This window comes from Emergencia sp. 1XD21-10 (genome assembly GCF_009936045.1).
Classification (GTDB): Bacteria; Bacillota; Clostridia; order Peptostreptococcales; family Anaerovoracaceae; genus Senimuribacter; species Senimuribacter intestinalis.
The window spans coordinates 57,672-115,342 of the sequence record NZ_QWEQ01000002.1 but is presented as its reverse complement, the minus strand read 5'-3'; the positions used below and the strand labels follow the sequence as shown (position 1 = coordinate 115,342).

Genomic DNA, 57,671 nt, shown 5'->3' with positions numbered 1-57,671 from the left:
GTTCATGGCGAAATCTCAGGAACGTACTACTTACAGAACCAGAGGCAGAGATATCTTTAATGCGGCGACAATCAACGGCGCAAAAGCGCTGGGAAGATCGGATTTAGGCAGACTTTGTGAGGGTGCTATGGCAGATTTTTCTATTGTAGATCTGAGTACAATCGAGATGACGCCGTCCAGAGATATTATTAAGAGTATTGTCTACAGCGGTACCAGACATTCCATATCCCGTGTTTATGTTGAGGGAAAGTGTGTGGTTCAGGATGGTATGGCCTGTGGAATTAATGAGAAAAGCCTCTGTGAGGAACTGCAGGCTTTGGGCGAGGAAGCGTGGAAAAAATTAAAGACGCATGACGGTAAATTGATGGACGAGTTTTATCCAATGAGTTTTGAGAAACTGTAATAAGAAAGGTGAAAAAATGAGTGAAATTAAATACTATAAAGCCAAGTATATTATCGTTTGGGATAAGGGATGTCATAAAACATTGGAAAACGGATATCTGGGTGTAGACGGTGATACCGTTGAGGGATTCTATACACAGATTCCTCAGGGAGCACCGTATGAAGATTTGGGAAATGCAGCAATTACACCGGGGTTTGTAAACCTCCATACGCACCCCTGCGAGGTATACAGCTTAAAGAGTTACAGAGAAGATGTAGGTAATCCGTATTTCTATGAAGGTACGCTCTATGACTATGCACTGGTTATGTCGCTGGGAGAAAGAGGAGCGTTTTTACAGGCGAAACTCAATTTGGCTGAGATTTTGAAAAGCGGCTGTACGACTTCGCTGATCTATGGAGGAGGATATTCCAGAACGGAGGCAGAACTGGCGGGAGAAATGGGTATGCGCGCATATGTTGGCGCACCGGTAAGGGCAGGAGACCGATATGAAGAAAGGAGCATATGGTATTCGCCTGACGGCCATTCTGCAGTTTGCGATTTTGATGAAAAAGAGGGATTTGACCGTATTGAAGAAGCAGAACAGCTGATCCGCGATATCGATGGAACTTATGACGGCAGAATACACGGAATTTGGGCACCGACGCAGACTATGTACTGTACGCCTGATATGCTGAAAGAAGTCAGGAAGAGAGCGGACAAAATGGATAAACGGATTACCATCCATGGAGCGGAAAGCCCGCTTGAATTTGAAACCAGTATCCGCATGTACGGCAAGACTCCTGTTAAGCTGATGGCTGATACCGGCATGCTGGGTGAAGATGTGATTGTGCCGCATTGTTTGTATATTACGGGACACAGTTCGATTAATATGGCAGGCGACAGTGATTTGAAGCTTCTTGGTGACAGTAAAACTACAGTAGCCCATTGTCCAATCGCTATTTCAAGAAGCGGAAATACGCTGCAGTCTTTTGCTAAGTATCAGAAATACGGTGTCAATATGACAATTGGTACAGATACGTTCCCGTCAGATTTTATTCAGGAAATGCGCATGGCAGCCGTGATGGGAAAAATTGTTGACAGAACAACTTTTGCGGTTAGTGCCGGGGATATTTTTAATGCAGCGACAGTCAACGGCGCCAAAGCACTGGGACGCAGTGATTTGGGCAGGCTGGAAAAAGGAACGAAGGCGGATTTTGTTGTATTCAAGTTGGATAACATTGAAATGAGCCCGGTTCGTGACGTTGTAAAAAATATTGTTTACAGTGCTACAAGACATTCTGTTAACAGGGTTTATGTAGGCGGAAAATGTGTTGTAAACGACGGCAGAATCGATGGTGTGGATGAAAGAGAACTTGCCCTGGAACTGCAGGAGGTATCAGAAGGCTCGTGGAGCAGAACTGCGCAGCACGACCGTTTTAAACGCAGCGTAGATGAGTTGTCTCCGCTGGTATCTCCAAAATATGAGGACTAGCTGATTTGTTGAAAAGGTGGTGTAATTCACTCACTTTTCAAAATATAACGAAATGAGGAAAGAAAGATGTTAAAGCAGAAATGGAAAAGAATTAGTGCAACTTTACTGATCTTTGTCATGGTATTTGCCCTGGCTTCATGCGGCGGCGATGACGGCGGCAGCTCAGAATCTGAAGAACTGGTTGTCGGTACTTACTCTGAGGGAAGCAACTGCATAATGGATCCGCAGATGACCTCTTCTTACGGGGACTGGCAGTATGTAAACCAGATGTATGATACGATAGTGACTACTGATTTTGACGGTGAGACAATTAAGGATGCACTGGCAGAAAGCTGGGAGGTTTCCGATGATGGTATGACTTATACTTTCCATCTGAAAGACGGAATCAAATTCCACAGCGGTAAAGCACTGACTTCAGAAGATGTAAGGTGGACCTGGGAGCGCTGGCGGACAGAGTCCGGTACGTGCTATTCTTATTATCTGGACTTCGTTGACACGATTGAAACACCGGATGAAAAGACTGTTGTAGTAAATATGAGCAAGCCGGATAATAATTTCCTGGTAAACATGACTGTTCCTGTTGCTTCTATTATGAATAAGGATGCGATAGAGCAGGCTGAGGCTGACAACAAGGTTTACGGCGTAGAAGTTGTTGACGGTACCGGTCCGTTTAAACTGGAGGAATATGTAGCAAGTGATTACCTGAAGATGACAAGAAATGACGATTATACCTGGGGCTCTTCTATTTTTGAAAACCAGGGTCCTGCACATATTTCCGGCATAAAAGTAAGATTCGTTCCGGAACCGGGAACCAGACAGATGGAATTTGAAGCCGGCAATATAGATGTACTGGGCAACGGCTGCGTATTTGCCAATGAACTTGATGGACTGCTTGAAAAAGGCGATTACACTTTAGAAGAATATAATCCTCCTTATCCAGTATTCCTCATGTTCCAGACGGAGAGAGTGCCTGACAAGGCAGTAAGACAGGCATGCAACATGGCTATTGATAGAGACGAAATCATCAATACAGTTATGGGTGGACATTGTGAGGCAATGTATACAGGCCTTCCTGAGGGATACAAATGGAATTGGAAAGAAGGAAAAGACTATTACAAGTATGATTTAGAGGCAGCAGGAAAGCTTCTTGAGGACAACGGTTATAAGCTGGAAAGCGATGGATATCGGTATAAGGATGGCGAAAAGCTTTCCATGGAGATTTCCTATTGCGATTCTGATGAAGATGCAAAAACAGCGGAACTGTTCCAGGCACAGATGAAAAAAATCGGCATTGACGTTATCGTAAATACTTCTACTGCTGATTTCTGGGATAGAATCGGAGGCGATGGAGACAATGATTTTGATGTGCTGATTATGGGTGCCTATATCAATTCCGCAGAGGATATGCTGCAGGAATACATGTACAGTAAAAATATGCCGGCACCGAATCGTTCCAAGTGGAGTGATCCTGAAGTTGACAAGCTTTTAGCTGAGGCAAGAAGCACAACGGACGAAACGAGAAGAATGGAATGCTATGAAGAAATACAGAAAGTTGCTGCAGAAGAAGCAATCTGGGTACCGCTTTACAGCAAAAACGGCTGGTCTGTTCTGAATAATCGTGTGAAAGGCTATAAAGCGCATCCGACCATTATGGAAGGCGAACCGAAGTTCTTAGACGTTTCAAAATAATGATAATGCCTGTGATACAGGCTGCGGATAAGAGGACACCATGAAAAGAGTAGATATGATTGTAAAAGCGCCGCACTTTTACACAATGAAAGGCGGCGGCGTCGGATATCAGGCTGAAAAAGCAATGATTGTAGATGGAGGAAAGATTATTGATTTCGTGGATTTGAACAACTGCGAAGAAATATATCAGGCAGAGGAAGTGCTGCATCTGCCCCATCATGTCATTTTACCGGGTTTTATTGACGGGCACATGCATACAGCCTGCAATGTGATGCGCGGCCTTGCACAGGATACCAATAATTGGATGATGTATGGCTTACAGCCATTTGACAATGCGGTAACCAATACAGAGCGAGATGCCGGAAGTGAAGTGGCAATCATAGAGGCAATTAAGGCTGGTACAACTACACTGGGCGATTATGATGCGGAAATGAATAATGTATGTCGTTTCATTGAAAAGATAGGTGCAAGAGGTAATATTGCGCAGACTATTCGTGCAGCGAAAAGGAGAGTATATCAGCCGGGAGAACTGTATGAAATGGATGATGCCCAGGGAGAAGCAGAACTCAAACGGAATCTGGAGCTGTTTGACAGATGGCATCGTAAAGGCGACGGCAGAATCAGGATTTTATTCGGCCCTCAGGGCGTCGATTTTGTCAGTCCGGAGCTTCTGATGAAAATACAAAAGATTGCAAAAGAACGCGGCACGAAAATACATATGCACGTACAGCAGGGCGACAGGGAAACCTATCAGATTGAAAAGCGTTATGGAAAAAGAACGACGGAGTTTTTACAGGATATGGAATATCTGGACAGTTCTTTAATTGCCGTACACCTGACTGAGTGTAATGATGAGGAAACTCGTATTATAGCACGAAGCGGCGCTTCTATGGTAGTTAATCCTGCTTCTATCGGCATTATAGACGGTTTGGTATGCCCAAGCACAGTCTTTCAGGAAGCCGGCGGCAATGTTGCATTAGGATCAGACCAGGCACCCGGAAATAATTGTCATAATATTATTCATGAAATGAAAAATATATGCATGTTCAATAAGCTGAAATACCATGATCCGGAAAAAATGCCGGCATGGAAAGCTCTGCGCATGGCTACAATTGAAGGAGCTAAAGCTATTGGTGTAGACGATATTGTTGGATCTTTAGAAACAGGAAAACGAGCAGATTTTATTGCGATTGATCTTAGCTTTCCGTCTATGCTTCCGGTGTACACGTATCCTATGCGCAATATTGTACCGAATCTTGTGTATAGTGCAAGAGGTCAGGAGGTGGCATTATCTGTGGTCGATGGAAAAATCATTATGAGAGATCAAAGGATTTTAACCATAGATGAAGAAGCCTCTTTGGAGAAAATACAACAGTGTCCAAAAGAAATAGGAATTAGGGCATCGGAAGAATTTTTTAAGATTCACGGAACCAATGCACAGTTTATGGAAACAGACAAGTTGTAATAGATAATACCTCAATGCGGAAATGTCTCCCTGTATAAATGGGGGACATTTCCATATTCCGGACAAGATACGATTAATGTGATTTACAGAAAACAGATAGTATAGATGAGGAGGGTATCCAAAATGACAAAAATTGCAATTAATGGATTTGGCAGAATCGGCAGATTGGCATTCAGGCAGATTCTTGAGGATGAAACGATGGAAGTTGCAGCAATTAACGATTTGACAGAGCCGGCAATGCTTGCGCATCTGCTGAAATATGACAGTGTACAGGGCGGATGCTGTGGACATATGATAACCAGCGATGAGAGGTCTATTACGGTAGACGGAAAACGTATCGTAATTCTTTCAGAGAAGAACCCGGAGAATCTGCCCTGGAAGGATATGCGTATCGATATTGTTTTGGAATGCACAGGTTTTTTTTGTTCCAAAGCTAAATCAGAAGCGCATTTGCGGGCAGGAGCAAAGAAGGTTCTTATTTCTGCACCTGCAGGAAATGATTTGAAAACTATTGTATACGGCATTAATCATCAGACTCTGACTGCCGGGGATGATATCATTTCTGCTGCCTCTTGTACGACTAACTGTCTTGCACCTATGGCAAAGGTGCTCAATGACTATCGTGAAATCCGAACCGGATTTATGACTACGATTCACGCTTATACAGGAGATCAGATGCTTCTGGACGGACCTCACAGAAAAGGAGATTTCCGCCGTGCAAGAGCAGGCGCAATTAATATCGTGCCAAACAGTACCGGCGCAGCAAAGGCTATTGGTTTGGTTATTCCTGAACTGGACGGAAAACTGATTGGTTCTGCGCAGCGCGTTCCGGTACCTTCAGGTTCCCTCACAATTCTGGATGCCACTTTGAAGGATGATACGGAAACTGTTTCTGCAGAAGGCATCAATGCGGCGATGAAAGCGGCAGCAAACGATTTTTTCGGCTATACTGAGGAAGAACTGGTATCCAGCGATATTATCGGTATGAAATACGGATCTCTCTTTGATGCAACGCAGACATTGGCTCGAAGATGCGGCACTAAGATTTATGAAGTTCGTATAGCTGCATGGTATGATAATGAATCCAGCTATGTATCCCAAATGGTGAGAACATTAAAGCACTTGAGAAGCTTCCTTTGATTGTAAGCTGATTGACTTAGGAGTGAATTTTCTATATAATGAAGAAAAGATAAAAGCTGCGCCCCGGAAAATCCGAAAGGAACTTCCAAAAGCGCAGTTTTTTATGCATTATTTTAAGGTGTTTTTATACCCAGTTTGCCATAACGCCTGCGAAGACAACGGAAACGATGGATACGGATACCATACCTGCGATGATCATCTTTGGCAGGATATTCTGTAAGATCACTTCTTTCTCTTCATCGTTATCAGCTACTGCTTTTGCGACTTCAGTCGGAACAATCAGGGTTCCCGGGAAGCCGAAGAGGGCAGTTACACCCAGGGCGCAGGACATGTACCAACTCTGATGGAAAATTTTTCCGATGAGGATGGAAACAACTGCGCAGCACGCAAGACCGACCACAACAACTACAGCCAGCGGTTTAATCATGGACAGAACCAGTGCCGGAGTAGTGTTGGCAAGGCTTGCAAATACGTTGACGAGAACTGCACCGATAACGAAAGTAAAGCCGTTGGCTTTTGTCAGAGAAGCCTCATCCAGGAAGCCGATTTCTTTAAAGATAACACCCAAAACCAGGCAGATAACCAGCATGTTGACTTTACCGCCTGTTAAGCCGGACAGCCACTGTGCCAGGCATGCAACGATGGCAAGCTTTGCAATCAGATAATTCGGTCCGTTGTAATCGTCCGGAGTTTTCGGGAAAATGCGGAAAGCAGGCTTTGCGGCGCCGTCTTCCAGCGGTTTGTTGAGCATCAGCTCGCCGGATGCAATCTGACCTTTCAGACGCAGCGCTTCTTTTTTGCAGAAGAAAGATGCAAGAGGGAAGCCTACAACACCCTGGACAACCAGAACGAGGGAACCGAAGACGATAACGTTTTCGCCTGCGTTTTTCAGTGCTTCACTCATGACAACAAAGGCTACAACGCCTCCGCCCAGAATCGGAGCGCCAATTAGAGCCATGGCTTTATCGATGATGATACCGCCGATCAAGTAAACGCCAAGGCAGATTGCGATAGTGGAGCAGAGTACGATAATTACGGTTTTCCACTCCTTGATCAAATCTTTCAGCTTGATGGTAGTACCCATATGTACAAGCAGCAGACCCACGGTCACGCTTGCAAAACCCTGTAGGGCGGAGTCTGCGAAAATCGTTGCGGGAAGGCCGTTCCAAAATCCGATGGCAAAGACCACGGAAGCGACGAACAGCATGGAGATAATTGCTTTTGTTTTGGTGGCGATCATATCGCCGAGAGCGTAGACAATCATGACAATTGTCAGTGCGTATAATCCGTTCATGATAATTCCTTTCTTAAGTTCAATGATACAAATTTTACTTGTGATTTGCAAGCCATTTCATGGCGCAGATGACGTGGACTGCTGCGCCGTATGGCAGCGCGTCTTCGTCCAGTGTGGCTTTTGGATTGTGCATGGAGTAGGCGTACCCGTCTTCCGGACTTCCTCCGCACACATTGGCAAAGAAGGTCGGTACGTGACTGCAGAGATTTGCAAAGTCTTCCGAGCCTTTAACCGGCGGGATGACTTCCACTTTATCCATGACCTGGGCTGCATAGCCAGCCATTTCTTCTGCCATTTCCGGGTCATTGATGTTTGGCGCTACACCTGCGATGTATTCTGTCACTGCTTCGGCGCGCCAGGCTTTTGCAATGCCGCCTGCGATTTCAGAAACCCGGGTTTTCAGCAAATCCCGGTACTGGGGATTGTAGGCTCTGAAATTTCCCATAATCACAGCTTCATCAGGGATTACATTAGATGCGTTTCCGCTATGCAGACTGCCGATGGAAAGAATGGCCTGTTCGTCTGATGGAAGCTCCAGTGCAAGGAGCTGCTGCAGAGCCGTCATGATTGCGGATGCGGCGCTGACTGCGGAAATGCCCTGAAAAGCGCTGCTGCCGTGAGCAGAGCGGCCTTTGACTGTAATTCTGAATTCGTCAGCTGACGGCATCATCTGATGGGCGCTGTAAGCAAGCGTGCCCGGGTGAAGGTCATAGTTTCCACAGGGACCGAAGTTCATGTGCAGTCCCATAGCCGCGTCAACCTTTGGATTTTCCAAAATCCCTGCGTCAATCATTTTCTGAGAACCCAGCAGGGTTTCTTCTCCTGCCTGAAACATCAGTTTGACCGTGCCAGCAAGCTGGCTTTCATGAGCTTTTAAAATCTTCGCGGCAGTCAGCAGCATAGCAGTATGGGCGTCATGACCGCAGGAATGGCAGGCCCCGTTTTGACTGGCAAAGGGAAGGTTTGTATCTTCCGTCTGCGGCAGGGCATCCATGTCTGCCCGCAGGAGTATGACCGGCGCGCCGCTTCCAATGGTGCAGGTGATTCCTTCGCCCAAAGGTTTTGGCGTGCAGCCTATGGCAGAAAGGGTATCTGTTACCAGTTTGCGCGTTTTCGGCAGGTCGAAGCCCAGTTCGGCGTTTTCGTGAATCTGCCTTCTGACTGCAATGGTTTCCTCCTTCATAGACATTGCTTCTTCTAAGATTGGATGCATGTTGTTTACCTCTTTTCCTTGAAAAAATTTTCTGAAATTATTTTACTGTGGCTATTGCAAAAAGGGAAATAATTAGATACAATACGGTTATAAGATACAGTTATAACCGTGCGGCAAAAGTCGAAAAGAGGAAAAGGTTATGGAGATAAGGCAGATTTATTATGTGCTGGAAGTGGCAAAGCAGCGCAGCTTTTCAAAGGCGGCGGAGGCGCTGTTTGTCAGCCAGCCGGCCATCAGTCAGCAGATTCATGCGCTGGAGGAAGAACTCTCGGTAAAGCTTTTTAAAAGAGATACACACAGCGTAGTGCTCAGTGCGGAAGGGGAGAAATTTTGCGCCTATGCAAAGGAGGTAATCGGCTCTGTAAATAAGCTTCTGGCAGCTTTCGGGCAGAGTACCGCGGATAATAAAACCACCATTCGCATCGGTGTATTTCCGTTTTATAAAGCGGCTGGACTGGTTCCGATTATCAATGACTTTTTTATTGAGAGACAAAATGTCATCGGCAGTATCAAGGTGGTGGAAAACTATGAGGCGTACGAAATGCTGGAAGCAGGGCGGCTGGATTTTGTGATTATCAAAGCCCGCATTGAAAACGCAAATCGCCCGGGCATTCGCTATGAGGTTCTACGTACTGAAAGGCTCAATGTTTTAATCAGCAGAGCAAATCCTCTGGCCAGGGAGGAGAATATGCAAGTTGAAAATCTTTCCAGGGTGCCGCTTTTGACAGGAGAAAGTGATTCTCATTTTTTCAATGAGATGAAGGAGATGTACCGGCGATATGGGGTTGACTTTAATGTTGCCTTTATGAATACAGCAGAAACGGACATCATGCTGGATATGGTGCAGGCGGGAACCGGTATTTTGCTTATCACCGATACGGTTGCAAAGAGCTACGAAAATGAGATGCTTGCAGCACTTCCTATCGAACCGCCCCAGGAGATACTGACCTTTCTGGCATGGAAAAAAAGCTGGAGACCTTCCGGGGCATACACAGCCTTTAAGAATTATGTCATAGAGCGGTTTAATAAGGAAAAGGCAGGCAGCATGTAGGCTGCGGAGCACAGCACCAGCGCGCCAACATTCCGCTGCTGACCTGGTGCTGGTGTTCCAACGCGCCAACATCACCGATTTTTTTCCAAATTTCTGCGTTCGCCCCTTAAAAAACGCCAAACTCAAGGTGTTTTTTAAAGATTCTTGCGCTGCGAAAGGCTTTAAAGCCGTTTCTGACCATCAGGCAGCGCTGTTTCACGCTGCTTTCAGCTTTAAAACAGGATCAAGTTGGCGTCATGCGCCGTTTTGACGAATTTTACTTCTCGAGTTGGCGAATTTAAGAAGTGGAACGCAAGAATACTAAAATAAAATTTTCAAGTTGGCGTTTTTGACATAAAGAACGCAAGAATACCGAAAGATTCTTTTCAAGTTGGCGTATTGACGATAACTTGAAATTTCAGTACAATTAAAATAGAAGAGTGAACAAAAATACAGGAGGGAGAAAATAGTGAATCAGATTATTGAAGCGATGAAAACGAGAAGAAGCATCCGTAAATTTAAGCCGGACATGGTGCCAAAGGAAATCATTGAGCAGATTATTGAAGCCGGTACTTTTGCGGCAACAGGAATGAACTATCAGGATCCGATTATTATTGCAGTAACCAACAAGGAAGTTCGTGACAGACTGTCTAAACTCAACGCTGAGATTATGGGATCAGACAGCGACCCGTTTTACGGTGCGCCAGTGGTACTGATTGTCTTAGCGGACAAGAAGATTCCGACTCACGTATATAACGGCAGTCTGGTCATGGGAAATCTGATGCTGGCTGCTCATTCCCTTGGAATCGGAAGTTGCTGGATTCACAGAGCAAAGGAAGAATTTGAACGTACGGAGGGACAGGAAATTCTTGAATCTCTGGGCATTGAAGGTGACTATGAGGGAATCGGCCACTGCGTGCTGGGTTATGTCGATGGAGAATATCCGAAGGCTTCAGAAAGAAAAGAGAACTGGGCGTATTATATCGACTAAATGACACTGACTGAACGAGATTGACTGAATGATATCGATTCAATTATACTGGCTAAATATGGATTAAAATGGAAAATCGGAGTCCCTGTGCTCCGGTCTTCCTCTTTTTTGGATATTATTTGAGGTTTAATGCAGTCTATTGAATTTTTTAACATGGAAAATTCTGGTGGTTTTCAGAAATACTCTGTTTGGTTTTCAAAACTATCAAAAAGGGTTTCTTTTTGCGGACGAAATCCTGATTTTGAAAACCCTAATGAATAAAACTGAAAACTGGTAAAGTTATCCTGGAATTACAAGGAAATTATTGGAATAACAACGATAAAAAAGTAACAGCCCGATTTGGACTGTTACTTTAAAGTCAAGCCGCGCAGGGATGTGTGATTTCATACAGCCCTGCTGGAAGAAAGGCTTATTATTTGTAAGCTTCCATCATCTTAGCGAATGCAGGTAAGCTTCTTCTGATCATTTCGTTGGATACACAGTAGGATAATCTCATGTATCCCGGGCAGTCAAAGCCTTCGCCAGGAACTACCAGCAGATTGTGGTCTTCTTTTGCTTTCTGGCAGTATTTCATTCCGTCTCCATCTGGAACTTCTACGAACAGGTAGAAAGCGCCGTCAGGTTTTGCGCATTTGTAGCCCATCTTAGTCAGTTCATCGTACAGCAAGGTACGGTTTTCGTCGTAGGCTTTCAGGTCAGGCATTTCGTCTACACAGCGAGCGATTACCATCTGCGGCAGGGTAGGTGCACAAACGTGACCGTTTGCACGAGCAGCGCCAGCAACAGCGTTGAATACTTCGGAAGCGTTATCGCACTGATCAGGAACGCATACGTAACCGATACGTTCGCCTGGCAGAGACAGACTCTTGGACCAGGAGTAGCACACGATAGTGTTTTTGTAAACTGTCGGGATGAAAGTAACCTTTGCATCTCCGTAGGTCAGTTCTCTGTAAGGTTCATCAGCGATGATGTAGATTGGATGTCCGTATTCTTCGCTCTTCTTAGTCAGAATAGCAGCCAGTGCTTCCAGAGTTTCCTTCGTGTAAACAACACCGGATGGGTTGTTAGGGGAGTTGATAATGATTGCCTGTGTATGTACGGAAATCAGTTCTTCCACCTTAGTCATGTCAATCTGGAAGTGTTCTCTGTCAGCAGGTACAACTACCAGGTGTGCACCGTTCTTTTCAACAAACGGACGGTATTCAGGGAAGAATGGTGCAACTGCCATAATTTCGGAATCTGCGTCAGTAGCCAGTGCCTTAATTACAGAAATCAGTGCAGGGGCAGCACCGCAGGTTACGAACAGGTTGGAAGCTTTGATGTCAGTACCGAAACGCTTGTTCAGGTTTGCAGCGATTGCTTCTCTGGTTTCATCAAAACCGCCAGCCATGGAATAGCCGTGAATTTTGATGGAATCGGTATCATCAAGGATGTCTTTAATTGCTTGCTGTACTTTTGCAGGAGCTGGAATGCTTGGGTTACCGAGAGTATAGTCAAATACGTTTTCTGGTCCAACAATCTTTGCCTGTTCAAGTCCGTAAGCGAAAAGTTCACGAATCAGAGATGGCTGGCTTCCCAGCTCGTACATGGTGTTATTGTACATAATGAAATCCTCCTAATAAATCTTTTCAAATTAAACGAATATTTATATCTATATTTTACCGCATTCTATTGACTTATGGAATTCTCTTTATTATTATATATATATAACGATTTTTAATAGAACAGGACGGATATTATGGATATTAATAAGGTCAAGGTGCTGATTTATGCGGTGGATAACGGCAGTCTGCTGACAGCGGCTACTAAGCTGGGATATACCCAGGCCGGGCTTACCCATATGATGAACTCTTTAGAAAGTGAACTGGGCGTGGTGCTGCTGCACCGCGGTAAGTTTGGTGTGCGGCTTACAGAAGAAGGCGAGCGCCTTATGCCACTTTTCAAAGAACTGGTCAAGGCCAGCGGAAAGATTGAGACGGAGGTAGACCTGATTCTAAAACAGAAAGCCTCTATGATTCGTATTGCGGCGGTTGCCAGCGTAATCAGAACTTGGCTTCCGGACGTGATGCGCGCTTTTCAGAAGGAGAATCCGGAAATTTCTTTTGAGATTAAAGAGGGAGACGATAGGCTGTATCAGTGGTTTGATGAAGGAAGGGTCGACATGTGCATCACTACCAACCTGGTGAAAAGAGAGGACTTTGAACCCCTTGCCAGAGATGATTTTTTTGCAGTGCTTCCACCGGAATATCCATGGAAGGAGGGGGAACTCTTTCCGCTGCATAGAATTGAAACAGAACATTTCCTGTTCCCTTACTGTGCCAGTGACCTGGATGTTGAGCAGCAGCTGGCAGGATATCATATCAAGCCCAACAGACAGACCACCTATGTTGACGATAACAGTGCGATATCCATGGTTGCAAAGGGATTTGGCATTAGCCTTATGCCGGATTTGGTATTGCAGACATGCCGCGATCAGATTAAAATTGCACCGCTGGATTTACCGTGTTACCGTAATATTGGAGTTATTTACAAAAATGGAAAGAATGCTTCGGCAGCGGTAAAGAAATTTGCGTCTTTCCTGAAAAAGTGGAATTTTTAAAGACAAAGAACATAGATTACTCTGACACAACAAGGGAGGTAGAAGAATGAAAGTTTTACTGTTAAATGGAAGCCCTAACGAGGCAGGCTGTACCTTTACAGCCTTAAAAGAGATTGCACAGACGCTGGCAGAATTTCATATCGACAGTGAAATCCTGCAGCTGGGGAAACAGCCGATTAGAGACTGTATCGGCTGCGGTGCATGTGGCAGCCGAAACGGTGTTTGCGTTTTTGAGGATGATCCAGTTAATGAATTGATAGGAAAAGCAGCGGAAGCAGATGGATTTGTGTTTGGATCACCGGTATACTACGCGCATGCTAACGGCAGAGTTCTTTCTGTGCTTGACAGAGCTTTTTATGCTGGAGGCAGTGCATTTACACACAAACCGGGAGCAGCAGTAGTATCTGCAAGAAGAGCGGGCACTACAGCAGCGCTGGATGATTTGAACAAATATTTTATGATTAATCAGATGCCGGTGGTATCTTCTACTTACTGGAATATGGTGCACGGCAACACGCCGGAGGAAGTCGCACAGGATTTAGAGGGACTGCAGACTATGCGAAATATCGCTTCTAACATGGCTTGGCTTTTAAAATGTATTGAAGCAGGAAAAGAAAACGGGATTGAAGCACCGGTTAATTCGAAGGTTGCGACTAATTTTATCAGATAGAGGACATAAGGCGCAGTCTGCTTTATAGCGGTATCAGAGCTATTGCAGGTTTGATGTCAATGCGCCGAAAATTTGAAAAAACTAATATTTGACATAGCCGTAGATTTGTGCTAGTATATATATGTACGAAATTTATTGAGGAAAGCGAGAAGAGTGGGCAAAACCCACTCTTTCAGTTTTGTTTAGGGCAAAGTGCTGTAAAAGAGCGGCTTTGCAAGAGGACGAAAGGCAGTAAATGGCAAAGAAAAAGATAAAAGAAATTATTGAGGAAATTGCAGCAGGATTCATGGAAGAATCTGAGCTGGAACTTTATAACGTTGAGTTTGCTAAGGAAGGCAGAGACTGGTTTCTGCGGGTTTATATCGATAAAATCTCCGCAGAGGAGGAAGAATACGTGAGTACCGACGACTGCGAAAAGGTCAGCAGATTTTTAAGCGACGAGCTGGACAGACTGGATCCTATTGAGCAGAATTATTATTTGGAAGTTTCTTCGCCGGGCATGGACCGGGAACTGATTACCGAAAGGCATTACGAGAAGTATACCGGCAGACTGGTAGAAGTAAAATTGTATAAGGGCATTGACGGAAAAAAAGTTTTTGAAGGCATTTTGGAAGGCTTAGAAGACGGCAATGTTGTAATAAAAGATGAAAATGATAAAAAATGGATGTTCCCGCTGGATCAGGTGGCAAAAACCAACCTGGCAGTGGTTTTCTAAGGAGGGTAAAGACAAATGAACAGAGAATTTATCGAAGCGATAAATGAACTTGAAAAGGAGAAACACATTTCCAAGGACATTTTGATTGAAGCAATTGAGTCCGCACTGGTTTCTGCTTACAAGAAGAACTATGGCACATCGCAGAATGTGAGAGTGGATATCGACAGGGAAGACGGCGATATTGCAGTACTCATGAGAAAAGATATTGTAGAAGAAGTTTATGATGATATGATTGAGATGTCTTTAGAGGAGGCACAGGAAATCGATCCAAGATACGAAATCGGTGACGCGATTGAGTTTTCTGTAACGCCAAGAGACTTCGGAAGAATTGCTGCACAGACTGCAAAGCAGGTTGTAGTACAGAGAATCAGAGAAGCCGAAAGAGGTATGATTTTCGATGACTTCATCACCAAGCAGGGTGAAATCGTAACCGGTGTTGTGCAGAGAAAGAGCGGCGAAACGCTGTTTGTCAACATGGGAAAGGCGGAGGGCATCCTTTCTGCTGGCGAACAGGTACCGGGTGAACGCTTTGAGGTCAACGAAAGGTTGAAAGTCTACATTATGGACGTGAAGAAGACCACGAAGGGACCACAGGTGTTTTTATCCAGATCTCATCCGGGTCTTGTAAAGCGTCTCTTCGAGATGGAAGTTCCTGAAATTCAGGACGGCTTTGTTGAAATCAAGGGGATTGCAAGAGAAGCCGGCTCCAGAACCAAGCTGGCAGTTTACAGCGAAGACGCGAATGTTGATCCGGTTGGTGCATGTGTTGGCACCAGAGGTATTCGTGTGCAGGCAGTAGTTGACGAGCTGGGCGGCGAGAAAATCGACATCATTCCTTGGAGTGAAGATCCGAAAGTACTGATCAGCAACGTGCTCTCACCTGCAAAAGTGGAATCTGTGCTGGCAGATGAGGCTGAAAAGACTGCAACAGTTGTAGTGCCGGACTATCAGCTTTCTCTGGCAATTGGTAAAGAAGGACAGAACGTAAGGCTGGCTGCAAAAGTCAGCGGCTGGAAAATCGACATTAAGAGCCACACGCAGTACTATAATGAAGAGGCGGCAGATGACATTGTGGAAATCGATGAGGAGCCGGCAGAAGCATTAGAAGGAGAAGAGGTTTTCGAGATTGAAGAGTAACAAGATTCCTATGAGAAAGTGTATCGGCTGCATGGAATCAAAACCCAAGCAGGAACTGCTCCGCGTAGCCTTTTACGAAGGTATTTTGTCGCTAGATACGACAGGAAGAGCTAAAGGGCGCGGCGTATATCTCTGCCGCAACAATGTGTGTATTGAAAAGGCGCAGAAGCGTAAGGCGTTTTCGAGAAGCTTTTCTGCCAATATTGCCCAGAGCGAAATTGACAGGGTTTGTGAGGAATTAAAAGAAGTAAACGGGCAGGCTAATGAATAGAGGAAAAGTTTTCAGCTATTTAGGATTTGCCGCCAAGTCCAGAAATCTTGTGACTGGGTATAACACCTGTATCATGATGATTGAGAAGCGAAGAGTGCAGCTTTTGATTTTAACTGAAGATTTAGCCGATAACACAGTGAAAAAAATGCAGGGAAAATGCGAAAAAAATAATGTTAACTATAGAATTTTCGGAGGAAGCGATGAGCTTTCTCAGGTGACAGGAAAGACCGGAAAGGGGATTTTCGGTATTACAGACCGTCATTTTGCGGAAATTATTTGTAAGGAGATTGACCTTATTCAATCAGAAAGGGAGGAGTGAATATGACGAAAAAAGTACATGAACTGGCAAAAGAATTAAACATTTCAAGTAAAGAACTCCAAGAGAAGGCAGCGCAGCTCGGTATCAGTGTAACAAGCCATATGAGCGTGTTATCTGATGCGGATGTTGACAAGATAAAGGGAACAAAGAAAGAGACTAAGATTGTAAAGGCAGAGCCTAAGAAAAAGGGAACTACAGTCCAGGAAGAACCGAGAGTCACTGTCAAAGCGGCAGTAAGACCAGGCTTTTCCAATCGTCCGAAACCGCCTGTTGGAAAACCGGTAGTAGATACGGAGTATTTGGCAAATAAGAATAAACCGCCTGTTGGAAAGCCGGTAGTAAATAAAGCAGAATTGGAAAATAGAAGCAGACAGAAACCGCCTGTAGGCACTCCGCTGCCGAGAGAAGCAAAACCAGTTGAAAAACCGGCAAAAACTGCGGCGCCTGTAAAAGCACCGGAAGCTGCGCCGGTAAAACCAGCGGAGCCTGCAGTAGCTGAGAAGCCGGCAGTAAAGCCAGTTGAAAAAACGCCGGCAGTAAAGCCAGAGAAGAAACCTGCTGATAGAAATGCAGAAAGAAAAGACCGCGGCGGCAAGAAACCGGAACGCAAAGATGGTGCGAGAGTTGACAGAAACGATCGCGGCGGCAACGGAAATCGTAACGGCAGAAATGACAGAAATGATCGCAATGACCGCAAGGATAATCCTCGTGGAAATAACGGCAGAAATGACAGAAATGACCGCGGTGGAAACAATAATAGAAACGATCGCAGTGGAAACGGCGGGGCAAGAAAGGATCGTCCACAGCTTGATAAAATTGAAACCAAGCCGGGAAGAAGAGACGATTCCAAGAAGAAGCAGGATAAAGAAAAGAATAAGTTTGATAAACTGGAAAGAAAATCGTTGGAAAAACAGACAAGAAAGAAACACAATAAACCAAAACCACAAGTTGTGGAAGCTGAAATTGAAGAAGAAGTACTGCCAGAAGGCACCGTTGTGATCAATGTGCCGATTACTGTTGCAGGCTTCTGTGAACAGGCAGAAGTATCCACTTCAAAAGTCATCATGACTTTGATGAAGCTGGGTATCATGGCAAATATCAACCAGAATATTGATGAAGATACTGTAATGGTGCTGGCAGAGGATCTGGGGCTGAGTGTAGCTATCGGCAAGGTAGAGGAAGAAGCTGTTGAAGAGGGACTGGAACTCTTTGAAGACAGTGAAGAAGATTTGAAGGACAGACCGCCGATTATCACTGTTATGGGTCACGTTGACCACGGTAAGACATCGCTTCTTGACGCAATCAGAAAGACCAATGTAACTGCTTCCGAGTCCGGCGGCATTACCCAGCATATCGGTGCTTCTGAAGTAAAAATTAACGGACAGAAGATCGTATTTTTAGATACACCGGGTCACGAAGCATTTACTGCAATGAGAGCAAGAGGCGCGCACGTTACCGATATCGCAGTACTGGTTGTTGCAGCAGACGACAGTGTAAAACCGCAGACTGTTGAATCCATCAGCCATGCAAAGGCTGCAGGCGTTCCGATTATCGTTGCTATCAACAAGATGGATAAACCAGGTGCAAACCCTGATAGAGTAAAGCAGGATTTGACCGAGCACGGTATTTTGGTAGAAGACTGGGGCGGCGACGTCATCAGCGTGCCAGTGTCTGCAAAGAGCGGCGAAGGTATCGTAAACCTTCTGGAAATGATTCTGCTTCAGGCAGAGATGATGGAACTTCGTGCAAATCCGAACAGACTTGCCATGGGTTCAGTTATTGAAGCAAGACTGGACAAATCCAAAGGTCCGGTTGCTACACTTCTAGTCACTAACGGAACATTGCAGAGCGGACAGAGCGTCGTTGCAGGAACTTGCTCCGGCAGAATCCGTCTTATGACCGACCACAAAGGTAAGACCATCAAGAAAGCAGGTCCTGCTACAGCAGTAGAAATCCTGGGTCTGACCGATGTACCGCAGGCAGGTGATGAATTTAACGCAGTAAAAGACGATAAGATAGCAAGAGAAATTGCTGAAAACAGAAAAGAAAAGCTGAGAGAAGAAGTTCTTGCAAGAAACGCAAGCACCACCTTAGAAAAGCTGTTCAGCCAGATCCAGGAAGGGGAAGTTAAAGAACTGAACCTGATCATCAAGGGCGACGTACAGGGCTCTGTCGGCGCACTGATTGCTTCCCTTGAAAAACTCAATAACGAAAATGTAAAAGTAAACATTATTCATACAGGTGTAGGTACTGTAACAGAATCCGATGTTATGCTGGCAGGTACAGCCGGCGCTATCATCATCGGCTTCAATGTAAGACCGAGCACAGCAGTACAGACCATGGCAGATAGAGAAAACATTCAGATCAGAACCTACAGAGTCATTTACGATGTGATCGATGATGTAGAAAATGCCATGAAGGGTATGCTGGATCCTGAATTTAAAGAAGAAATTCTGGGTAAAGTAGAAATTAGAACTACGTTCAAAGTACCAGGTGTAGGTATCATCGGCGGTGCATACGTACTGGAAGGAAAAGCTGTGAGAAACGCAGAAGTTCGACTGGTGCGTGATGGTATCGTAATTCACGAAGGTAAGATTTCATCTCTGAAGAGATTCAAAGATGATGCTAAGGAAGTTGCTTCCGGCTATGAATGCGGTATCGGCATTGAAGCATACAATGACATCAAAGAAGGTGACATTATCGAGTGCTTCCACATGGTTGAAATTGAACGTAAATAACCATTACGAAAGGAAAACCTATGGGAAAAGGATACAGACAGGGTCGTCTAGGAGAAGAAATTCGCAAAATTGTCAGCGAAATGCTGCTCAGAGACATTAAAGACCCTAGATTACAGTCAGCGATGGTAAGCCTGTCGGGAGTGGAAATGACTTCTGACGGCAGCTATGCCACCTGCTATGTGACTGTGCTTTCTGTCGGAAGTAAAGATGAGGAGGCAAAGCAGCAGGAGGCGGAAGCTGTACTAGAGGGGCTTCGCAGCGCCAAAGGCCTTATAAAAAAAGAAATCGGCAGACAGATTAAGCTGCGCCACATTCCGGAGCTGATTTTTAAACTGGACACCTCCATGGAGTATGGCAGACATATTTCAGAGGTAATTGGAAAACTGGGAATCGAACATGAAGAATAATACTTTTCAAGAATTGGCAGAAGTCCTTTCTTCTGCAAGACAAATTTTAATTTATCCTCATGTCAATATGGACGGAGACGCTCTGGGCTCAGCGGCAGCGCTGTGCAAGGGGCTGCGCAGTATGGGAAAGGAATGTCATGTTCTCATTGAAGATGACATTCCCGCCAATTTAGCGTTTTTAGACCAAGGGTACTGCACCTTTGATCAGAACGTTATCACAGCGCCCGACCTTTCTGTCTGTGTGGACTGCGGCGATCCGTCCCGCTTTGAAAGAAGGCAGGCGGCTTTTGAAAAGAGCAGTAAGTCCATGTGCATTGACCATCACGAAACGACGACATTTTATTGCAATTACAACTACGTAGACAAAGACGCTGCAGCGACTGGTGAACTGATTTATAGACTTTTGCAGACTCTGGGCATTGCCCTCGACAAAGAAATGGGCGAAGCCATTTTTGCGGCAATTACCACGGACACGGGAAACTTTCAGTACAGCAATACCAGCAAGGAGAGCCATCTCATCGCAGCAGAGCTTTACGACATTGGTATTGATGCGAATAAAGTCAGCGTAGAGATTTACGAGAACATGCGCATAGAAAAACTTCTCATCGAGAATATGGCGCTTGCCACCATGTCTACCGTAGCAGGCGGACGCGGTGTCATCGCATATGTGACGCAGGATATGCTTTCAGAAAGCGGTGCGCTTATGGAAGAGACCGAAGGCGTAGTACAGCGGCTGCGCAGCATTTCCGGTGTGGAAGTGGCGGCATTCCTGAAGGAGACAAAGGACGGCAGAATTAAGCTCAGTCTGCGCTCTAAATCCTGTGTAGATGTGGCACGCATTGCTTCTGAACTTGGCGGCGGCGGTCATATCCGTGCAGCGGGCGCAACGCTTACCTTAGGACTTTCCGAAGCCTTCGACCTTTTGAAGGAAAAGATTATAAAGAGTATAGGATAGAGCATGATTACAGAAGGAATACTGAATATCAACAAACCGCAGAATATGACGTCTCACGATATCGTAGGCGTTGCCAGAAGAACTTTGGGTATTAAGAAAATCGGACATACCGGCACGCTGGATCCGATGGCAACCGGAGTTCTTCCTGTTTGCATTGGAAAGAGCACCAGAATCATGGAGTATCTGGATATGGATTTGAAAACTTATCGGTGTACCATGGAGCTGGGACTACTGACCGATACCCAGGATATCTGGGGGGAGGTACTTGAGCGAAGATCGGTTACCTGCACGGAAGCGCAGGTTAGAGCTGTATTTGCGGATTTTTGCGGTGTTATCGACCAGAAACCGCCTATGTATTCAGCGCTGAAGGTTGATGGAAAAAGACTTTACGAGTATGCAAGAGAAGGGAAAACCGTCGATGTAAAGACACGGAAAATCTATATTCATAATCTGGAACTTGAGAAGATTTTTCCCGATGGTGAAAAAACCATAACCTTCACGGTGCAGTGCTCCAAGGGTACATACATCAGAACCATCTGTCAGGACGCAGGGGAAAAACTGGGGTGCTGCGGCACATTGACATCCCTTGAACGAATTTCCAGCGGTATCTTTCATGTTGAAGAAGCGCTGGATTTGGAAGTATTTCGAGAGATGGACCCTTTGGAGATTGAAAAAAGACTCTATGCTTCGTGGCAGCCTCTTGTTCACTTTGGCAAGGTAGTGACCGATGAGATTTCCGGCGTGCGCTTTGCAGCCGGCTGGCACCTTCCTTTGCAGGCATGTCAGATTGTAAAAGCGCCGACCTTTGCAGAGCAGGATTTTTATCTGCCTATCCGCGCGGAGTTTCGCAAAGCATATAATGTCTTTGCGGAGATTGCCGGAAAAGAGGTTTTTATAGGTGTGGCATTTTATAACGAGACCTATAAGAAACTGGTAGCGGACAAGATTTTTTATACGAGGTGATGAAAATGGAGATATTTGAAACCTTAGAAGAAATACAGAATATTGAACCGGCGGCAGTAGCGCTGGGGAATTTTGACGGTGTTCATCTGGGGCATCAGGAACTGATTAAAAAGGCGGTGGAAAAAGCAGGTGAGTCGGATTTAAAGTCGGCGGTGTTTACTTTTTCTAATCACCCGAAGGATTTGTTGCCCAAAGAAAAAAAGGTAAAAAACATTTTAGCTAAGCGGGAAAAGGAGCAGATTATTCAAGACTTAGGCGTGGACTATCTGTTCAATGTGCCTTTTACTCGCAGCATTATGACCATGAGCCCTGCAGATTTTGTGGAGAAGCTCCTTCTTGAGAAGTTTCAGATGAAAGCTGCTTTCTGTGGCTTTAATTATCATTTTGGCTACAAAGCGCAGGGAAATCCGGAGGTTTTGCGACAGATGGGCGCGCAGCACGGATACGAGGTGACGGAAATCCCACCGTATAAAATTAAAGGTGAAATCGTCAGCTCTTCGCTGATTCGTACCTTGATTGCTTCTGGCCAAGTGGAGCAGTGCAAAACTTATATGGGCAGGCACTATTCTATCGGCGGTGAAGTGGTGGTAGGAAACAGACTAGGAAAGCAGCTGGGCTTTCCCACTTCCAATCTGGTTATCGACCCGTCCATGGTAACGCCGCCTAACGGTGTTTATGTAACCTACTGCACTTACAATGGCGTTCGCTATCCGAGTGTAACTAATGTAGGTCATAAGCCGACCATTGGACACTATAACAAAAATGTAGAGACGCATATTTTTGATTTTGATAAAGAACTTTATGGAAAACAGATTACGGTAGAGTTTTTACAGAAGACCAGAGACGAGGTCAAATTTGACAGTGTAAAGGAACTGTCTGCGCAAATTGTCAGAGATTGCAGGCAGGCGAGCCAGTTTCATCAGAAGCATGACAAGGAATAAAAGGCGTGTCCTAGCGAGGGCGGCGCGACGGGGTAAAATGCATATATTAGAAAAAATTTGACAAAATATGCACAAGCACGTGCATAGAATTGAAGAAATTGTTCAAAATATGTAGATTTAAGTGGGTTTTACCTTGAAGTGTAGTCATTTAAGTTCAAGAATATGCATATACTCGTTGATTTTACAAAAAATATGCACAGATCAGGAGAAGGATGTGCATATTTTGAATAGAAATGATGATTTTATGCACATTTCATAATCTGACATGGTTCATGGACCGGATTGGAATCGAGACAAAAAGGACATGAAAATTAAACACTTGCAATTAGAATGTAGGTATGATATACTAATCTAGTTGAAAATTACTTTCACTTGGTTTTACGGAATCTCCGACGATAACTCGGTGAAAGCGTATTAAGAAAAGGAGAATTTTAAAATGATTACAAAAGAACAGAAAACGGCAATTATCAAAGAATATGCAACCAAAGAAGGAGACACTGGTTCTCCGGAAGTACAGGTAGCAATTCTGACTGCAAGAATCAATGATCTTAACGAGCATCTGAAGGTTCACAAGAAGGACCATCATTCCAGAAGAGGTCTGCTGAAGATGGTAGGTCAGAGAAGAAATCTGCTGAAGTATCTGAAGAATGTTGACGTAGAAAGATACAGAAGCCTGATTGCTCGTTTAGGATTAAGAAAGTAGTCCATAGTGGAAATTTTGACGGGGCGAAGGTCCCGTCATTTTTTTAAATAAGATGTTACCTTCGATTGATAAGGGTGCGTGGATTGAAATACTGCATGCGGCAGAACATCTTTATCAATCGAAGGTAAGCCAAGCGTAAGAAAAAATAAACAGGAAGGAGTTGTTTATTAAAATGGCAAGATTTACAGATTACAGAACATTTAAAACAGCAGTAGGAGGGAGACTTCTGCAGTTAGAGATTGGCAAGGTTTGCGAACAGGCAAACGGACAGGTTATGGTAAGATACGGTGAATCCGTAGTCAATGTAACCGCCTGCGCTTCCAAAGAGCCAAGACCTGACATCGATTTTTTCCCACTGAGCTGCGACTATGAAGAAAGAATGTATGCTGCTGGCAAGATTCCAGGCGGCTTTATCAAGAGAGAGGGAAGACCGAGCGAGAAGGCGACACTGTGTTCCAGACTGATGGACCGTCCGCTTCGTCCGTTGTTCCCGAAGGGATATTATAACGATGTAGTTGTTGTTGCAACTGTTATGTCTGTGGATCCCGACTGTGAAACAGATATTATGGCAATGATTGGTGCTTCTGTTGCGCTGTCCACTTCTGATATTCCGTGGGAAGGACCGATTGGTGCTGTAAGGGTAGGAATGATTGACGGACAGTTCATCATCAATCCGTCTTTGGAACAGAGAGCAGTTTCCGAAATGAATCTGACTGTTGCTGGTACTAAAGAAGCGATTATGATGGTAGAAGCAGGTGCTAATGAAGTACCGGAAAACGTAATGCTGGACGCAATCCTCTACGGACACGAAGAAATTAAGAAGATTGTAGACTTTATCGATGAGATTGTTGCTGAGGTCGGCAAAGATAAGCAGGACGTAAACCTTTATCAGGTTCCTGAGGATATCGATGCTGCAGTTAGAGCTTATGCTGTAGACAAGATGAAGACTGCGATTAAGACTGTAGACAAGCTGGAAAGACTTGATAACATGGATGCAGTAGAAGTAGAAACGAAAGAGCACTTTGCAGAAATTTATCCTGAAAATGAAAAGGATATTGCCAATGTTCTTTACAATATCACCAAGGAATGTGTTCGCGCTATGATTCTGGACGAAGGTATCAGACCGGACAACAGAAAGCTGGACGAAATCAGACCGATTTGGTGCGAAACCCAGATGCTTCCAAGAGTACACGGCAGCGGACTCTTTAAGAGAGGTCAGACTCAGGTGCTTTCAGCATGCACGTTGGCACCGGCAAGCGAATCTCAGACTATTGACGGTATCACTGAACAGACTGAAAAGAGATATATGCATCACTATAACTTCCCAGGCTATTCCGTAGGTGAAGCAAGACCTATGAGAAGCCCGGGCAGAAGAGAAATCGGACATGGTGCACTGGCAGAAAGAGCGCTGATTCCGGTGCTTCCTTCTGTAGAGGAATTTCCTTATGCAATCCGTGTGGTATCTGAAGTACTTTCTTCCAACGGTTCCACTTCCATGGGCTCCACTTGCGGCTCTTGCCTGGCGCTGATGGACGCAGGTGTTCCAATCAAGAGACCAGTTGCAGGTATCGCTATGGGTCTGATTGAAAGAGTAGAGGAAGACGGTTCCAGCAAGATGGCTATCCTGTCCGATATTCAGGGCATGGAAGACTTTCTGGGCGACATGGACTTTAAAGTAACCGGTACAGAAGTCGGCGTTACTGCAATTCAGATGGATATTAAGGTGCACGGCCTGTCCAGAGAAATTCTGGAAAAGGCGTTGCAGCAGGCAAAGGAAGGCAGAATGTACATCATGGAACAGATGTTAGAAGAAATTCCTGCACCTAGAGAAGAAATGTCCAAGTACGCACCGAGAAGCATTACGATGCGTATTGATCCTGATAAGATTAGAATTGTCATCGGACCTGGTGGAAAGACCATCAATAAGATTGTAGATGAAACTGGTGTTAAGATCGATATTTCCGAGGATGATCCGGGACTTGTCAGCATTTACAGTGCCGATATGGAAGGCGCCAACGAAGCACGTCATCGTATCGAGCTTCTGACTAAGGAAGTAGAAGTCGGCGAAATTTATGAGGGCACAGTTACCAGAATCATGAACTTCGGCGCATTCCTTGAAATCCTGCCTGGCAAGGAAGGGCTGCTGCACATTTCTAAGATGGCAAAAGAAAGAGTTGAAAAGGTTGAAGATGTTGTAAACATCGGTGATGTGGTAAAAGTAAAGGTTACCGAAATTGACAGTCAGAACAGAATTAACCTTTCCAGAAAAGAATTACTGTAATAAAAATCACAAGCCACCCTGTAATGGGTGGCTTGTTTGCGGATCTGACAGGATTGCGCATAGGCAGTGCATAAATATCAAAAAAGCTTTCGATATATGTACACGAACGTACGTAAAAGTTAAAATAACGCTTAAAATATGCACATTTAGGAGGAGTTTCGGTGAAGAAATGGACTGATAGGCGATTGCGCGTGCATATTTAAAGGAAAAAAGTGGATTATACGTACAAGCCATTGGGGGAATCTGCGCAGACACTGAAAACACCATGAAAAGAAAGGACCGACAACACTGCCGGTCCTTTTGGGTTGAGCATATTTTTATTAGGTTTATTTCTTAATACCCATGATGGTTTCGATTGCGGAAGCTACTTCGATATAGTCTTCAATCAATTCAGCCAGACGCTGTTCACCGGATGGCTCCAGGTGATAATAAACACGGGTCATTCTCTTGCCAACGGTTTTCTTATAATCTGTAATGTATTTGTTGTCAATCAGCTTGTACAAGGTAGGGTACATAGAACCTTCTGGGATTACTAAAACGCCACCTGATCTCTGGTTAATTAATTGGGAAAGCTGATAACCGTAACAATCTCCCTCTTCCTTCAGAAGATGAAGGAGAAGCATTTCTACTGAACCTTTTTTAAAATTACTCTTGTTTTTGTTTCTCTGTGTCATACTGCACCTATCCTTTCTTACTAATAAGAATAAAACAATTAGTTAAATAAGTCAACGAATATTTGCAATTTTTAATGAAGAATATGTGAATTTTTTTAAAAGAACGTAAAAAACGCAAAAAAACTTGAATGAATACTGAAATTTTGATTGTTTTTTCGATTACTTTCTGCTGGTTGCTAAATGTCCCATGATATCGCCTACTTCTGCAAGAAAGAGTTTTTTTCTGGCTAAATCAGAAAGAGTGAGTACACCGGTGAGTTTTCCGCTTTCGAGGACAGGAAGCCTGCGGACTTTTTTCTCTGAAAACATGCAAGCGGCATCGTGGACGTTCATATCGGCGTTCACGGCGATAATATTGCTGGACATGACTTCAGATATGGGAAGGCTTTGAAAGTCGCTTATTTTTGCGAATTTGCTGCGTAAAACTATATCTCTGTCTGTGACAACGCCTAAAAGACAACCTTTGTTGTCGCAGATTGGTACAAAACCGATATCATATTGTTTCATCAGGGCAGCAACATCGGCAATTGTAGCATCAATTTTTGCAAAGTAAATATTGGTAGACATTAATTCTTTTACAATCATGTTTTGAATCCTCCTGTTACATAGGATTTGCAAAAAGACAGGATTTATGAGATAGAAAGAAAAAGAGCGGCGTAAAACCACTCTTTTTGTTTTCTTGCTTACGATCTTGCTCTGTCCGAATTCCAGAAAGAACGAGAGAAGAGAATGATGATTGCGTAAAGCTCCAGTCTGCCTGCCAGCATGAGAGCGGCGGCATACATTTTTCCAAAACCGGAAAAGATGCTGAAATTTCCTCCTGAAATAGCGCCGAAAGCAGTGCCGTTGTTGGTGATACAAGCAAGAACTGTGGAAAAGGTTGTTTCCATATCTTGATTTTCCAGCGCCAGTACTAGAGATGAGAATATAAATACAGCGAAGTACATCAGAACAAATACTGTCACAGAAGCAGCAGTTGCTGCGCTGACGGGTTTTCCCTGAATCATGATAGGTTTTACTGCCCGCGGGTGAATTCGCTTGTAAACGCCTCTCAGAATGATTTTAAAGTATATGATAAAGCGCATAACTTTGATGGAACCGCTGGTAGAATTTCCGCAGCCGCCGATAAGGACGAGGATTAAAAGCACCATTTTGCAGGTAGTAGGCCACAGGTTGATGTTATCGATTTCATACCCGGAGGTTGCACCAAAGGCAGTTGCCTGTGCGAATGCGTCTCCAAAGGCTCCAAGGAAAGATTCGTACTGCCCATTTACGTAAAGAACGACGGAAATGACAAGTGCGCCTCCGGCAAGGAGTGCCAGATAAGTTTTTATTTCGAGCATATTGAATGCCATTTTCCACTTTTTGCAATACAACAGAAAATACATCATGAAGTTTACTGAGCCTGCAAGAGAAAAAAAGGTGAAGATGACTTTCACATAAGTCTCGTTGGTCAGATTTAAAGCACTGTCTGCGCTCAAAAGACCTGCAGTGCTGATAGTAGACATGGTATTGACAAGGGCATGAAAAGGATCAAGTCCGCTTGGCAGCAACAGGAGAAATTCGATGAGCGTCAGCACGAAATAAATTCGATAGGTTAGCTTTGCGGTGTCGCTGATTCTAGCTGACATTTTCTCAAAGTCAGGACCCGGAACTTCTGCAGCGGCCATTTTTTGTCCCTGTACACCAAGAACCGGGAACAAGGAGACGGTTAGGAGCAGGAGTCCCATGCCGCCAAGCCAGTTGGAAATCCCTTTCCAAAGAAGCAAACTGCGGGGCATGGTAGTAGCATCAATGACCCAGGCGCCGGTGGTAGTCCAGCCGGATATGGACTCAAAGAGACTGTCAATCAGACTGTATCCGCAGTTAGCGGTGAAATAGGGGACTGTGCCGACAATGCTGACCAGAATCCAGCATAAGAAAGCAACAAAAAAGCTTTCTCTGGATTTAATCTGCAGGGTGTAGTATTTTAAATGACGATACACAAAAAGTCCGGCGAAGATACAGCAAATGGCAGGGAAAAACAGAGCCGAAGCAGCATTGTACTCGGCAAGATAGATGCCATATGCCATAGGAGGCAGCATTGCTACTCCTTCAAAGAGAAGAACTACCGCAAGGGTTTTTAAAATTACTCGAACATTGTATGTCATAATGAAATCCTTTATAATATGTTAATATCTATCGCTTTTATACTCTTCTTTATGCCTTGTTTGAATTCCAGTAATGTGGTGACAGCAGCATAAAGAAAGTGAATAACTCCAGCCTTCCGGCAATCATGAGAAGGGATAGAATCATCTTGGAAAAATCGTTGAACATGGAGAAGTTCATGGAAGGTCCGATGAGATTAAATCCCGGTCCAACATTGCCAACACAGGTCAGCACAGAGGATATGGTAGTCATCAAATCAAATCCGTTGAGAGAGATAAGCAGGGAACCTGTAAATACAACAAAGATGTAGAAGAATACAAAATTTGCAATACCGGTTGCCATATCTGTTGGAATTTCCCGCTTATTCAGTGTCACCGTGATGACTCTGGATGGATGTAGCTTCAATGATACACCGCGGCGAATCAGTTTCAGTGAAACGAGAATACGAATGATTTTAACGCCGCCGCCTGTGGATGATGAGCAGGCGCCTGTCAGCATGAGCAGGAAAATCAGCATTCTGCTGAAAGTTGGCCAAATATCGTAATCTGCAGTGGCGTATCCTGTGGTCGTAATAATTGATGTTACCTGAAATGCAGAGTCTCTAATGCAGTCTCCTACATTTTGGTATGTGCCGGATGTCAGCAGGTTTATCACGATGAATGCAGTAACTACACCGATTAGCAGCAGATATATACGAAGTTCTGAATCCCGAAAAACTCTCTTGATACCGTGCTTCATCATGATAAAGTATAGATTAAAGTTGATTCCGCAAAGTACCATGAAAATGATGATGACCCATTGCACGTAAGGACTTGTGAACTGAGCAACACTGCTGTTATAGGAGGAAAAGCCGCCGGTTCCTACGGTGCCGAAAGTGTGTACCAACGCATCAAAAAAGCTTAGCCCTCCAAAGAGAAGAAGCAGCGTTTCAACAGCAGTAAACAGCAAATAAATCAGATATAGATTTTTTGCAGTGTCAGAAAATCTTGGTGCGATTTTGTCCAAAGAAGGACCTGGCGTTTCTGCGCTTGCAATGAGCTGACCGCCTACGCCGATAGAAGGAAGCAGCGCCATAGCAAAGACGATAATCCCCATGCCGCCCAGCCAATGGGTAAAGGAACGCCAAAAAAGGATGGACTTCGGCAGAGATTCAATGTCGGTCAAAATAGAAGAGCCTGTAGTAGAAAATCCGGAACAGATTTCAAAGAATGCGTCGATATAGTCTGAAACGGAGCCGGAGATCCAAAGGGGTACTGCACCGATGAGAGAAGCGGTCAGCCAGCACAGTGATACAATAAGAAACCCATCTCTGGCCTTAGGCCGGATTAGAGAAGGGCGGAATGTTTTTATTAAAATGAATCCCAGAAGAAAGCAGGGAAGCATCGTTGTCAGAAAGCTCTTTGCTGCAGTACCTTCGTGGTAAATCAGCGCCACGACAAAGGCAGGCAGGAAGGCTACGCCAAGGACAAGCAGCAGCATTCCCATCATTCTAATCACACTGTTAAAATTTACAGTCATGAGAATCTCCTAATTCTTATTTTTTAGTAATTTTTCCAGATCACCGATTTCGGAAAGCAGGCTTAAAATGATAACTCTGTCATTCCATTTAATTACAGTGTTGCCGTCAGGAATGATGACTTTCTGTCCTCTGTGAATGGCGGCAATGAGTACACCATCAGGAAGATCCAGCTTGTGAAGGGGCACGTCAATCATGTTCATATGAGAGTGCGCGACGATTTCCATGATTTCAGCCTGTCCTTGAATCAGCAGAGAAGAAATGATTTTCTTGGAGCCCTGAATAAAGCGTAAAATATTGCTGGCGGTGATATCAAGCGGATTCAGTACCATGTCGACACCCATACGCTCAATTAAATCCTTGTAGCTTTCGTGGCTGACTTTGGAAATAACGTCTTCAATACCGTGCTGCTTAGCGGTTAGAGCCAGCAGCAGATTTTCTTCGTCGTAGCCTGTGGCAGTAACAAAGGCATCCATTTCGTTCATATTTTCTTCTTCCAGCAGAGGAATGTCTGTACCGTCGCTGTGAAGCACCATCACATTGTTCAAATGGGTGGAAAGGTAACGGCACCGTTCCATGCTTTTTTCGACCAGTTTTACAGCAACCCCAAATTCTGAAAGCTTTTCTGCCAGATAAAAACCGGTCTTTCCACCGCCGATAATCATAACTTTCTGCAGGTTGGTGTACTTGCCTTTTTCGTGAACCCGTTTATTCAACTCGATAATTTGATCTTTTTCGCCGATGACGTAGAGATAGTCTCTTTCTCTGATATCATCATCCCCGTGCGGAATGATGACTTTACCGTTTCTGGAAATTGCGGCGATGAGCATATTTGGCATGACCTCGCGCACCTGTGGAATGGAAAGCCCTACAAGCTTATTGAATTTTCTTGCTGGGAATTCAATAAGGGCGATTTTGCCGCTGGTAAAAATACCGTTGCTCAAGGTATACTTTTCGGCAAGATATTTGTAGATTTCCAGCGTAATGGAAAGGTCAGGGTTGACGATGGAATCGATACCCATGGTTTCCTTGATGAATCCAAACTGGTTCATATGCTCCGGGTCTCTGACCCTTGCAATAACACGCCTGCAGCCCAGTTTTTTTGCAAAGGAAGCGATGACCATATTGGTTTCATCGTTATCTGTAGCAGCCAGAAGATACTGGAAATCCTTGATATCAAGATTCTTCAGTACGCTAATATCTCTGGCATCTGCATTGATTGTCATGACGTCAAGCTGCTGAGAAAGTTTCTGCAATACGTCGTTGTTCTTATCTATAATTGTAATGGCATAATCTCCGCCCAGCAGGGCTTCCGCAACGCGAAAACTCAGTTTGCCGGCGCCGACAATAGCTACATTCATCATAACTTATTTCCTCTTCATTTCCATCAAAATATTGGCATTTGCCTATATACATAACCCCTATTGTAATTCAAATGTTTCTAATTTGCAAGTAGGTGATGCAAATATATTTTACGGCTACATGAAAACCTTTTACAACTTCCGATATTGACAAATCTTGCTCATCTGTGTATTTTTGTCAATGAATGATGGTCATCTTGGGGTGAAACGGTCGATTATTTATATTAACATTGACAAGATTGACCGAAATTCGGAAATCTGTCAATTTTGTCAATGTTTTGGGGCTGAAATGTTGACTAAATTGACAAAAAAACGGAAAGTTGTCAATTCTGCCAAAGTAGTGCCCTGAAATGACAAGAAAATCCCTTGTTTTCTCAGCACTTATTGACAAAAACATAAAAAACCAAGAATTTGGCAATGTTTCTCTATGTCTCTTGTTTGTTAGAATTTTCATGCATCTGCTGTGAGTAAGGCGCGTGCAAAACTTGCCAACAAAAGGCGACCTGTGATACAATGAATTTCAAGGAGTGAGGATATGAAAATAAAATGTTTTGTAAGCGGAGCCCTTTTGAGCAACGGATATGTGATTTACCAAAGGGAGGGCGGCTACTGCTATATCATAGATCCGGGCTACAGCCCGAAGAAATTTATTGGATTTATCCGTGAAAAGGATTTGAAACCTGCCGGCGTTTTGCTGACTCATCTGCATCACGACCACACCGGCGCTGCAGAAACAGTAGCAGAGGCGATGGACTGCCCGATTTATATGCATGCGGATGACGCTTTTGTTTATCGGGGCAGCGTGGATTGTCATCTGAAAGATGGAGAGACCCTCGACCTTGAAGGTGAAACTTTACGGGTAATTCACACGCCGGGACACACCAAGGGAAGTATTTGTCTGATGAGCCAGAAGAGTAGAGTCTGCTTTACCGGAGATACGATTTTCGATACAGATCTTGGACGCACCGATCTTGCGGGAGGCAGTGAGGAGGATATGCGCCGTTCTGTACAGGAGATTATTGACAAATGGGAGAATGACATTACCATCTATCCCGGACATGACAGCGGCTGCAATATGAAAAAGGTAAGAGTTTACAACACGGAATTTTTAGCATTGAGGGACGGACATGAACGATAAGAACATCAGAATGGTCGCGCTGGATCTTGACGGTACGACCTTAGACCCATATGGAAAGATTACAGAAAGAACGGTAGCAGCGTTTAAAAGAGCGATGGAGCAGGGCGTGCATATCGTTATTTCCACCGGCAGAACCTTTCAGTCTCTGCCGAAGCAGCTTTTTTCTATAGATGGTCTCGAATACGTGGTGACCTCCAACGGCGCGCACATTACAGAACTTGCCTCCATGGAGCGAATTTACGAAAACCTGCTTCCTCCTGAGTCAGTGACTGCAGTGGTCGAACTGATTCGCCAAAAGGGCAGAACTCACATTTCCGTGGAAACTTTTATCGACGGACACGCCTATATTGACAAGGATGAATACGAGGAGATTATAGCAGAGGGTTCTACTTACCGTGACGCAGCTTACATTAGAGATACCAGAAATCCGGTGCCGCAGATTTTAGATTACATGATGGCACACAAGGGCGAAATTGAGAATATCAGCCTGAATTTTGAGTTTTTGGAAGAAAAGGCCGTATGGCGGGAAGAACTGGCGCAGATACCGAATCTGACTCTGACGACTTCCTTTATTCATAATATTGAAATGGGAGGCGTAAATACCAGCAAGGGCACGGCGCTGACTTTTCTCATGGAGCGTCTTGGGGTATTGCCTGAGGAGCTTATGGCTGTGGGGGACAGTCCCAACGACGGCGAAATGATGAAACTGGCGGGGCTTGGAGTGGCAGTGGCTAATGGTACAGAGGAAACGAAGGCTATAGCGGACTACGTGACTGCAAGCAACGCTGAGGACGGCGTGGCAAAGGCCATTGAAAAATTTGTGCTATAATTTATATGATTTAAGGGGAAAGAGATGAATTTGGGATTTTCTTATGTGGGTCTTGTCTTTTTGGCAATGCTGATGGTGCCCAATTTAATTTGGAGCCGCAATAAACCGGTAGGTTATGAGAACTATGTTGGCAGCGAAAATAAAATTCTGTTGGCATTTGAGCGAGTAGGAGAAGTAGCAGTAACTTGTTTGGCACTGATATTTACAGATTTTAATGTAGGGCAGGTGTCCGGCAGGACATTGATTTTGGCGGGAGCTTTTCTACTTCTGGTATTATATGAAGCATTTTGGATTCGCTACTTCAAAAGCGAGAAAACCATGGCGGACTTTTACAGCAGTCTTTTCGGCATTCCCGTAGCAGGCGCAAGCCTGCCGGTTTTTGCATTTGGATTGCTGGCGGTATATGGGAAAAATATATTGCTGCTGGTTGCGGTCATCACGCTGGGAATCGGACATATTGGTATACATCTGGGGCATAAGAGGGAGATTGAACATAATGATAACTTCAAGAGAAAAAGATGATATGTTAAAAGTGAATTTTTATGATAGTGTTGATGACAAATTATTAAAATTTGCAGTAATTGTTTCAAGGTCTGAGGGGAAATGGGTGTTTTGTAAACATAAAGAGAGAAATACTTATGAAGTTCCCGGTGGGCATAGGGAAAAAGGTGAAACAATATTGGAGACAGCAAAGCGAGAACTGATGGAAGAAACGGGAGCTGTGCAATTTATCATAAATTCGGTATGCGTTTATTCCGTTACTGGGAAGAACAGGGTGAATGAAACCGGTGATGAGACATACGGCATGCTTTATTATGCTGAAATAAGCGAATTTAATCCTAAGCTAAATAGTGAGATGGAAAAGATTGAGTTATTTGATGAGTTGCCGGAGGCATGGACTTATCCGGACATTCAGCCATTACTGGTGGCTAAGGTACATAGGAGATTTGGGGAGAGTGTCGATGAATATTACAATTAGAGAGGAACAGGAAAAGGACTATCGCAGGGTTGAAGAAATCACCAGAGAAGCTTTTTCCTATCCTGGCAGAATAGAGGATGGAGGGATTGGCTGTCCATATGAGCACTGGATGGTGCATGAGTTGAGACGGAGAGATGGAATACCAGGTCTTAGTTTAGTTGCTGAAATAGATGAAACCATCGCAGGACATGTCATTTGCAGCAAGGCAGAAGTAAGAATGGAAGATAGAACGATTCCTGTTTTGAATTTTGGACCAATTAGCGTATTGCCAGAGCTACAGAGGAAAGGTGTTGGAAAGGCACTCCTTACTGGGATGATTGCTAAAGCAAAGAAAATGGGTTTCGGAGCAATTCTATTCTTTGGCAGACCGGAGTACTATCCGCAGTTTGGCTTTAAAGAGGCGTATACGTGGGGTATAACGGATTTAAACGGAAATCATTATCCCGCATTTATGGGAATGGAACTTATTCCTGGATATCTTTCTTCTGCTAAAGGCGGCAAATACTATGAATCAGATATTTACGATGATGAACTGAATGCTAAGCGTGTAAAAGCTTATGACGAGGAAAATTTTCCTTTCATATAGCAATAAGGAGAAGATGATATGATTCGATATGCAAATATGAATGACTTTGAAGTTCTGAAACAGTATGAACACGGAGTTTCTGAAGAGGAACTTAGAAACTGTATAGAATCAGGAAGAATTCTCGTTATGTTCCAGGCGAACACATTTGCCGGCTGGCTGCGGTACAATTTGTTCTGGGACAGCATTCCTTTTATGAATATGTTGTTTTTTCTGGAAGGTTACAGAGGTAAAGGCTATGGCACACAGTTAACGGATTATTGATTGTGGGGCTTTGCTGCTTTCCGGTGAGCCTCTGGAAATTATTTTGCAAAAAAATTGGTAACACAGAAAGGAAGTCTATGAAAATAGCTATTACACAGAATTTTTACGACCAGATGGCAAATCAATACGATAAGCTGTTTCAGAATTGGGAGGAAACAACCAAAGAACAAGCGGCGCTTTTAGATAAGATTTTTAAAAGTTACGGTTTTGATACTGATGCAGAGTTTCTTGACTGTGCATGCGGCATTGGTACGCAGGCTGTAGGTATCGCACAAAAAGGTTATAAAGTAACTGCTTCGGATCTCAGCGAGGGGGAGCTTGCAGAGGCGAAAAAGAGAGCTGCGGATAATCATGTAGATATTGTATTTACTCAGGTGGATTTCTGTGCTTTATCCAAAACTTTTGATCGGCAGTTTGATATCGTCATCGCAATGGACAATGCGCTTCCACATATGCTTTCCCATGAGGCGCTGGCAAGTGCGGTAAACAGCATTTCAGACCGTACAAAATCCGGCGGTATTTTTGTCGCAAGCATTAGAGACTATGACAGCATTCTTGCGGAAAAACCGACTTATTCGCCGCCATACATTCACAAAACCGAGGGTGGTCAGCGGGTTTCTTTTCAGACATGGGATTGGAATGGCGACCATTATCAGTTTACCCAATATATCATCGAAGATGAGGGAGAACCGCGAATCAGCAAGTTTGCCTGTGAATACAGAGCAGTGCGCAGACAGGAACTGACAGATTTACTCCTTGCCGGCGGATTTTGCGAAGTTATCTGGAAAATGCCGGAAGAAACTGGATTTTATCAGCCAATTGTGGTTGCGAGATGAAAAGATATGGATATCTTCATACAGGGAATCGGATTTCTGGGCGTAATTGCCTTTATCGTTTCTTATCAAATCAAGTCCAATAAGGCGCTGTACATATTTCAGCTTTTAGGTTCGCTGCTTTTCTGCATTCAGTTTTTCATGCTGGGTGCGTACAGCGGCTGTTTGAGCATGTTGCTTAATATTCTGAGATATGCGCTTTTGACAAAGTACAATGAATGGAAATGGGTGCAGAGGAAAGAACTTGCGTGGGCATTTTGTGCTGCCTTTGCAGTGGTTCTGATTTTTACATGGGCAGGTCCTGTTACCATTTTGACATTTTTAGCGTCATCGGTTAGTACAATTTTCTATTGGACCAATAATGCGAAGATGATAAGAGGGGCTAATTTGTTCTGTGCATCACCTTGCTGGCTGATTTACGATATCTATGCCGGCTCGTGGGGCGGCGTTCTAAATGAAACCATCACTTTAACTTCAATTATCGTATCTGTGGTGCGGTTTGGCTGGAAAGCGATGGGCGACCCGGATTCGGAGTTTCAAAAGTGATTTATAGATGAAAAAACAGTAGACGGATACCTGTAAAAATAGGTGTAATTTAAGTGGGTAAATTGGGATTTGCAGGAGAATTTGAAAATGATTGAAACAGAGAGTCTTATTCTTGATAAGGCGAAGTTTTCGGATTGGAAAGAAATGTATTACAATGTTTGGTCTCAACCGGAAAGTGCAAAATACATGTCTTGGAGTATTACTACAAACGAAGATGATGCCAAAATACGGATGATAAAAACTATTGCATTTCAAAAAGAGCATGATACATATTTGGTTTATGAAAGGGCAAGTGGTAAGGCGATTGGCTTTGCCGGCGTAGAAAAGATTGGTCCTTGCACCTATCAAGAAGCAGGGATATGTTTAGGTCCCAATTATGTACGGAAAGGGTTTGGAAAACAGATTCTTCGGGGGTTGATTCAATATTGCAAAAAGGAGTTTGATGCAAAAGAATTTATTTATTCGACAAGAGAGGAAAACAGAGCATCTAATCTTTTGGCAGAGTCATTTGGTTTCTCGATGATTTCTACAGTAACTGAAATAGACGGCAAAGACGGACATCGTTATAATCTTTTACAATATAGCTTAAAGTTATAATTCTCAATTTATCTGGTAAAATCTGTTGAAAAGGGCACTAAGCCATACATAGGATAATGATTGTGTGAATATGTGTTTTTCTTGCTTTTTCCTTGTACTTCGCGGGGAAATGTCATATAATGAAATCTATGGGCAATGAACTATTGAAAGGACATGATACAGTAATGGATAGCGAAAAGATAAAAGAAGGTGTCCGCTTGATTCTTGAGGGAATCGGCGAAGATATAAATAGGGAAGGACTGAGGGAAACGCCGGAGCGGATTGCACGTATGTACGAGGAACTTGCAGCTGGATATACCGACAGTGCACAGACGCATCTTGCCAAGCGGTTTCATGTGGAAAACAGCGACATGATTTTGGAGAAAGATATTCATTTCTATTCTTTCTGCGAACACCATATGCTTCCTTTTTATGGAAATGTAGCTGTAGCATATATTCCAAATGGTGAGGTTGTAGGACTTTCCAAGATTGCCAGAACTGTGGAGGTTTTCGCAAAGCGCTTTCAGCTGCAGGAGCGGCTTGCAGCGCAGATTGCTGACGCTTTTATGGAAGAATTGCAGCCCAAAGGAGTCATGGTGCTCATTGAAGCTGAGCATATGTGTATGACTATGCGTGGTATTAAAAAACCGGGTGCAAAGACTGTGACGGTGGTTACCAGAGGTGCGTTTGAGCAGGATGAGAAGCTGCAGAATCGTTTCTTTCAGGTGATGGGTAAGTGATGGAACACATGAATCGGGTAAATCGAATCATCAGGCATCCGCTTTGGCAAGGAGCGATGGCGCAGATTGAGGCTATGGAAGAGACTCGTATATATTGTAAGCATGATTTGACTCATTTGCTGGATACAGCAAGGCTGGCACACATCGAAAATCTGGAAGAAAGTCTTGGAGTCAGCAAGGAACTGATTTATGCGGCGGCGCTACTGCACGATATCGGTAGGGGCTTGGAGTATGTGCAGGATGTTCCTCACCATGAGGCAAGCTGTGCACTGGCAGGAACGATTTTGAGTGAAATAGGCTTTTGCGAAGAAGAATGTGCTGCAATTATTGAGGCAATCGGTGCCCATAGACAGCCGGATAGTAGATTACGATCTGATTTGGCAGGGCTGTTGTATCGTGCTGACAAAGGTTCACGAAACTGTTTTTATTGTAAACAGCAGGGGACCTGTAACTGGAGTGAAGATAAGAAAAACAAGGAGATAAAAGATTGAAATGAAAATTGGAAATAGAGATTTTGACTTTGTAAATAGCTGCTATATCATGGGAATCCTCAACGTCACGCCGGATTCCTTTTCTGATGGAGGAAAGTGGAACGACCTGACACGGGCGAAAGCACATGTGGCGCAGATGATTGATGAAGGAGCAGATTTAATCGATATTGGTGGAGAGTCCACAAGGCCGGGTCATGTGCAGATTTCTATAGAAGAAGAAATCCGGCGGGTGGTACCGTGTATTGAGATGGTAAAGGAAAATTTTGACGTGCCTGTGTCTATTGACAGCTATAAATCACAGGTGGTAGAAGCGGCACTTAAAGCGGGGGCAGATATGGTCAACGATATCTGGGGACTGAAATACGATAAGAAAATAGCGGAGTTGATTGCTGCGTATGATGTTCCTTGCTGTCTTATGCATAATCGGGAAAAAGCCGAGTACGAGGATTTTATGGCAGATATGTTGGAAGACATGCGAGAAACATTGGAAATTGCACAGGTAGCAGGAATTTCAAAAGATCAGATTATGCTGGATCCAGGTGTAGGCTTTGGAAAAACATATGAACATAATTTGATTGTTGTCAATCGCCTGGAGGAACTTTGTGCATTAGGATATCCGGTATTACTTGCTACTTCGAGAAAATCTATGATTGGAAATGCGCTCAATCTACCAGTAGAGGAGCGTGTCGAAGGAACGGTAGCAACGACAGTCATGGGTGTGATGAAGGGCGCAGCCTTTGTTCGTGTCCATGACATCAAAGAAAATTTCAGGGCGATTCAAATGACCCTTGCGATTATGGGAGAAGGAAAATGAAAAAGTACGATGAAATTCATATAGAAAATCTGCAGTTTTTTGCCAATCATGGCGTTTTTTCCGAGGAGACTGCACTGGGACAAAAGTTTGTTGTGTCCGCTGTGCTTTATAGTGATTTGCAGAGTGCAGGAAGAAGCGATGACCTGACAGAATCCACTCATTATGGGGAAGTATCACAGTTTATGGTAGGATTCCTGCAGGAGCATACCTATAAACTTATAGAGGCTGCGGCAGAGCAGCTGGCATGGGCTGTTCTTGAGGCATTTCCGCTGGTACGCGGCATTTCCCTGGAAATCAAAAAACCATGGGCGCCGGTAAAGCTGCCGCTCGACTATGTATCGGTTAAAATCACCAGATTCTGGCATCGCTGCTATATTGCACTGGGTTCTAATCTGGGGGATAAGAAAGGTTATTTGGACATGGCAGTTTCTCGTCTCTCTCAGTCAGAGGGTTGCCGTGTCAAGAAGGTTGCAGATTATATCGTTACCGAACCTTACGGCGGTGTAGAGCAGGACGATTTTCTCAACAGCTGTTTGGAACTGGAAACCCTGCTTTCGCCTGCAGAACTGCTTACGCTTCTTCATGAGATAGAGGCTGCGGCTGACAGAAAGAGGGAAATCCACTGGGGACCGAGAACACTGGATTTGGATATTTTGCTCTACGATGATTTGGTAATGGACAGCGAGGCGCTTACGATTCCTCATGTGGAAATGCATAAGCGAGACTTTGTGCTGACACCTCTGGCGCAGATTGCACCCTGGGTGCGGCATCCTGTGTTTGGAAAGACCATCAAAGCGTTGAAGGAAGAATTATAAATTGTTATGAAAAAATGTGTGGACATATAAACGCCACATATTTAGTGATTTTCTGAAACAGACAAAGCTGACTGCTTTTTAGATTTTTGTCAGTTTTGTCTGTGTTTCTATCAAAAATCCTGCCAGAACTGACAATTATTTTTGATTTTGTCAGTTCTGTCAGGATTTCAGGCGTATTAAGATGGGGTTCTTCACGATTTGCTGACAAAATCCTGCATGCTGCTATCATTTTGTCAGTATTGATGGTTCATGATACTTTTCATGCGTTTGCCGTGGTAGGCAAGCGATGGAACCGTGGCAATGAGAAACGTCTGTGCTACAATAATTTCAAATGTTAATTTGCGTTGCTTGCAGCAACGGACGGTTCCTTATACAATCGCCTTATCGATTGAAAAAGGAGGAAATCTAAAAATGTTAAACGAAAACATAAAGATAATCAGAAAATCAAAAGGACTTTCTCAAGAGGAACTTGCAGTTAAGCTGAATGTGGTGAGACAAACGATCTCTAAATGGGAACAGGGATTGTCAGTACCGGATTCGGATATGCTAATCGCCATATCAGAGGTCTTTGAAACGCCGGTCAGCGCTTTGCTTGGAGAAACCATTGCTGAGACAAAGGTCGATGACCTAAAAGTAATTTCTGAAAAACTAGAAATTATAAACCTGCAGCTGGCACAGAGGAAGAATACAAGAAGAACGCTGATTCACTGGCTGCTTATTACATTGTCTGCAGTTATCATAATCATTTTTGCCTTTCTAATCGTTTTCGACAGTCCTTACTTAGGCTGGAACTATAGCGATCCGGAAACTGCGGTATTAGGCGTAGCCTTTCACTCGCTTGAGTGGCTGTTTGTTAGAATCGCACCGATTATTTTAATAGGAGCAATCGTTGGAAGTTTTCTGACTCGAAAGAAAGGCTAAAAAGCCTATACAGTGCTTTGGAGGAAAACACAATACTAAAGCAGATTCAATATTTTCAGGCAATGGTTTGCTGCGGCAGAAAAGCTGGTGGCAGACTGGGCAAAGAATATCTAATCGATGTGTGATTTTGACGATATGCCAACTTTAAAGGTTTATTTTAACTTTCTTGCGTTCGCTACTTTGAAAACGCCAACTTAGACAAAGTTTTTTTTGAAATGGCGGTGAGTGCCAACATGAAGGAGTTTTTAAAAGAATATGGCACGATGTACCGTCGTTTTATCAGTGAAATCTGCTAAATCCAGTAGCTTGGCGCAATAATCTTATAGAAACCGCTGAAAGTTGGCATATTTCGGAGAGGTAACGCAAGGATTTATAAAATAAGCAGTGAAGTTGGCGTCCATAGCTTATGCACCATCGTCAATAATGAACTTCAAACTAAACGCAGCCAAAACCAACAAAATAAACCCTTGCAAATCTTACTTCTTTTAGGTATACTATTTGAGACAAACAAAAAATATATGCAGCGTTGAAGAAGAGGAGTAAGTGTGATAACACTCTACAGAGAATAAGGTTCATAGGCTGAGAGACCTTAGAGAAACGTGTCCGCCGAAGGTTGCTTTGGAGCTGTTTTGGAAATGAGAGTCATCTGAACTAGCTTCAGATGGAACAAAGGTGGTACCGCGGAATAATTTCGTCCTTTGTGAGTGCATGCTCACAGAGGACTTTTTTATTGCCTGCTGGAGCTTGGCGCACCCGAAAAACAAACTATAGAAAGAAGGAGATTCCAATGGAAAAAAACTTAGCAAAGACCTATAATCCGAAGGATTTTGAGGACCGCATTTATGAGATGTGGGAGAAGAACGGCGCTTTCCGTGCTGAGGTGAGAGAGGATAAGAAGCCTTTTACCATTGTCATGCCGCCGCCAAATATTACAGGCCAGCTGCACATGGGACACGCCCTGGACCAGACTTTGCAGGATGTACTGACTCGCTGGAAGAGAATGCAGGGTTACAGTGCGCTGTGGCTGCCGGGCTCTGACCACGCCAGCATTGCAACGGAAGTAAAGGTGGTAGAAAAAATCAGAAATGACGAAGGCAAAGAAAAGGAAGATCTGGGCAGAGAAGAATTTTTAAAGCGTGCCTGGGCATGGAAGGAAGAATACGGCGGCAGAATCACAAGACAATGCCGTAAGCTGGGAGATTCCTGCGACTGGAGCAGAGAACGATTCACCATGGATGAAGGCTGCAACAAGGCAGTCAGACATTTCTTCGTTCATTTATATAACAAGGGACTCATTTACAGAGGAAACCGTCTGATTAACTGGTGTCCGCAGTGCGGTACATCTCTTTCCGACGCCGAAGTAGAGCACGAGGACAAGAATGGACAGTATTGGTATTTCCGCTATCCTGCTGCAGAAGAAGGCGGCAAGGAAATGGTCGTTGCAACCTCAAGACCTGAGACTATGTTCGGCGACGTTGCCATTGCCGTACACCCAAGCGATGAAAGATATAAGGATATGGTAGGAAAGAAAGTCATTCTGCCACTTGTTGGCAGAGAAATTCCTGTCATTGCAGACCCTTACCCGGATCCGGAAAAAGGAACCGGCGCAGTTAAGATTACGCCGGCCCACGACCCTAACGACTTTGAAGTAGGGCAGCGTGCAGGACTAGAAAATCTTTGCTGTATCAACGAAGATGCAACAATGAACGCCATGGCAGGAAAGTACGAAGGCATGGACAGGTACCAGTGCCGCAAAGCATGGGTAAAAGACTTGGAAGAAGCGGGCTACCTTGTAAAGACCGAGGAGAAGGTTATTCCAGTAGGCGAGTGCTACAGATGCCACACTGTCATCGAGCCAATGCTTTCCGATCAGTGGTTTGTCAAGATGGAAGAACTGGCAAAGCCTGCTATTGAAGCTGCAAAGAGCGGCGCGCTGACTCACGTGCCTGAACGTTTTGAAAAGACTTATCTCCACTGGCTGGAAGAAATCAGAGACTGGTGTATTTCCCGGCAGCTGTGGTGGGGACATAGAATTCCGGCATGGTACTGTCAGGAATGCGGAGAACTGATTGTAGCGGAGGAAGATCCAACCAAGTGTCCAAAGTGCGGTTCTGCTGATTTAGCGCAGGACGAAGACGTTCTTGATACCTGGTTCTCATCTGCGCTGTGGCCGTTTTCCACACTGGGTTGGCCGGAAAAGACTAAGGAACTGGAATACTTCTATCCGACTGATGTGCTGGTAACAGGCTACGATATCATTTTCTTCTGGGTCATCAGAATGGTATTCTCCGGCTGTGAAGCTATGGGAGAATCTCCGTTCCATCACGTATATATTCACGGACTGGTTCGTGACGCAGAAGGTCGCAAGATGAGTAAGTCCCTTGGAAACGGCATCGACCCGCTGGAAGTCATCGACCAGTACGGAGCAGACGCTTTGCGTTTTATGCTGACCACAGGTATTACGCCGGGTAACGATATGCGTTTTAAAACAGACAAGCTGGAATCTGCTAGAAATTTTGCCAACAAACTTTGGAACGCTTCCAGATTCGTTATCATGAACCTTAAGGACGAAGAAGGCAACTTTAAAGAATTGGCAAAATGCTGCGCAGACTGCTGCGGCATGGCTTGCGGAGATACTACAAACTTTGCGAATATCGCACTGCGCGATGAAGATAAATGGATGATCAGCAGAGTCAACGACGCTGCCGACTATGTGACAAAGGCGCTGGAAAAATATGACCTTGCGCTGGCAGGGCAGAGAGTTTACGAACTGATCTGGAACGAGTACTGTGACTGGTACATTGAGCTGGTAAAGAAAAGACTCTGGGGCGACGATGAAGAAGACAAGAAGGTTGTCAGATTCGTTCTGGTTATGGTTTTGAAGAACATGCTGGAAATGCTGCACCCGTTCATGCCGTTTATCACAGAAGAAATCTGGTCCTTCCTGCCGCACTCCGACTGCGAAAGAGAGGAGAATCCGAACTGCTTCCTGATTCAGGCGAAATGGCCGGAATTTGCAGAAGAAAGGCGCTTTGCAGCAGAAGAGGAAAAACTGGAAATCGCTATGGAAGCGATCGGCGCAATCAGAAATATCCGTGCTGAAGCTGACGCAAAACCGAGCAAGCAGCTGCGTGCAGTGATTTTGGCGCAGGGAGAAAAGATGGAAATTATCAAGGGCGGCGAGAGATATATCAAAGACCTTGCCAACATCAGTGATATCAAATTTGTAACCGACAAATCGGAAGTGCCGGAAGAGGTTATGTCTGCCGTCATCGCAGGAATCGAAATCTTTATTCCGCTGGATGACCTTGTAGATTTTAATGCTGAGTTTGATCGTCTGACCAAGGAAAAGAAAAAGCTAGAAGGTGAAGTAAAGCGCGTTTCCGGCAAGCTTTCTAACCAGGGATTCCTTGCAAAGGCACCTGAAAAGGTGATCAACGAGGAAAAAGAAAAACAGGCAAAATATGAAGATATGCTGGCCAAGGTAGAGGCGAGACTCGCTATGGTCGCAAAGAAAGTGAACAAATAAGATGGATGCAATCAGCAAAATCAGTGAATTTCAGAAATTTGGCTGGGTGCTGGGGCTGGAACGAATGAATGTGCTTCTTGAAAAGCTGGGCAATCCTCACGAGGATTTAAAAGTGCTTCACGTTGCAGGAACCAACGGCAAAGGCTCTGTCTGCAGGTATCTCTATGAGATTCTGCAGGCAGCCGGCTACCGGTGCGGGCTGTTTACTTCGCCTTTTCTGGAGGTATTCAACGAACGAATCGAATTTGACGGCAGCTTTATTTCCGATGCGGATTTGCAGCGGTGCAGCGACGTCGTCCTTGCAATGACAGAAGAAATGGTTGCAGAAGGTCATGAATCACCGACAGAATTTGAAGTGATTACAGCCGTTGCTTTTCTCTATTTCAAAGAAAAGAATACGGATTTTGTAGTGCTGGAAGTAGGACTTGGCGGTAGGGGCGACTCCACCAATGTAGTAAAGCAGCCGCTTTGCAGCATTATTACCTCTATTTCTCTGGACCACACAGACAGGCTGGGCGAGACCATCGAGGAGATTGCTGCAGAAAAGGCGGGAATTATCAAAGAAGGCTGTCCGGTTATTACCGGTGTAGAAAATGAGGAAGCCATGTGGGTACTGAAGCACAAGGCCATAGAAAAGCATACGCCGATTTTTGACGCACTGCAAAGTCCGTGTGAAATTCTGGAAGAAACGGTAGAAGGTACTCACGTTCGTGCTGAAGTCCTAAAGGAAACCTATGAGTTTACGGTTTCTATGGTTGGGCGCCATCAGGTGCAAAATGCGTTGACAGCACTGACTGCAATCGCTCTGTTAAATAAACGAGGAGATTTCACAGTTACTGATGAACAGATTGCAGAGGGCTTTAAGCGGGCAAAGCAAATCGGACGCTTTGAAATCATGGAAAAAGAGCCTTTTGTAATCTTAGATGGCGCTCACAATCCGGGTGGGGCAAAGGCGCTGAAAGAAACCGTCCTTCGCCACTTTAAAGATAAAAAAATCCTCATGGTGACCGGTATTTTAGCAGATAAGGAAGTGGAGGAAGTTCTAGACTCCTTTATGGATATAACTAAGGATTTTATAGCCACAGAGCCGGACAATCCGAGAAAACTGCCGGCAGAAGAACTGGCAGAAAAGATGCAGAAAAGGGGAGGTCATGTCCACCGCTTTAGCAAGGCAGAAGAGGCGGTCAGCTGTGCGCAGGGGTTATACGAAGCGTATGATGTAATATTATTCACAGGTTCATTATATTTGATTGGAAAGATTAGAGGACTTATCAATGAAAAAGGAGTCAGAGAAACTTAACAAGATTATTTTATTTTATAATCCAAATTCCGGAAGCGGCATGTTCAAGAACAATCTGGACTATATCATCGGTCGCTGCCAGGACGCAGGTTATCTGGTGGTGCCGGTGCGGGCGGCTCACGGTACAGTGATTGCTGATTTTTTGGCGGAAATCAGCAGAGAAGGCACGCAGAATGAATACAGGCAGATTATCGCTGCCGGAGGCGATGGCACCATCAATGTATGTGTTAACGCTATGATACGAAATGATATCTATCTGCCGCTGGCGATTTTTCCTGCAGGAACGGCGAATGACTTTGCGTATTACTTCAATATCCCCGGCGATATAGAGCGCATGGTGGACATCGCTCTTGGGGATAATTATACCTATGCCGATGTGGGAAAGGTCAACGACCGTCACTTTATTAACGTGGCAGCCATGGGGCAGGTTGTGGACGTCAGCCAGAAGACCGACCCAACCTTAAAGAATACTATCGGTATTTTGGCATATTATCTAAAGGGACTGTCCGAAGTGCCTAACTTGAAGCCAATTAAGGTGACTCTGACGACGCCGGAAAAAGTTTACCGCGAAAAGATGTATTTTATGGTGGTGATGAACGGAAAATCGGCAGGCGGTTTTAAGAAAATCTCACCGGATTCAGAGATTAACGACGGACTTCTCGACGTCATTCTGTTTAGGAACATGGGACTTTTGGAAATGCCAGGGGTTTTCGTGAAAATTTTACAAGGAAACCATCCGTCCAGCAAAAGAGTGCTGCATTTTCAGACCAACAGCCTGAAAATAGAAGCGTCCAGCGATTTACCGACGGATATTGACGGTGAACACGGTGAAAAACTGCCGCTGACTTTCAGCGTTTTGCACAATCGACTAAAAATCTTTACTTTGGAAGACAATATGGGAGAGGAAACGATATGATGCGTTTGATTTTGAGACAGACAGATGCGTATGAGAAATTGGTTCAGTTTTTTGTTGAAAATGAGCTTGAATTTGATGGTGATGAGGAAGTGGATACGGATATCGTAAGATGCTTTGAAATTGTCCACGGTGCAGAGGAACACCTGGTAGGTGCAGTGGTTCTCGCAAAGAGAGAAGGCCGCTATATCATCGACGGCATTGCGGTGGATGCGCCTTATCGCAAGTTGAAAGTGGGCAATATACTGCTGCAGAAGGTGATTGATACGGTGAAGGAGCTTGGTGGGGATAGTCTTTATCTGGTAGCAAGAGCGCCAGGATTCTTCCGCGCTAACGGCTTTACTGCCATCGATCCGGAAACAGCCCCTAATTTCTTCGAGTGCAAGTACTGTCCGCAGTATCAGAAGAATTGCCACCCAGAGGTTATGAAACTGGAGATTGCATAAATGGATTTCGATTATGACAGAATTTTGCAGGGCATTTTAGATATTGGAGAAGAGATGGTCTGCTGCGGTGCAGAAGTTAGTCGTGTGGAGGACAGCATTTTGCGCATGTGCGAAAGCTACGGCGCAGAGCGGATTAATGTGTTTATCATTACCTCCAACATTCAGGTAACTATGGAAGCACCAGACGGCAGAATTTTGACCCATATCAGAAGACTGATTCGCTATGATACTAATTTCGATCGCCTTGATTATCTCAATAATTTGAGCAGATATATCTGTGCGAATAAGCCGGACGTTTGCGAACTTCGACAAAAATTTGATGAAGTTTTGGCGCGTCCTAAACAGTCTGTTTGGCTGCATTTTATCGGCTGCATGCTGGGAGCCGGAGCTTTTGCCGTGTTCTTTGGCGGCAGTATCAAAGATGGCCTAGCGTCATCGCTGATGGCGATTGTTATGGTGCTCTTTGAGTTGTTTTACGCAAAGCAGGAAAAAAATCAGATTGTATATCACTTTGTAGCATCGGTGGTTGCAGGTATTTGTGCGCATGTTTTTGTAGCGCTGGGCATTGGAGATCATGTGGAAATGCTCATGATTGGCGGAATTATGCTGCTGATTCCGGGCATTGCATTGACCAACGCAGTGCGTGATATGCTGACAGGGGATATCGCTTCGGGGCTTTTACGCCTGTGCAATTCTCTTTTAATAGCAGCAGCTATTGCCTGCGGCTTTGCCCTGACTATTATACTCCTTGGAGGTGTCTTATGATTGTACAGCTGATTGTTGCTTTTCTGGGATCTATTGGATTTGCACTTATGCTGAAAATAAAAGGCAGGCAGGTGTTGTATGCAGGTATCGGAGGGCTGGTTACATGGGGCATTTACCTTGCCTGTTTTGAATGGCTAGGCAGCAATTTTGAGGCAAATCTTATTGCATCTGTCTTTGTAGCAGTTTACGCAGAGGTTATGGCGCGGGTAAATCGCGCTCCTGCGACGATTTTTCTGACTGCTGCAGCAGTGCCGCTGATTCCCGGAGGTAGACTGTATTATACCATGTATGGTCTTGTCAGCGAAGACAAAGCCATGTTTGCTGAAAATGGAACCGCAGCAATTACAATTGCTCTTGCTATTTCGCTGGGGTTTGTAATTGTGACGGTGATGAACAAGTACTGGAATAAAGCTGCAGCAGCTTGGCGCAAGGATTCTTAGAAAAGGACCTTACAAAACTGTAAGCAATCTGTAACGAATATCTATGGAATACCCTTTTCTCATGGGATACAATGAAAGTATCAAATGGGAAAGGGGTGTTTTTTTTGAGAAAGCTATTTAAGGTTTGTTTGGTACTGGCGCTTGCATGCAGCATTGCTGCAGCGCCGACAGTATACAGGGGCTATCAGCTGTACAAAACTGCGGTGGAAGAAGTACCCCTGGAAGAGAAAGTTTCTGAAATCAGAGAACGTGACGATTATGTACCTCTGTCAGAGATGTCCGATTATTTTGTGGAAGAGATTATAAAGTCTGAGGATAAACGCTTTTCCTGGCATTTTGGCATAGATCCTCTCGCTATTGCAAGAGCAGTAAAAAACGACATCATTGCGGGAAGCTTTGTAGAAGGTGGAAGCACAATTACGCAGCAGCTTGCAAAGAATATGTATTTCGATTTTGAAAAGGTTATGGAGAGAAAGGTAGCGGAGGTCTTTGTAGCGTTTCACCTGGAGTGGGATTATTCCAAAGATGAAATCCTGGAAATGTATTTAAACTGTATTTATTTTGGGGAAAACTGCTATGGAATTAAGGAAGCGGCCGGCTATTACTTCGGCAAGACGCCGGATACGTTGACTTCGGCGCAGGCAGACAGTCTTGTTTATACTATAAAATGCCCTAATTTATATAATCCGGTGGCACTGGCAGGGGAAACTAGCTAATTGGCATACTTTCTGCGTCTCAGAATACAATGTACTAATGTGAATTTCTGGGAGGGAAAATATGATAAATACGACGGACAGTAATAACCCTACAAACATAGCATATATTCGGGGTGAAATCATAGATGGGCTGAAGCTGAATCATAAAACATATGGGGAAGCATTTTATACTTTTGAGGTGGGCATTGCCAGAAACAGCGGATACGAAGACCAAATTATTGTCATGGCTTCCGAACGGATTTTGAACACCATGCAGATTGAAGTCGGCATGTGGATTGAGGTACAGGGGCAGATTCGCACGTATAACGAAGATGTAGACGGTCACAACCGCTTAAATATTGTAGTCTTTGCAAGAGATATAGCTGAGGCGGAGGAATGCTTTGAACCTCTGAATCAGATTTATCTGGAAGGTTATATTTGCAAACCGCCTCTTGGGAGGACATCGCCTTTGGGGCGCAAAATCTGCGACATTATGCTGGCGGTCAACCGGCTTTACAACAAATCCGACTACATACCGTGCATTGCATGGGGTCGAAATGCGGTGTACTCATCAAGTCTTGAAGTGGGGGCAAAGATTGCCCTTCACGGAAGAATTCAAAGCAGGCAGTATAAGAAAAAATGTGAGGACGGCGATGTGATGGTCAAAACTGCCTTTGAAGTGTCTATTTTACAGATGGAAGAAGTGTAAACTGTTCTTTTCGTGAATTTCATGGATTTGAACAGAATTAGGTTGAATAGTCCATCTTTGTTGTGATACAATAATACGGTATTTTCAAAAACCGAAAGGAAGTGTACACATGTTTAACAGAGAAGGCGCAGATAACAGCACCTATAACGTAGAGAATTTTGAATTTATTAAGAAATCCTCTCCAGTTGTGGGGAATCTGATTGAAAAGGAATATAACAGACAGAAGAACAACATTGAGCTGATTGCTTCAGAAAATTATTGTTCTGAGGCGGTACTGGCTGCTTGCGGAAGCTGTCTTTCCTGGAAGTATGCAGAAGGCTATCCTTATGTGAGAACCTCCGGCAACACCAGCAGATACTATGGCGGAACCAAGTTTGTCGACGAGCTTGAGGAATACTGCTGCGATATGTGGAGAAAGGTATTTGACACCGATTACCACGTAAACGTGCAGCCACACAGCGGCTCTCAGGCAAACTTTGCAGCATATAAGGCAATTTTGCAGCCGGGGGATACCATTTTGTCCCTGAGTTTGGATAACGGTGGACATTTGACTCATGGATCCGGCGTCAACTTCAGCGGAAAGCTTTACAACATGGTATTTTACGATGTAGATGAGAATGGATTCATCGATATGGAAGACGTCAGAAAGAAGGCGCAGGAATACAAGCCGCAGCTGATTCTGACTGGTGCTTCCGCTTATTCCAGAATCATCGACTTTGCTGCTTTTGCTGAAATTGCAAAGGAAGCAGGGGCTTATTTTATGGTGGATATGGCGCACATCGCAGGTCTTGTGGCAGGAGGCGCACACCCGTCTCCGTTCGGTCATGCGGATATCGTAACCACCACAACCCATAAGACTTTGAGAGGACCAAGAGGCGGTCTGATCTTTGCTCGTCAGGATTTAGCAAAAAAGGTAGACAGCGCGGTGTTCCCTTATGCCCAGGGCGGTCCGTTGGAACACGTAATCGCAGGAAAAGCAGTCTGTGCAGAGGAAGCACTTCGTCCGGAATATAAGGAATATGCAGCGCAGGTTGTCGCTAACTGCAAAGCCTTTGCTGATGAATTCCTGAAACTGGGTTACAAGATTGTAACCGGCGGCACTGATAATCATGTATTTCTATTAGATTTACTGGAATTCCCGTTCAGCGGTAAGGATTTGCAGGATAAATTAGATGAAGTCGGCATTACCCTGAACAAAAATTGCGTGCCAGGCGAGAAACGTTCTCCGAAGGAAACCAGTGGTGTTAGAATTGGTACAGCGCCGATGACCACAAGAGGCTACAAGGAAGAGGATTTCAGAGAAGTAGCCAGAAAGATTGACGCAGTAATTAAAGAAATGCTGTAAAACAGCAGATATTTTAAATTAAAAGAAAGAGGACTGCTTTTGCACGGGAATTTGTGCATGAGAGCAGTTCTCTTTTGTATATGAAATTTATCAATCAGATTGTACAGTAATATAGGGGTAGGGGGTATATTTTTTGAAAAGTTGTGCAGGGAAAAGTTTTATAGTATTGATTTGCACAACTCTTGGCGGTGTCGGTTGTGCAAAATAGTTTTCTGAAGACTATCCTGCACAACTTCCAACAGACAGATCTGTATTTATCGTGGAATACAAACAGAAAGTTGTGTAAAACAGGCGGGAAATACCTATGATTGCACAACTTTTTTGCTGTTAAACGGTAAAAAATTGAAACGTTGTGCAAGACATCACTTATAGCATTAGTATGCACAACTTTTATGGTTGTCGGTTGTGCTAATAAGCGAAACATGGCTTCCTTTGCACAACGGTAACGTAGTTTTTGGTTCTATGTTAAATGTTGAGGTCGCTTCCTAACATTTATTATAGAATCCTTCCATTTCTTGCATAAAACATGGAATTGTGTTAAAATAAATTATGTATGCTCACGCGACAGCGAGCTAGGAGGAACAGAATGAAAATTTTATTGGACGGTATGGGTGGCGACCACGCGCCGGAAGTTATTGTAGAAGGTGCAGTTGCAGCAGCAAAAGAGATTAAAGATCAGATTACGATTATTGGCCATGAGGATAAAATCAGAGCTTGCCTTGCTAAATACGGGACCATTTCTGAAAAGATAGAGGTCATTGACGCAAGCGAAGAAATCACCAACGATGAAGCTCCTGTCAAGGCGGTTAGAACTAAAAAGGATTCTTCTATTGTCAAGGGTCTTAACATGGTGAAGAACAAAGAAGCGGATGTGCTCCTTTCGGCAGGAAGCACCGGGGCACTTCTGGCAGGAGGACTTTTTATTCTGGGAAGAATTCAAGGAATCGACAGACCGACCCTGGCAACAGTTTATCCAGTCATCGGCATGCAGCCGTCTCTTTTGGTAGATACCGGCGCTAACGCAGAGTGCAAGCCAGGCAATCTTTTAGAGTTTGCCACTATGGGCAGCATTTATATGGAAAAGGTTTTGAAGAGAGAGAACCCGACTGTAGGACTTGTCAATAACGGAACAGAAGAAGGCAAAGGTACTACTTTGACAAAGGCTGCCTATGAACTGCTTTCAAAGAGTAATCTGAACTTTATCGGCAGCATTGAGGCAAGAAGTCTGCAGGATGGCATTTGCGATATCATCGTTACAGATGGTTTTACGGGGAATGCAATCATTAAATTGACAGAAGGTATGGGTTTGATGGTACTTCGCGAGATGAAGCGCAGATTTCTGTCAACGACTAAGTCCAAACTTGGTGCGGTTCTTTTGAAAGATCAGCTTTCAGAAATTAAAAAAGAGTTTAACTACGCAGAATATGGTGGGGCGCCGCTTCTTGGCGTAAAGGGAGCCCTTCTGAAAATGCATGGCTCTTCTGATGCTCTGGCCGTAAAGCAGACCATCATGAAGGCAATCCCTTATGTGGAGGAAAATGTGGTAGATACCATACAGAATTCAGTTTTGGAGATTGAGGAGATACTAATCAGTGAATAACGGAGATTTTGAGAAGAAAATCCAATATATATTTAAAGATAAAGAACTTTTGAACAAGGCGCTGACCCACAGTTCCTTCTGCAGAGAGCATGGAACTGAGGTTAAAAATAACAACGAGCGGCTGGAGTTCTTAGGTGACGCTTTTTTTGACGCAATTATTAGTGTGGAGCTTTATAAGCTTTTGGAAAAAGTGGATGAAGGAAAACTGACTAAAACCAGAGCTCTTATTGTCTGCGAAAAGTCTTTGGCGCAGGTGGCAAGACGCCTTGACATTGGTGCATATTTGAATATGGGAAAAGGCGAAGAACACTCTGGAGGCAGACACAGAGAATCCATTCTTGCTGATGCAGTGGAAGCTGTAGTAGGTGCTATTTATTTAGATGGCGGTTTTGAAGAAGCCTTTCGCTTTGTTTCAAGAGAGTTTGCGAAGACTATTGAGGATGCCCTTGCAGGCAGAATATTTACCGATTATAAGACGCAGGTGCAGGAAGTTCTGCAAAAACGCGGAAAGAAGATTATCATTTCCTATCACCTGGACAGAGAGGAAGGTCCAGATCACGATAAAACCTTCTATGTCCATCTGTCCTGCAATGGCAAGGTGCTGGGGCGCGGGTCAGGCAAAAGCAAGAAAGAAGCGGAGCAAAATGCCGCAAGAGAAACCTTTCATCTGTTGTCAGAAAATCAGTTCTGATAAAGGCATGAAATTAGTATGAGACAAAGAAAAACATAACTTAGTAGAAAGAGGAAAGGTCAGTATGTATTTTAAGAGGCTAGAAATGCATGGGTTTAAATCCTTTGCAGAGCCGGTAGTTATAGAGTTTCACGAGGGTGTAACTTGTATCGTAGGCCCCAATGGAAGCGGAAAAAGTAATATCAGCGACGCCATCAGATGGGTTCTCGGCGAACAGAGCCCGAAAGCTCTTCGCGGCGGAAAAATGGAAGAAGTTATCTTTGCAGGGACAGCCAGCCGTAAATCACGTGGGATGGCTGAGGTTACTTTAGTAATTGATAATTCGACAGGTATTTTGAACATCGACTATAACGAGGTAGCCATTACCAGAAGAATGTATCGCTCCGGCGAAAGTGAATATCTTATCAACAATAATCAGTGCAGACTGAGAGATATCAGAGAGCTGATTATGGATACCGGGATCGGCGTTGACGGATATTCTCTCATCGGGCAGGGTAAAATTGCAGATATTGTCAGCAACAAACCGGAGAGCAGACGAGAAATTTTCGAGGAAGCTGCCGGTGTTGTCATGTACAAAAGCAAAAAGGCAGAAGCTGAGAGAAAGTTGGAATCCACCGGCAATAATCTTGATAGAGTCAACGATATCGTTTCAGAGATTGAGGGACGAATCGATGGGCTTCGGGAAGACAGTATTAAGGCAAAGGAATATCTGGAGCTGAAAGAGCGCTATCGTGATTTAGAAATCAATATCACACTGAAGAATATAGATAATATTCTGTCCAGGAATGATATTTATCAGAAAGACATTGCAGGACTTTCTGAAGAACTTGCGGAAATCACTGAGAAGAAGAAAAATATCGACAAGGAAGCAGAAGCCGATAGAGAAAAGAACGAACATCTGGAACAACTGGGCAACGAAGCCAGGGACAAGCTGTTACATATCGTGGAAGAGATGAACCGCCGCAGCAGCGAAAGTCAGTTGAGCAAGGAGCGCCTTTCCGGTATCGAAAAGGACAGCGCCAGATTGACAGGCGAAATTGAGGAACTGTCGGGCCGTCTTTCACGCGAAGAAGAAAATAAGGCGCAGCTTGAAAAATCTAAAGAAGAGATTGCGCGGAATCATGAAGAGGCAGCAGCACTGCTGCAGGAGCAGGTGACAGCACACAGTGCTTTGACACGTGAGGCTTCTGAGCTGACTGATACCATTGATAACAGCAGAGAAGAAATGTTTCGCCTGCATAATTTGAATGCTTCTAAAAAAAGTGAGGTAAAGAGTTACGAAAGTATTCGTGAGACTTTGCAAAAGCGCAAAGAGCAGCTCAATGAGGAAGCAAATGGTGCGGCAGAAAGCCAGGAAGAAAGCAATGTAATGCTTGCAAAGGCAGAGGCTGAAAGCCGTCAGAATGAGCAGTTGCTGGCCGAAATCAAGGCGAAGATTTCGGCACTGACGGAGGAAAGAAAACAGCTGGAACTCCGAAGAAAGATGAGCGGTGCCAGAGTTGAGGAACTGAAGCTTTCCGGCAGTCAGAAGGTTGCCAGAAAAAAGACCATTGAAGAGATGGAAAACAATTATGAAGGCTATAACTATGCGGTAAAGTATATCATGCGCAGCGGACTTTCTGGTATTTCCGGCGTGGTTGCCGAGCTGATGGAGGTTCCAACAGGACTTGAAGTTGCTATAGAGACGGCACTTGGAGGACAGATGCAGAACATTATCTGTGATGATGATGCCAGTGCAAAACGTGCCATTGCAAAACTGAAAGAAAATAAAGCGGGACGTCTTACTTTTCTTCCAGCTGCTTCTATAAAAGGAGGCAGGGCAAAGATTGATCAGCGGATTGCTGCCGATTCCGGTTATAAAGGTCTTGCAGCGGACTGCATTACCTGCAGAGATGAATACAGAAATATATTTGAATATCTGCTGGGAAGAGTTGTAATTGCAGCGGATATGGACGCCGCAATCAGACTTTCCAAAATTTCAGGAACCGGACTTCGTTTTGTAACGCTGGATGGAGAAATTATCAATGTCAGCGGCGCTATCACCGGCGGTAAATTCAAGAACAAAACGGCTAATCTTCTTGAACGGCGCAGTGAAATTACGACTTTAGAGAGAGAAATCGAAGCCTTGAGAGCAGAACTTTCAGAAGCTGCGGAGGAGAACCGCAAAGCGGCAGAAAAAGCAGAGGTTCTTGACGGTGAACTTGCAGAATTACGTCAGCGTCAGAGAGATACAGAATTGAAACAGGTATCCTTTGCGGGCAGAATTACTGCGCTGAAAGATGCGCTTAACCAGATTACAGACAGCAGCGCAAGGTTTGCGCAGGAGCTTTCTTCCATTGAGAAAGACAGTAAAGACGCTGCGGCAACAGTAGAAACTCTCCTCGGAGAAATGAGGCAGGCGGAAACTCAAATTGAGACTCTAAATCACATGATTGAGGAAGCTATGGCTGCCTACGAGACCAAAAAGGCTGTCATTGATGAAGCAAGCGAAGGTATTACAAAGACCAGAATTGCCGCTACAGAATGGGAAAGCAAGAAGAACAATATAGAGAGCTTGCTTACGAGAATTTCTGAGACAGCAGAGGATTATCGTTTTCAGATTGAAACAAAAGAAAGACAGCTTTCAGCGCTGGGAGAAGAGAAGAACAGACTGCTCTTTGGCACAGACGGCGCAGAGGAAGATATCGCAAGGCTTGCAGAAGAAAAGCAAAATACAGAAAACTATATCGAAGAGGTCGGAAGTCAGAGAAGCCTTTTGACTGAAAAGCTCAGCAGTGTAACCAAGGAGCAGCAGGGATATAACGAGAGACTGAATAGCTGTCAGGATCAGAAATATCAGCTGGAGATCAAGGTTGCAAAGAACGAGACGCAGCTGGATACGCTGAAAGAAAGACTCTGGGAGGATTTTGAGATTTCCTATGCACAGGCAGTAGATTTGCGAAATCCAGATTTTGTCATGAGCACTTCTGTAAAGGAAAGCAGAGACATCAGGAATAGAATCAGAGAGCTTGGTGAGGTCAACGTGGGTGCCATCAAGGAATACGAAACGGTAAGTCAACGCTACGAGTTTTTGACAAGCCAGCGGGCGGATATCATTACCGCTATGGACGAGCTGCGGGGTATCATCGCAGAGATGGATACTACCATTAAGACTAAGTTCAAGGAGAATTTTGATCAGGTTGTGGAGCGCTTCGAAGTCATTTTCCGCGAGTTATTCGGCGGCGGTCATGCAGAACTTCGAATGGAAGATGAGAACAATCCGCTTGAATCAGGAATTGATATTATTGCGCAGCCGCCTGGCAAGAAGCTGCAGAACATCAATTTGATGAGCGGTGGTGAAAAAACTATGACTGCTATTGCACTGATGTTTGCGGTATTGAAAACAAAGCCGACGCCGTTCTGCATTTTGGACGAGGTAGAAGCAGCACTGGATGATGCTAACATCGATAGATTTGCAAAATACCTGCGCAGATTCGATAACATTCAGTTTGCGCTGGTTACCCATCAGAAGGCAACTATGGAGCATGCAGACGTGCTCTATGGCGTAACCATGCCGGAGCAGGGAATTTCCAAGGTTCTCAGTCTGCGTCTTGGTGATGATTTTGCATTATAATTTGGATTAAGTAAAATACGGTGAAAACCGGAAAGGGATAAATTTATGGCATTATTTAAAGAGAAAAAAGGTTTTTTTGGTAAATTGTCTGAGCGAATCGGCGATGCCATCATGGGGAGACCGGAGATTGATGAAGACCTGATGGATGAACTGGAAGAAATATTAATTACATCGGACATCGGCATGGATACTACCATGAAAATCATGGAAAACCTGAGAGCGTATATCAAGGAAAACTACATCACAAAGCCTGAGAATATCAAGGAAGCGCTTGCCAAGGTCATTGCACAGCTGATGGACAAAGGTGAGAGGAACAAACTTTGCGCAGATACGCCTTTAGTGATTCTGATGATTGGAATTAACGGCGGCGGAAAGACTACGTCCATTGCAAAGATTGGGCATAAGCTGAGAAGCGAAGGAAAGACCGTACTGCTGGGTGCGGCGGACACATTTAGAGCAGCAGCAGGAGAGCAGCTTGAAATCTGGGGACAGAGAATCGGCGTCAACACTGTGCGCCACCAGGAGGGGGCAGACCCTTCGGCAGTTATATTCGATGCTATTCAGTCAGCAAAGGCTAAGGGCATGGATGTGCTGATCTGTGATACTGCAGGGAGACTGCAGACCAAGAAAAATCTGATGAACGAACTGGAAAAGATGAACAAGGTCATTTCCAGAGAGTTTCCTGAGGCAGCAAGAGAAACTCTGCTGGTGCTGGATGCAACTACAGGTAAAAATGCTGTTTCTCAGGCACAGGAATTTAACGAAGTGGCAGAAATCACCGGTGTTGTGCTGACGAAACTGGATGGCACAGCTAAGGGCGGTATCGCCATCACTATTGCGGATGAATTTGACCTTCCGATTAAGTATATCGGTGTAGGCGAGGGAATGGAAGACCTGAAAGAGTTTGATCCGTTAGAATTTGCGGGAGGAATTTTTAGTGAGTAAACCGATAGTAGCCGTAGTGGGCAGACCAAACGTTGGAAAATCTACCTTTTTTAACAG

At 44.4% G+C, this 57,671-nt stretch carries 56 protein-coding genes and 1 pseudogene (2 of these 57 cut by a window edge); 49 read left to right on the top strand and 8 right to left on the bottom strand.

All coding sequences use genetic code 11. The features are described 5' to 3' along the window. The 5 genes from D1151_RS00725 to gap form a co-directional block, all read left to right on the top strand. Nucleotides 1-403, top strand: the 3' end of a protein-coding gene (locus tag D1151_RS00725; protein ID WP_160202858.1) for an amidohydrolase family protein. It extends 1,028 nt beyond the left edge of the window; 403 of the gene's 1,431 nt are visible here — the last part of the coding sequence; the start codon falls outside the window, past its left edge; its stop codon occupies nucleotides 401-403. A gap of 16 nt (nucleotides 404-419) precedes the next feature. Then, the gene (locus D1151_RS00720; protein WP_160202857.1) at nucleotides 420-1,874 is read left to right on the top strand and encodes an amidohydrolase family protein; all 1,455 of its coding nucleotides are present in this window, start codon (nucleotides 420-422) and stop codon (nucleotides 1,872-1,874) included. Nucleotides 1,875-1,940: 66 nt separating this feature from the next. Continuing rightward, nucleotides 1,941-3,563 carry an ABC transporter substrate-binding protein gene (locus D1151_RS00715; RefSeq protein WP_161907583.1) on the top strand — a complete coding sequence of 541 codons (1,623 nt, stop codon included), beginning with the start codon at nucleotides 1,941-1,943 and terminating at the stop codon, nucleotides 3,561-3,563. Nucleotides 3,564-3,603: 40 nt separating this feature from the next. Next, nucleotides 3,604-5,028 (top strand): amidohydrolase family protein, encoded by a 1,425-nt coding sequence (locus D1151_RS00710; RefSeq protein ID WP_160202855.1) that lies wholly within the window; start codon nucleotides 3,604-3,606, stop codon nucleotides 5,026-5,028. 123 nt (nucleotides 5,029-5,151) lie between these two features. Beyond that, nucleotides 5,152-6,168: a type I glyceraldehyde-3-phosphate dehydrogenase gene (gene gap / locus D1151_RS00705; protein WP_160202854.1), complete on the top strand. Its 1,017-nt coding sequence runs from the start codon at nucleotides 5,152-5,154 to the stop codon at nucleotides 6,166-6,168. A 124-nt stretch (nucleotides 6,169-6,292) separates the two neighbouring features. Here the strand turns inward: gap and D1151_RS00700 are convergent, their stop codons facing one another. Both D1151_RS00700 and D1151_RS00695 read right to left on the bottom strand, forming a co-directional pair. Then, nucleotides 6,293-7,462: a hypothetical protein gene (locus tag D1151_RS00700; RefSeq protein ID WP_160202853.1), complete on the bottom strand. Its 1,170-nt coding sequence runs from the start codon at nucleotides 7,460-7,462 to the stop codon at nucleotides 6,293-6,295. A gap of 34 nt (nucleotides 7,463-7,496) precedes the next feature. Continuing rightward, entirely contained in the window at nucleotides 7,497-8,675 is a 1,179-nt protein-coding gene (locus D1151_RS00695) for a M20 family metallopeptidase (protein WP_161907582.1), read from the bottom strand. A gap of 139 nt (nucleotides 8,676-8,814) precedes the next feature. Between D1151_RS00695 and D1151_RS00690 the strand changes: the two genes are divergently transcribed. Then, nucleotides 8,815-9,726: a LysR family transcriptional regulator gene (locus tag D1151_RS00690; protein WP_160202851.1), complete on the top strand. Its 912-nt coding sequence runs from the start codon at nucleotides 8,815-8,817 to the stop codon at nucleotides 9,724-9,726. 448 nt (nucleotides 9,727-10,174) lie between these two features. After that, nucleotides 10,175-10,696 carry a nitroreductase gene (locus D1151_RS00685; protein WP_160202850.1) on the top strand — a complete coding sequence of 174 codons (522 nt, stop codon included), beginning with the start codon at nucleotides 10,175-10,177 and terminating at the stop codon, nucleotides 10,694-10,696. Between the two features lie 412 nt (nucleotides 10,697-11,108). Here D1151_RS00685 and D1151_RS00680 read toward each other — a convergent pair whose 3' ends face one another. Beyond that, nucleotides 11,109-12,299 carry a pyridoxal phosphate-dependent aminotransferase gene (locus D1151_RS00680; RefSeq protein ID WP_160202849.1) on the bottom strand — a complete coding sequence of 397 codons (1,191 nt, stop codon included), beginning with the start codon at nucleotides 12,297-12,299 and terminating at the stop codon, nucleotides 11,109-11,111. A gap of 135 nt (nucleotides 12,300-12,434) precedes the next feature. On the opposite strand from D1151_RS00680, the gene D1151_RS00675 reads away from it, so the two are divergent. From D1151_RS00675 to D1151_RS00615, 14 genes and pseudogenes are all read left to right on the top strand, one after another. Further along, on the top strand, nucleotides 12,435-13,295 hold the full coding sequence (locus tag D1151_RS00675; protein ID WP_160202848.1) for a LysR family transcriptional regulator: 861 nt from the start codon (nucleotides 12,435-12,437) through the stop codon (nucleotides 13,293-13,295). Between the two features lie 46 nt (nucleotides 13,296-13,341). After that, nucleotides 13,342-13,965, top strand: a complete 624-nt coding sequence (locus D1151_RS00670; protein WP_160202847.1) for a flavodoxin family protein — start codon at nucleotides 13,342-13,344, stop codon at nucleotides 13,963-13,965. 235 nt (nucleotides 13,966-14,200) lie between these two features. Continuing rightward, nucleotides 14,201-14,680 (top strand): ribosome maturation factor RimP, encoded by a 480-nt coding sequence (rimP, locus tag D1151_RS00665; protein WP_160202846.1) that lies wholly within the window; start codon nucleotides 14,201-14,203, stop codon nucleotides 14,678-14,680. A gap of 15 nt (nucleotides 14,681-14,695) precedes the next feature. Continuing rightward, the gene (gene nusA, locus D1151_RS00660) at nucleotides 14,696-15,817 is read left to right on the top strand and encodes a transcription termination factor NusA (protein WP_161907581.1); all 1,122 of its coding nucleotides are present in this window, start codon (nucleotides 14,696-14,698) and stop codon (nucleotides 15,815-15,817) included. After that, complete coding sequence (rnpM, locus tag D1151_RS00655; RefSeq protein ID WP_243151099.1) at nucleotides 15,807-16,088, top strand: RNase P modulator RnpM; 282 nt, start codon at nucleotides 15,807-15,809, stop codon at nucleotides 16,086-16,088. The genes nusA and rnpM overlap by 11 nt, the downstream gene beginning before the upstream one ends. Beyond that, on the top strand, nucleotides 16,081-16,407 hold the full coding sequence (locus tag D1151_RS00650; protein ID WP_160202844.1) for a ribosomal L7Ae/L30e/S12e/Gadd45 family protein: 327 nt from the start codon (nucleotides 16,081-16,083) through the stop codon (nucleotides 16,405-16,407). Before rnpM ends, D1151_RS00650 begins: the two co-directional genes overlap by 8 nt. 2 nt (nucleotides 16,408-16,409) lie before the next feature. Next, nucleotides 16,410-16,535 (top strand): annotated as a pseudogene (locus tag D1151_RS17195) (translation initiation factor IF-2 N-terminal domain-containing protein); the annotation flags it as partial. A 687-nt stretch (nucleotides 16,536-17,222) separates the two neighbouring features. Then, on the top strand, nucleotides 17,223-19,145 hold the full coding sequence (infB, locus tag D1151_RS00645) for a translation initiation factor IF-2 (RefSeq protein ID WP_334296732.1): 1,923 nt from the start codon (nucleotides 17,223-17,225) through the stop codon (nucleotides 19,143-19,145). Between the two features lie 20 nt (nucleotides 19,146-19,165). Continuing rightward, nucleotides 19,166-19,552: a 30S ribosome-binding factor RbfA gene (rbfA, locus tag D1151_RS00640; protein ID WP_160202842.1), complete on the top strand. Its 387-nt coding sequence runs from the start codon at nucleotides 19,166-19,168 to the stop codon at nucleotides 19,550-19,552. Then, nucleotides 19,542-20,507, top strand: a complete 966-nt coding sequence (locus D1151_RS00635; RefSeq protein ID WP_161907579.1) for a bifunctional oligoribonuclease/PAP phosphatase NrnA — start codon at nucleotides 19,542-19,544, stop codon at nucleotides 20,505-20,507. The genes rbfA and D1151_RS00635 overlap by 11 nt, the downstream gene beginning before the upstream one ends. Before the next feature lie 3 nt (nucleotides 20,508-20,510). After that, a complete protein-coding gene (gene truB, locus D1151_RS00630) occupies nucleotides 20,511-21,470 on the top strand; it encodes a tRNA pseudouridine(55) synthase TruB (RefSeq protein WP_161907578.1) in 960 nt (319 codons plus the stop codon). Nucleotides 21,471-21,475: 5 nt separating this feature from the next. Further along, entirely contained in the window at nucleotides 21,476-22,411 is a 936-nt protein-coding gene (locus tag D1151_RS00625) for a bifunctional riboflavin kinase/FAD synthetase (protein ID WP_161907577.1), read from the top strand. A gap of 436 nt (nucleotides 22,412-22,847) precedes the next feature. Beyond that, a complete protein-coding gene (rpsO, locus tag D1151_RS00620) occupies nucleotides 22,848-23,114 on the top strand; it encodes a 30S ribosomal protein S15 (RefSeq protein WP_160202262.1) in 267 nt (88 codons plus the stop codon). A 172-nt stretch (nucleotides 23,115-23,286) separates the two neighbouring features. Further along, entirely contained in the window at nucleotides 23,287-25,395 is a 2,109-nt protein-coding gene (locus D1151_RS00615) for a polyribonucleotide nucleotidyltransferase (protein ID WP_160202261.1), read from the top strand. A gap of 326 nt (nucleotides 25,396-25,721) precedes the next feature. Here D1151_RS00615 and D1151_RS00610 read toward each other — a convergent pair whose 3' ends face one another. The 5 genes from D1151_RS00610 to trkA all read right to left on the bottom strand — a co-directional run bounded on the left by D1151_RS00610 (nucleotide 25,722) and on the right by trkA (nucleotide 31,097). Next, nucleotides 25,722-26,069 (bottom strand): PadR family transcriptional regulator, encoded by a 348-nt coding sequence (locus tag D1151_RS00610; RefSeq protein WP_160202260.1) that lies wholly within the window; start codon nucleotides 26,067-26,069, stop codon nucleotides 25,722-25,724. A gap of 159 nt (nucleotides 26,070-26,228) precedes the next feature. Further along, on the bottom strand, nucleotides 26,229-26,654 hold the full coding sequence (locus tag D1151_RS00605) for a CBS domain-containing protein (RefSeq protein ID WP_160202259.1): 426 nt from the start codon (nucleotides 26,652-26,654) through the stop codon (nucleotides 26,229-26,231). Nucleotides 26,655-26,752: 98 nt separating this feature from the next. Then, nucleotides 26,753-28,219, bottom strand: coding sequence for a TrkH family potassium uptake protein (locus D1151_RS00600; RefSeq protein ID WP_160202258.1), 1,467 nt, complete (start codon nucleotides 28,217-28,219; stop codon nucleotides 26,753-26,755). A gap of 49 nt (nucleotides 28,220-28,268) precedes the next feature. Continuing rightward, nucleotides 28,269-29,735, bottom strand: coding sequence for a TrkH family potassium uptake protein (locus tag D1151_RS00595; protein ID WP_161907576.1), 1,467 nt, complete (start codon nucleotides 29,733-29,735; stop codon nucleotides 28,269-28,271). A gap of 9 nt (nucleotides 29,736-29,744) precedes the next feature. Further along, nucleotides 29,745-31,097: a Trk system potassium transporter TrkA gene (trkA, locus tag D1151_RS00590; protein ID WP_243151069.1), complete on the bottom strand. Its 1,353-nt coding sequence runs from the start codon at nucleotides 31,095-31,097 to the stop codon at nucleotides 29,745-29,747. A 532-nt stretch (nucleotides 31,098-31,629) separates the two neighbouring features. Here trkA and D1151_RS00585 point away from each other — a divergent pair. The 28 genes from D1151_RS00585 to der form a co-directional block, all read left to right on the top strand. Then, a complete protein-coding gene (locus D1151_RS00585; RefSeq protein ID WP_161907575.1) occupies nucleotides 31,630-32,232 on the top strand; it encodes an MBL fold metallo-hydrolase in 603 nt (200 codons plus the stop codon). Next, the gene (locus tag D1151_RS00580; RefSeq protein WP_161907574.1) at nucleotides 32,222-33,061 is read left to right on the top strand and encodes an HAD family hydrolase; all 840 of its coding nucleotides are present in this window, start codon (nucleotides 32,222-32,224) and stop codon (nucleotides 33,059-33,061) included. Before D1151_RS00585 ends, D1151_RS00580 begins: the two co-directional genes overlap by 11 nt. Nucleotides 33,062-33,085: 24 nt before the next feature. Next, complete coding sequence (locus D1151_RS00575) at nucleotides 33,086-33,583, top strand: hypothetical protein (protein WP_161907573.1); 498 nt, start codon at nucleotides 33,086-33,088, stop codon at nucleotides 33,581-33,583. Then, on the top strand, nucleotides 33,558-34,040 hold the full coding sequence (locus D1151_RS00570) for an NUDIX domain-containing protein (protein ID WP_243151125.1): 483 nt from the start codon (nucleotides 33,558-33,560) through the stop codon (nucleotides 34,038-34,040). Before D1151_RS00575 ends, D1151_RS00570 begins: the two co-directional genes overlap by 26 nt. Next, a complete protein-coding gene (locus D1151_RS00565; RefSeq protein ID WP_161907572.1) occupies nucleotides 34,024-34,626 on the top strand; it encodes a GNAT family N-acetyltransferase in 603 nt (200 codons plus the stop codon). Before D1151_RS00570 ends, D1151_RS00565 begins: the two co-directional genes overlap by 17 nt. An 18-nt stretch (nucleotides 34,627-34,644) precedes the next feature. Beyond that, entirely contained in the window at nucleotides 34,645-34,887 is a 243-nt protein-coding gene (locus D1151_RS00560) for a GNAT family N-acetyltransferase (RefSeq protein WP_161880236.1), read from the top strand. A gap of 77 nt (nucleotides 34,888-34,964) precedes the next feature. Next, nucleotides 34,965-35,723, top strand: a complete 759-nt coding sequence (locus tag D1151_RS00555; RefSeq protein WP_161907571.1) for a class I SAM-dependent methyltransferase — start codon at nucleotides 34,965-34,967, stop codon at nucleotides 35,721-35,723. A 6-nt stretch (nucleotides 35,724-35,729) separates the two neighbouring features. Next, nucleotides 35,730-36,266 carry a YgjV family protein gene (locus D1151_RS00550; RefSeq protein ID WP_161907570.1) on the top strand — a complete coding sequence of 179 codons (537 nt, stop codon included), beginning with the start codon at nucleotides 35,730-35,732 and terminating at the stop codon, nucleotides 36,264-36,266. Between the two features lie 87 nt (nucleotides 36,267-36,353). Further along, entirely contained in the window at nucleotides 36,354-36,863 is a 510-nt protein-coding gene (locus D1151_RS00545) for a GNAT family N-acetyltransferase (protein WP_161907569.1), read from the top strand. A 119-nt stretch (nucleotides 36,864-36,982) separates the two neighbouring features. Further along, on the top strand, nucleotides 36,983-37,582 hold the full coding sequence (folE, locus tag D1151_RS00540) for a GTP cyclohydrolase I FolE (protein WP_369122402.1): 600 nt from the start codon (nucleotides 36,983-36,985) through the stop codon (nucleotides 37,580-37,582). Then, nucleotides 37,582-38,073, top strand: coding sequence for an HD domain-containing protein (locus D1151_RS00535; RefSeq protein WP_306770818.1), 492 nt, complete (start codon nucleotides 37,582-37,584; stop codon nucleotides 38,071-38,073). Before folE ends, D1151_RS00535 begins: the two co-directional genes overlap by 1 nt. Nucleotide 38,074: 1 nt before the next feature. Beyond that, entirely contained in the window at nucleotides 38,075-38,887 is an 813-nt protein-coding gene (gene folP / locus D1151_RS00530; protein WP_161907568.1) for a dihydropteroate synthase, read from the top strand. Continuing rightward, nucleotides 38,884-39,702, top strand: coding sequence for a 2-amino-4-hydroxy-6-hydroxymethyldihydropteridine diphosphokinase (gene folK, locus D1151_RS00525; protein ID WP_160202248.1), 819 nt, complete (start codon nucleotides 38,884-38,886; stop codon nucleotides 39,700-39,702). The genes folP and folK overlap by 4 nt, the downstream gene beginning before the upstream one ends. Before the next feature lie 411 nt (nucleotides 39,703-40,113). Further along, nucleotides 40,114-40,623, top strand: coding sequence for a helix-turn-helix domain-containing protein (locus D1151_RS00520; RefSeq protein WP_161907567.1), 510 nt, complete (start codon nucleotides 40,114-40,116; stop codon nucleotides 40,621-40,623). A gap of 787 nt (nucleotides 40,624-41,410) precedes the next feature. Beyond that, nucleotides 41,411-44,152, top strand: a complete 2,742-nt coding sequence (locus D1151_RS00515) for a valine--tRNA ligase (protein ID WP_161907566.1) — start codon at nucleotides 41,411-41,413, stop codon at nucleotides 44,150-44,152. 1 nt (nucleotide 44,153) lies between these two features. Further along, the gene (locus tag D1151_RS00510; RefSeq protein ID WP_161907565.1) at nucleotides 44,154-45,452 is read left to right on the top strand and encodes a folylpolyglutamate synthase/dihydrofolate synthase family protein; all 1,299 of its coding nucleotides are present in this window, start codon (nucleotides 44,154-44,156) and stop codon (nucleotides 45,450-45,452) included. After that, nucleotides 45,427-46,368 carry a YegS/Rv2252/BmrU family lipid kinase gene (locus D1151_RS00505; protein ID WP_160202244.1) on the top strand — a complete coding sequence of 314 codons (942 nt, stop codon included), beginning with the start codon at nucleotides 45,427-45,429 and terminating at the stop codon, nucleotides 46,366-46,368. The genes D1151_RS00510 and D1151_RS00505 overlap by 26 nt, the downstream gene beginning before the upstream one ends. After that, the gene (locus tag D1151_RS00500; RefSeq protein ID WP_160202243.1) at nucleotides 46,365-46,811 is read left to right on the top strand and encodes a GNAT family N-acetyltransferase; all 447 of its coding nucleotides are present in this window, start codon (nucleotides 46,365-46,367) and stop codon (nucleotides 46,809-46,811) included. The genes D1151_RS00505 and D1151_RS00500 overlap by 4 nt, the downstream gene beginning before the upstream one ends. Next, a complete protein-coding gene (locus D1151_RS00495) occupies nucleotides 46,812-47,576 on the top strand; it encodes a threonine/serine exporter ThrE family protein (RefSeq protein ID WP_161907564.1) in 765 nt (254 codons plus the stop codon). Then, on the top strand, nucleotides 47,573-48,016 hold the full coding sequence (locus tag D1151_RS00490; RefSeq protein ID WP_160202241.1) for a threonine/serine exporter family protein: 444 nt from the start codon (nucleotides 47,573-47,575) through the stop codon (nucleotides 48,014-48,016). The genes D1151_RS00495 and D1151_RS00490 overlap by 4 nt, the downstream gene beginning before the upstream one ends. Before the next feature lie 104 nt (nucleotides 48,017-48,120). Then, nucleotides 48,121-48,732: a biosynthetic peptidoglycan transglycosylase gene (locus D1151_RS00485; RefSeq protein WP_161907563.1), complete on the top strand. Its 612-nt coding sequence runs from the start codon at nucleotides 48,121-48,123 to the stop codon at nucleotides 48,730-48,732. Nucleotides 48,733-48,793: 61 nt separating this feature from the next. Continuing rightward, entirely contained in the window at nucleotides 48,794-49,420 is a 627-nt protein-coding gene (locus D1151_RS00480; protein ID WP_161907562.1) for a single-stranded DNA-binding protein, read from the top strand. A 109-nt stretch (nucleotides 49,421-49,529) separates the two neighbouring features. Continuing rightward, complete coding sequence (gene glyA, locus D1151_RS00475; protein WP_160202238.1) at nucleotides 49,530-50,765, top strand: serine hydroxymethyltransferase; 1,236 nt, start codon at nucleotides 49,530-49,532, stop codon at nucleotides 50,763-50,765. A 586-nt stretch (nucleotides 50,766-51,351) separates the two neighbouring features. Beyond that, nucleotides 51,352-52,365: a phosphate acyltransferase PlsX gene (plsX, locus tag D1151_RS00470; RefSeq protein ID WP_161907561.1), complete on the top strand. Its 1,014-nt coding sequence runs from the start codon at nucleotides 51,352-51,354 to the stop codon at nucleotides 52,363-52,365. Then, complete coding sequence (gene rnc / locus D1151_RS00465) at nucleotides 52,358-53,056, top strand: ribonuclease III (protein ID WP_160202236.1); 699 nt, start codon at nucleotides 52,358-52,360, stop codon at nucleotides 53,054-53,056. The genes plsX and rnc overlap by 8 nt, the downstream gene beginning before the upstream one ends. Before the next feature lie 64 nt (nucleotides 53,057-53,120). After that, nucleotides 53,121-56,669 (top strand): chromosome segregation protein SMC, encoded by a 3,549-nt coding sequence (gene smc / locus D1151_RS00460; protein ID WP_161907560.1) that lies wholly within the window; start codon nucleotides 53,121-53,123, stop codon nucleotides 56,667-56,669. Nucleotides 56,670-56,714: 45 nt separating this feature from the next. After that, nucleotides 56,715-57,614 (top strand): signal recognition particle-docking protein FtsY, encoded by a 900-nt coding sequence (gene ftsY, locus D1151_RS00455; protein WP_160202234.1) that lies wholly within the window; start codon nucleotides 56,715-56,717, stop codon nucleotides 57,612-57,614. Further along, nucleotides 57,607-57,671, top strand: the beginning of a protein-coding gene (gene der / locus D1151_RS00450) for a ribosome biogenesis GTPase Der (protein WP_161907559.1). 1,261 nt of this gene lie beyond the right edge of the window; only the first 65 of its 1,326 coding nucleotides appear in the window; it begins with the start codon at nucleotides 57,607-57,609; the stop codon falls past the right edge of the window. The genes ftsY and der overlap by 8 nt, the downstream gene beginning before the upstream one ends.

Bases quoted from the DNA above. Each gene is read 5' to 3' on its own strand.
- D1151_RS00480 (WP_161907562.1), top strand. From the start codon at position 48,794: ATGATAAATACGACGGACAGTAATAACCCTACAAACATAGCATATATT.
- D1151_RS00510 (WP_161907565.1), top strand. From the start codon at position 44,154: ATGGATGCAATCAGCAAAATCAGTGAATTTCAGAAATTTGGCTGGGTG.
- gap (WP_160202854.1), top strand. From the start codon at position 5,152: ATGACAAAAATTGCAATTAATGGATTTGGCAGAATCGGCAGATTGGCA.
- D1151_RS00550 (WP_161907570.1), top strand. From the start codon at position 35,730: ATGGATATCTTCATACAGGGAATCGGATTTCTGGGCGTAATTGCCTTT.
- ftsY (WP_160202234.1), top strand. From the start codon at position 56,715: ATGGCATTATTTAAAGAGAAAAAAGGTTTTTTTGGTAAATTGTCTGAG.
- folK (WP_160202248.1), top strand. From the start codon at position 38,884: ATGAAAAAGTACGATGAAATTCATATAGAAAATCTGCAGTTTTTTGCC.
- D1151_RS00585 (WP_161907575.1), top strand. From the start codon at position 31,630: ATGAAAATAAAATGTTTTGTAAGCGGAGCCCTTTTGAGCAACGGATAT.
- D1151_RS00610 (WP_160202260.1), bottom strand. From the start codon at position 26,069: ATGACACAGAGAAACAAAAACAAGAGTAATTTTAAAAAAGGTTCAGTA.
- D1151_RS00580 (WP_161907574.1), top strand. From the start codon at position 32,222: ATGAACGATAAGAACATCAGAATGGTCGCGCTGGATCTTGACGGTACG.
- D1151_RS00575 (WP_161907573.1), top strand. From the start codon at position 33,086: ATGAATTTGGGATTTTCTTATGTGGGTCTTGTCTTTTTGGCAATGCTG.
- D1151_RS00555 (WP_161907571.1), top strand. From the start codon at position 34,965: ATGAAAATAGCTATTACACAGAATTTTTACGACCAGATGGCAAATCAA.
- D1151_RS00545 (WP_161907569.1), top strand. From the start codon at position 36,354: ATGATTGAAACAGAGAGTCTTATTCTTGATAAGGCGAAGTTTTCGGAT.
- D1151_RS00715 (WP_161907583.1), top strand. From the start codon at position 1,941: ATGTTAAAGCAGAAATGGAAAAGAATTAGTGCAACTTTACTGATCTTT.
- D1151_RS00490 (WP_160202241.1), top strand. From the start codon at position 47,573: ATGATTGTACAGCTGATTGTTGCTTTTCTGGGATCTATTGGATTTGCA.
- D1151_RS00500 (WP_160202243.1), top strand. From the start codon at position 46,365: ATGATGCGTTTGATTTTGAGACAGACAGATGCGTATGAGAAATTGGTT.
- D1151_RS00495 (WP_161907564.1), top strand. From the start codon at position 46,812: ATGGATTTCGATTATGACAGAATTTTGCAGGGCATTTTAGATATTGGA.
- nusA (WP_161907581.1), top strand. From the start codon at position 14,696: ATGAACAGAGAATTTATCGAAGCGATAAATGAACTTGAAAAGGAGAAA.
- D1151_RS00690 (WP_160202851.1), top strand. From the start codon at position 8,815: ATGGAGATAAGGCAGATTTATTATGTGCTGGAAGTGGCAAAGCAGCGC.
- D1151_RS00615 (WP_160202261.1), top strand. From the start codon at position 23,287: ATGGCAAGATTTACAGATTACAGAACATTTAAAACAGCAGTAGGAGGG.
- folP (WP_161907568.1), top strand. From the start codon at position 38,075: ATGAAAATTGGAAATAGAGATTTTGACTTTGTAAATAGCTGCTATATC.
- D1151_RS00720 (WP_160202857.1), top strand. From the start codon at position 420: ATGAGTGAAATTAAATACTATAAAGCCAAGTATATTATCGTTTGGGAT.
- D1151_RS00710 (WP_160202855.1), top strand. From the start codon at position 3,604: ATGAAAAGAGTAGATATGATTGTAAAAGCGCCGCACTTTTACACAATG.
- rimP (WP_160202846.1), top strand. From the start codon at position 14,201: ATGGCAAAGAAAAAGATAAAAGAAATTATTGAGGAAATTGCAGCAGGA.
- truB (WP_161907578.1), top strand. From the start codon at position 20,511: ATGATTACAGAAGGAATACTGAATATCAACAAACCGCAGAATATGACG.
- D1151_RS00515 (WP_161907566.1), top strand. From the start codon at position 41,411: ATGGAAAAAAACTTAGCAAAGACCTATAATCCGAAGGATTTTGAGGAC.
- D1151_RS00520 (WP_161907567.1), top strand. From the start codon at position 40,114: ATGTTAAACGAAAACATAAAGATAATCAGAAAATCAAAAGGACTTTCT.
- plsX (WP_161907561.1), top strand. From the start codon at position 51,352: ATGAAAATTTTATTGGACGGTATGGGTGGCGACCACGCGCCGGAAGTT.
- D1151_RS00695 (WP_161907582.1), bottom strand. From the start codon at position 8,675: ATGCATCCAATCTTAGAAGAAGCAATGTCTATGAAGGAGGAAACCATT.
- rpsO (WP_160202262.1), top strand. From the start codon at position 22,848: ATGATTACAAAAGAACAGAAAACGGCAATTATCAAAGAATATGCAACC.
- D1151_RS00650 (WP_160202844.1), top strand. From the start codon at position 16,081: ATGAATAGAGGAAAAGTTTTCAGCTATTTAGGATTTGCCGCCAAGTCC.
- D1151_RS00505 (WP_160202244.1), top strand. From the start codon at position 45,427: ATGAAAAAGGAGTCAGAGAAACTTAACAAGATTATTTTATTTTATAAT.
- smc (WP_161907560.1), top strand. From the start codon at position 53,121: ATGTATTTTAAGAGGCTAGAAATGCATGGGTTTAAATCCTTTGCAGAG.
- D1151_RS00675 (WP_160202848.1), top strand. From the start codon at position 12,435: ATGGATATTAATAAGGTCAAGGTGCTGATTTATGCGGTGGATAACGGC.
- D1151_RS00670 (WP_160202847.1), top strand. From the start codon at position 13,342: ATGAAAGTTTTACTGTTAAATGGAAGCCCTAACGAGGCAGGCTGTACC.
- folE (WP_369122402.1), top strand. From the start codon at position 36,983: ATGAAATCTATGGGCAATGAACTATTGAAAGGACATGATACAGTAATG.
- D1151_RS00565 (WP_161907572.1), top strand. From the start codon at position 34,024: ATGAATATTACAATTAGAGAGGAACAGGAAAAGGACTATCGCAGGGTT.
- glyA (WP_160202238.1), top strand. From the start codon at position 49,530: ATGTTTAACAGAGAAGGCGCAGATAACAGCACCTATAACGTAGAGAAT.
- D1151_RS00535 (WP_306770818.1), top strand. From the start codon at position 37,582: ATGGAACACATGAATCGGGTAAATCGAATCATCAGGCATCCGCTTTGG.
- D1151_RS00600 (WP_160202258.1), bottom strand. From the start codon at position 28,219: ATGACATACAATGTTCGAGTAATTTTAAAAACCCTTGCGGTAGTTCTT.
- D1151_RS00635 (WP_161907579.1), top strand. From the start codon at position 19,542: ATGAAGAATAATACTTTTCAAGAATTGGCAGAAGTCCTTTCTTCTGCA.
- D1151_RS00680 (WP_160202849.1), bottom strand. From the start codon at position 12,299: ATGTACAATAACACCATGTACGAGCTGGGAAGCCAGCCATCTCTGATT.
- rbfA (WP_160202842.1), top strand. From the start codon at position 19,166: ATGGGAAAAGGATACAGACAGGGTCGTCTAGGAGAAGAAATTCGCAAA.
- D1151_RS00595 (WP_161907576.1), bottom strand. From the start codon at position 29,735: ATGACTGTAAATTTTAACAGTGTGATTAGAATGATGGGAATGCTGCTG.
- D1151_RS00625 (WP_161907577.1), top strand. From the start codon at position 21,476: ATGGAGATATTTGAAACCTTAGAAGAAATACAGAATATTGAACCGGCG.
- D1151_RS00560 (WP_161880236.1), top strand. From the start codon at position 34,645: ATGATTCGATATGCAAATATGAATGACTTTGAAGTTCTGAAACAGTAT.
- trkA (WP_243151069.1), bottom strand. From the start codon at position 31,097: ATGATGAATGTAGCTATTGTCGGCGCCGGCAAACTGAGTTTTCGCGTT.
- D1151_RS00605 (WP_160202259.1), bottom strand. From the start codon at position 26,654: ATGATTGTAAAAGAATTAATGTCTACCAATATTTACTTTGCAAAAATT.
- D1151_RS00570 (WP_243151125.1), top strand. From the start codon at position 33,558: ATGATAACTTCAAGAGAAAAAGATGATATGTTAAAAGTGAATTTTTAT.
- D1151_RS00700 (WP_160202853.1), bottom strand. From the start codon at position 7,462: ATGAACGGATTATACGCACTGACAATTGTCATGATTGTCTACGCTCTC.